General features: G+C 66.5%; 54 protein-coding genes (1 of these 54 running past the window's edge). 32 read left to right on the top strand and 22 right to left on the bottom strand.

Annotation, left to right across the window (positions count from 1 at the left end; all coding sequences use genetic code 11):
• Both ABQF13_RS21795 and ABQF13_RS21790 read right to left on the bottom strand, forming a co-directional pair.
• Window positions 1-1,487: the 5' portion of a class I adenylate-forming enzyme family protein gene (locus tag ABQF13_RS21795; protein ID WP_448394871.1), read on the bottom strand. Its footprint begins 25 nt before the window's first position; 1,487 of the gene's 1,512 nt are visible here — the first part of the coding sequence; it begins with the start codon at window positions 1,485-1,487; the stop codon falls past the left edge of the window.
• Window positions 1,484-2,296, bottom strand: a complete 813-nt coding sequence (locus tag ABQF13_RS21790) for an SDR family oxidoreductase (RefSeq protein WP_448394870.1) — start codon at window positions 2,294-2,296, stop codon at window positions 1,484-1,486. The genes ABQF13_RS21795 and ABQF13_RS21790 overlap by 4 nt, the downstream gene beginning before the upstream one ends.
• A gap of 200 nt (window positions 2,297-2,496) precedes the next feature.
• On the opposite strand from ABQF13_RS21790, the gene ABQF13_RS21785 reads away from it, so the two are divergent.
• From ABQF13_RS21785 to ABQF13_RS21770, 4 genes are all read left to right on the top strand, one after another.
• Window positions 2,497-4,074 (top strand): methylmalonyl-CoA mutase family protein, encoded by a 1,578-nt coding sequence (locus ABQF13_RS21785; RefSeq protein WP_448394869.1) that lies wholly within the window; start codon window positions 2,497-2,499, stop codon window positions 4,072-4,074.
• Window positions 4,074-4,496 carry a cobalamin B12-binding domain-containing protein gene (locus ABQF13_RS21780; protein WP_448394868.1) on the top strand — a complete coding sequence of 141 codons (423 nt, stop codon included), beginning with the start codon at window positions 4,074-4,076 and terminating at the stop codon, window positions 4,494-4,496. Before ABQF13_RS21785 ends, ABQF13_RS21780 begins: the two co-directional genes overlap by 1 nt.
• Window positions 4,497-4,587: 91 nt before the next feature.
• On the top strand, window positions 4,588-5,544 hold the full coding sequence (locus ABQF13_RS21775) for an LLM class F420-dependent oxidoreductase (RefSeq protein WP_448394867.1): 957 nt from the start codon (window positions 4,588-4,590) through the stop codon (window positions 5,542-5,544).
• Window positions 5,541-6,608 (top strand): CaiB/BaiF CoA transferase family protein, encoded by a 1,068-nt coding sequence (locus ABQF13_RS21770; protein WP_448394866.1) that lies wholly within the window; start codon window positions 5,541-5,543, stop codon window positions 6,606-6,608. Before ABQF13_RS21775 ends, ABQF13_RS21770 begins: the two co-directional genes overlap by 4 nt.
• Here ABQF13_RS21770 and ABQF13_RS21765 read toward each other — a convergent pair.
• Entirely contained in the window at window positions 6,596-6,913 is a 318-nt protein-coding gene (locus ABQF13_RS21765) for a 2Fe-2S iron-sulfur cluster-binding protein (RefSeq protein ID WP_448394865.1), read from the bottom strand. The genes ABQF13_RS21770 and ABQF13_RS21765 overlap by 13 nt on opposite strands.
• 111 nt (window positions 6,914-7,024) lie before the next feature.
• Between ABQF13_RS21765 and ABQF13_RS21760 the strand changes: the two genes are divergently transcribed.
• From ABQF13_RS21760 to ABQF13_RS21745, 4 genes are read left to right on the top strand one after another with little or no spacing between them, the layout of a single operon-like run.
• Window positions 7,025-8,428: a class I adenylate-forming enzyme family protein gene (locus ABQF13_RS21760; RefSeq protein ID WP_448394864.1), complete on the top strand. Its 1,404-nt coding sequence runs from the start codon at window positions 7,025-7,027 to the stop codon at window positions 8,426-8,428.
• On the top strand, window positions 8,406-9,221 hold the full coding sequence (locus tag ABQF13_RS21755; protein ID WP_448394863.1) for an acyl-CoA dehydrogenase family protein: 816 nt from the start codon (window positions 8,406-8,408) through the stop codon (window positions 9,219-9,221). The genes ABQF13_RS21760 and ABQF13_RS21755 overlap by 23 nt, the downstream gene beginning before the upstream one ends.
• Complete coding sequence (locus ABQF13_RS21750) at window positions 9,208-10,305, top strand: acyl-CoA dehydrogenase family protein (RefSeq protein WP_448394862.1); 1,098 nt, start codon at window positions 9,208-9,210, stop codon at window positions 10,303-10,305. Before ABQF13_RS21755 ends, ABQF13_RS21750 begins: the two co-directional genes overlap by 14 nt.
• On the top strand, window positions 10,305-11,069 hold the full coding sequence (locus ABQF13_RS21745) for an enoyl-CoA hydratase/isomerase family protein (protein WP_448394861.1): 765 nt from the start codon (window positions 10,305-10,307) through the stop codon (window positions 11,067-11,069). Before ABQF13_RS21750 ends, ABQF13_RS21745 begins: the two co-directional genes overlap by 1 nt.
• Before the next feature lie 60 nt (window positions 11,070-11,129).
• Here the strand turns inward: ABQF13_RS21745 and ABQF13_RS21740 are convergent, their stop codons facing one another.
• A complete protein-coding gene (locus ABQF13_RS21740) occupies window positions 11,130-11,870 on the bottom strand; it encodes an SDR family NAD(P)-dependent oxidoreductase (RefSeq protein ID WP_448394860.1) in 741 nt (246 codons plus the stop codon).
• Window positions 11,867-12,631, bottom strand: coding sequence for an SDR family NAD(P)-dependent oxidoreductase (locus tag ABQF13_RS21735; protein ID WP_448394859.1), 765 nt, complete (start codon window positions 12,629-12,631; stop codon window positions 11,867-11,869). Before ABQF13_RS21735 ends, ABQF13_RS21740 begins: the two co-directional genes overlap by 4 nt.
• A 77-nt stretch (window positions 12,632-12,708) precedes the next feature.
• Between ABQF13_RS21735 and ABQF13_RS21730 the strand changes: the two genes are divergently transcribed.
• Both ABQF13_RS21730 and ABQF13_RS21725 read left to right on the top strand, forming a co-directional pair.
• A complete protein-coding gene (locus ABQF13_RS21730; protein ID WP_448394858.1) occupies window positions 12,709-13,851 on the top strand; it encodes a thiolase family protein in 1,143 nt (380 codons plus the stop codon).
• Between the two features lie 12 nt (window positions 13,852-13,863).
• Entirely contained in the window at window positions 13,864-14,739 is an 876-nt protein-coding gene (locus ABQF13_RS21725; RefSeq protein WP_448394857.1) for an ArgK/MeaB family GTPase, read from the top strand.
• A gap of 6 nt (window positions 14,740-14,745) precedes the next feature.
• Here ABQF13_RS21725 and ABQF13_RS21720 read toward each other — a convergent pair whose 3' ends face one another.
• Both ABQF13_RS21720 and ABQF13_RS21715 read right to left on the bottom strand, forming a co-directional pair.
• Window positions 14,746-16,350 carry an FAD-dependent oxidoreductase gene (locus ABQF13_RS21720; protein ID WP_448394856.1) on the bottom strand — a complete coding sequence of 535 codons (1,605 nt, stop codon included), beginning with the start codon at window positions 16,348-16,350 and terminating at the stop codon, window positions 14,746-14,748.
• Between the two features lie 28 nt (window positions 16,351-16,378).
• Window positions 16,379-17,107 (bottom strand): IclR family transcriptional regulator, encoded by a 729-nt coding sequence (locus ABQF13_RS21715; RefSeq protein ID WP_448394855.1) that lies wholly within the window; start codon window positions 17,105-17,107, stop codon window positions 16,379-16,381.
• Window positions 17,108-17,217: 110 nt separating this feature from the next.
• Here ABQF13_RS21715 and ABQF13_RS21710 point away from each other — a divergent pair, with 110 nt between their 5' ends.
• From ABQF13_RS21710 to ABQF13_RS21670, 9 genes are read left to right on the top strand one after another with little or no spacing between them, the layout of a single operon-like run.
• Window positions 17,218-18,087 (top strand): alpha/beta fold hydrolase, encoded by an 870-nt coding sequence (locus ABQF13_RS21710; RefSeq protein ID WP_448394854.1) that lies wholly within the window; start codon window positions 17,218-17,220, stop codon window positions 18,085-18,087.
• On the top strand, window positions 18,084-19,769 hold the full coding sequence (locus ABQF13_RS21705; RefSeq protein WP_448394853.1) for a bifunctional 3-(3-hydroxy-phenyl)propionate/3-hydroxycinnamic acid hydroxylase: 1,686 nt from the start codon (window positions 18,084-18,086) through the stop codon (window positions 19,767-19,769). The genes ABQF13_RS21710 and ABQF13_RS21705 overlap by 4 nt, the downstream gene beginning before the upstream one ends.
• Window positions 19,693-20,637, top strand: coding sequence for a 3-carboxyethylcatechol 2,3-dioxygenase (locus ABQF13_RS21700; protein ID WP_448394852.1), 945 nt, complete (start codon window positions 19,693-19,695; stop codon window positions 20,635-20,637). The genes ABQF13_RS21705 and ABQF13_RS21700 overlap by 77 nt, the downstream gene beginning before the upstream one ends.
• The gene (locus ABQF13_RS21695; protein ID WP_448394851.1) at window positions 20,630-22,405 is read left to right on the top strand and encodes an FAD-binding protein; all 1,776 of its coding nucleotides are present in this window, start codon (window positions 20,630-20,632) and stop codon (window positions 22,403-22,405) included. The genes ABQF13_RS21700 and ABQF13_RS21695 overlap by 8 nt, the downstream gene beginning before the upstream one ends.
• On the top strand, window positions 22,402-23,733 hold the full coding sequence (locus ABQF13_RS21690) for an LLM class flavin-dependent oxidoreductase (RefSeq protein WP_448394850.1): 1,332 nt from the start codon (window positions 22,402-22,404) through the stop codon (window positions 23,731-23,733). The genes ABQF13_RS21695 and ABQF13_RS21690 overlap by 4 nt, the downstream gene beginning before the upstream one ends.
• A 3-nt stretch (window positions 23,734-23,736) precedes the next feature.
• Window positions 23,737-24,555 carry a coniferyl-alcohol dehydrogenase gene (locus tag ABQF13_RS21685; protein ID WP_448394849.1) on the top strand — a complete coding sequence of 273 codons (819 nt, stop codon included), beginning with the start codon at window positions 23,737-23,739 and terminating at the stop codon, window positions 24,553-24,555.
• Window positions 24,556-24,568: 13 nt separating this feature from the next.
• On the top strand, window positions 24,569-25,567 hold the full coding sequence (locus ABQF13_RS21680) for a cyclase family protein (protein ID WP_448394848.1): 999 nt from the start codon (window positions 24,569-24,571) through the stop codon (window positions 25,565-25,567).
• 9 nt (window positions 25,568-25,576) lie between these two features.
• Window positions 25,577-26,419, top strand: coding sequence for an alpha/beta fold hydrolase (locus ABQF13_RS21675; RefSeq protein WP_448394847.1), 843 nt, complete (start codon window positions 25,577-25,579; stop codon window positions 26,417-26,419).
• Window positions 26,409-27,230 carry an SDR family NAD(P)-dependent oxidoreductase gene (locus tag ABQF13_RS21670; protein ID WP_448394846.1) on the top strand — a complete coding sequence of 274 codons (822 nt, stop codon included), beginning with the start codon at window positions 26,409-26,411 and terminating at the stop codon, window positions 27,228-27,230. Before ABQF13_RS21675 ends, ABQF13_RS21670 begins: the two co-directional genes overlap by 11 nt.
• Here the strand turns inward: ABQF13_RS21670 and ABQF13_RS21665 are convergent.
• On the bottom strand, window positions 27,227-27,949 hold the full coding sequence (locus tag ABQF13_RS21665) for an alpha/beta fold hydrolase (RefSeq protein WP_448394845.1): 723 nt from the start codon (window positions 27,947-27,949) through the stop codon (window positions 27,227-27,229). The genes ABQF13_RS21670 and ABQF13_RS21665 overlap by 4 nt on opposite strands.
• 100 nt (window positions 27,950-28,049) lie before the next feature.
• On the opposite strand from ABQF13_RS21665, the gene ABQF13_RS21660 reads away from it, so the two are divergent.
• The 9 genes from ABQF13_RS21660 to ABQF13_RS21620 all read left to right on the top strand — a co-directional run bounded on the left by ABQF13_RS21660 (window position 28,050) and on the right by ABQF13_RS21620 (window position 38,074).
• Entirely contained in the window at window positions 28,050-28,703 is a 654-nt protein-coding gene (locus ABQF13_RS21660) for a TetR/AcrR family transcriptional regulator (RefSeq protein ID WP_448394931.1), read from the top strand.
• A 1-nt stretch (window position 28,704) separates the two neighbouring features.
• Complete coding sequence (locus ABQF13_RS21655) at window positions 28,705-28,899, top strand: ferredoxin (protein WP_448394844.1); 195 nt, start codon at window positions 28,705-28,707, stop codon at window positions 28,897-28,899.
• 11 nt (window positions 28,900-28,910) lie between these two features.
• Entirely contained in the window at window positions 28,911-30,152 is a 1,242-nt protein-coding gene (locus tag ABQF13_RS21650) for a cytochrome P450 (RefSeq protein WP_448394843.1), read from the top strand.
• A 41-nt stretch (window positions 30,153-30,193) separates the two neighbouring features.
• Window positions 30,194-31,360 carry an amidohydrolase family protein gene (locus ABQF13_RS21645; protein WP_448394842.1) on the top strand — a complete coding sequence of 389 codons (1,167 nt, stop codon included), beginning with the start codon at window positions 30,194-30,196 and terminating at the stop codon, window positions 31,358-31,360.
• 59 nt (window positions 31,361-31,419) lie between these two features.
• Window positions 31,420-32,601, top strand: a complete 1,182-nt coding sequence (locus tag ABQF13_RS21640; protein ID WP_448394930.1) for a M24 family metallopeptidase — start codon at window positions 31,420-31,422, stop codon at window positions 32,599-32,601.
• Entirely contained in the window at window positions 32,602-33,771 is a 1,170-nt protein-coding gene (locus ABQF13_RS21635) for a M24 family metallopeptidase (protein WP_448394841.1), read from the top strand.
• 10 nt (window positions 33,772-33,781) lie between these two features.
• Window positions 33,782-34,747, top strand: a complete 966-nt coding sequence (locus ABQF13_RS21630) for an enoyl-CoA hydratase/isomerase family protein (protein ID WP_448394840.1) — start codon at window positions 33,782-33,784, stop codon at window positions 34,745-34,747.
• Window positions 34,747-37,164, top strand: coding sequence for a CaiB/BaiF CoA-transferase family protein (locus ABQF13_RS21625; protein ID WP_448394839.1), 2,418 nt, complete (start codon window positions 34,747-34,749; stop codon window positions 37,162-37,164). Before ABQF13_RS21630 ends, ABQF13_RS21625 begins: the two co-directional genes overlap by 1 nt.
• A gap of 94 nt (window positions 37,165-37,258) precedes the next feature.
• Window positions 37,259-38,074 (top strand): SDR family NAD(P)-dependent oxidoreductase, encoded by an 816-nt coding sequence (locus tag ABQF13_RS21620; RefSeq protein WP_448394838.1) that lies wholly within the window; start codon window positions 37,259-37,261, stop codon window positions 38,072-38,074.
• On the opposite strand, the gene ABQF13_RS21615 is transcribed toward ABQF13_RS21620, so the two are convergent.
• Window positions 38,068-38,910 (bottom strand): SDR family NAD(P)-dependent oxidoreductase, encoded by an 843-nt coding sequence (locus tag ABQF13_RS21615; protein ID WP_448394837.1) that lies wholly within the window; start codon window positions 38,908-38,910, stop codon window positions 38,068-38,070. The genes ABQF13_RS21620 and ABQF13_RS21615 overlap by 7 nt on opposite strands.
• Window positions 38,911-38,919: 9 nt before the next feature.
• On the bottom strand, window positions 38,920-39,984 hold the full coding sequence (locus tag ABQF13_RS21610; protein ID WP_448394929.1) for an NAD-dependent epimerase/dehydratase family protein: 1,065 nt from the start codon (window positions 39,982-39,984) through the stop codon (window positions 38,920-38,922).
• A 110-nt stretch (window positions 39,985-40,094) separates the two neighbouring features.
• Between ABQF13_RS21610 and ABQF13_RS21605 the strand changes: the two genes are divergently transcribed.
• Complete coding sequence (locus ABQF13_RS21605) at window positions 40,095-40,901, top strand: lysophospholipid acyltransferase family protein (RefSeq protein ID WP_448394836.1); 807 nt, start codon at window positions 40,095-40,097, stop codon at window positions 40,899-40,901.
• Window positions 40,902-40,906: 5 nt separating this feature from the next.
• The gene (gene fadD12, locus ABQF13_RS21600) at window positions 40,907-42,514 is read left to right on the top strand and encodes an acyl-CoA ligase FadD12 (protein ID WP_448394835.1); all 1,608 of its coding nucleotides are present in this window, start codon (window positions 40,907-40,909) and stop codon (window positions 42,512-42,514) included.
• Here the strand turns inward: fadD12 and ABQF13_RS21595 are convergent.
• From ABQF13_RS21595 to ABQF13_RS21575, 5 genes are all read right to left on the bottom strand, one after another.
• Window positions 42,511-43,956, bottom strand: coding sequence for a WS/DGAT/MGAT family O-acyltransferase (locus ABQF13_RS21595; protein WP_448394834.1), 1,446 nt, complete (start codon window positions 43,954-43,956; stop codon window positions 42,511-42,513). The two genes, fadD12 and ABQF13_RS21595, sit on opposite strands and share 4 nt — an antisense overlap.
• Before the next feature lie 85 nt (window positions 43,957-44,041).
• Entirely contained in the window at window positions 44,042-45,112 is a 1,071-nt protein-coding gene (locus ABQF13_RS21590) for a phosphotransferase (protein WP_448394833.1), read from the bottom strand.
• A 12-nt stretch (window positions 45,113-45,124) separates the two neighbouring features.
• Window positions 45,125-45,964, bottom strand: coding sequence for a mycofactocin-coupled SDR family oxidoreductase (locus tag ABQF13_RS21585; RefSeq protein ID WP_448394832.1), 840 nt, complete (start codon window positions 45,962-45,964; stop codon window positions 45,125-45,127).
• Window positions 45,965-46,007: 43 nt separating this feature from the next.
• Entirely contained in the window at window positions 46,008-47,138 is a 1,131-nt protein-coding gene (locus ABQF13_RS21580) for a cytochrome P450 (RefSeq protein WP_448394928.1), read from the bottom strand.
• Window positions 47,139-47,575: 437 nt separating this feature from the next.
• Entirely contained in the window at window positions 47,576-48,298 is a 723-nt protein-coding gene (locus ABQF13_RS21575) for a TetR/AcrR family transcriptional regulator (protein ID WP_448394831.1), read from the bottom strand.
• A 123-nt stretch (window positions 48,299-48,421) separates the two neighbouring features.
• Between ABQF13_RS21575 and ABQF13_RS21570 the strand changes: the two genes are divergently transcribed.
• Both ABQF13_RS21570 and ABQF13_RS21565 read left to right on the top strand, forming a co-directional pair.
• Window positions 48,422-49,609, top strand: coding sequence for an acyl-CoA dehydrogenase family protein (locus ABQF13_RS21570; RefSeq protein WP_448394830.1), 1,188 nt, complete (start codon window positions 48,422-48,424; stop codon window positions 49,607-49,609).
• A gap of 11 nt (window positions 49,610-49,620) precedes the next feature.
• Complete coding sequence (locus ABQF13_RS21565; protein WP_448394829.1) at window positions 49,621-50,403, top strand: enoyl-CoA hydratase; 783 nt, start codon at window positions 49,621-49,623, stop codon at window positions 50,401-50,403.
• An 18-nt stretch (window positions 50,404-50,421) separates the two neighbouring features.
• Here ABQF13_RS21565 and ABQF13_RS21560 read toward each other — a convergent pair whose 3' ends face one another.
• From ABQF13_RS21560 to ABQF13_RS21530, 7 genes are read right to left on the bottom strand one after another with little or no spacing between them, the layout of a single operon-like run.
• Complete coding sequence (locus ABQF13_RS21560; RefSeq protein WP_448394927.1) at window positions 50,422-51,189, bottom strand: acyl-CoA dehydrogenase family protein; 768 nt, start codon at window positions 51,187-51,189, stop codon at window positions 50,422-50,424.
• Between the two features lie 32 nt (window positions 51,190-51,221).
• A complete protein-coding gene (locus ABQF13_RS21555; protein WP_448394828.1) occupies window positions 51,222-52,346 on the bottom strand; it encodes an acyl-CoA dehydrogenase family protein in 1,125 nt (374 codons plus the stop codon).
• Window positions 52,343-52,780, bottom strand: a complete 438-nt coding sequence (locus ABQF13_RS21550; RefSeq protein WP_448394827.1) for a nuclear transport factor 2 family protein — start codon at window positions 52,778-52,780, stop codon at window positions 52,343-52,345. Before ABQF13_RS21550 ends, ABQF13_RS21555 begins: the two co-directional genes overlap by 4 nt.
• On the bottom strand, window positions 52,773-53,984 hold the full coding sequence (locus ABQF13_RS21545) for a metal-dependent hydrolase family protein (protein WP_448394826.1): 1,212 nt from the start codon (window positions 53,982-53,984) through the stop codon (window positions 52,773-52,775). The genes ABQF13_RS21550 and ABQF13_RS21545 overlap by 8 nt, the downstream gene beginning before the upstream one ends.
• 3 nt (window positions 53,985-53,987) lie before the next feature.
• Entirely contained in the window at window positions 53,988-54,317 is a 330-nt protein-coding gene (locus tag ABQF13_RS21540) for a hypothetical protein (protein WP_448394825.1), read from the bottom strand.
• The gene (locus ABQF13_RS21535) at window positions 54,310-55,653 is read right to left on the bottom strand and encodes an aromatic ring-hydroxylating oxygenase subunit alpha (RefSeq protein ID WP_448394824.1); all 1,344 of its coding nucleotides are present in this window, start codon (window positions 55,651-55,653) and stop codon (window positions 54,310-54,312) included. The genes ABQF13_RS21540 and ABQF13_RS21535 overlap by 8 nt, the downstream gene beginning before the upstream one ends.
• Window positions 55,654-55,658: 5 nt before the next feature.
• Window positions 55,659-56,198: a carboxymuconolactone decarboxylase family protein gene (locus tag ABQF13_RS21530; RefSeq protein WP_448394926.1), complete on the bottom strand. Its 540-nt coding sequence runs from the start codon at window positions 56,196-56,198 to the stop codon at window positions 55,659-55,661.
• Window positions 56,199-56,456: the final 258 nt, after the last annotated feature.

Here is a 56,456-nt window from a genome sequence, read left to right as displayed (position 1 = left end):
TATTCATCGACCAGTTCGCGGCGCAGCACCTTGCCCGTCGCGTTGGTGGGTAGCGCGTCTCGGAACACCACCCGATCCGGTGTGCGGGACCCGCGCAGCTGTCGCCGCACGAACTCACGCAGCTCGTCGGGGTCGGGGTTCGCCCGCCCATCGGACGTGCTGGCGGGCACCACCACCGCAACGATGATCTGGCCCCACTCGGGATCCTCGGGTCCTACCACGGCGCAATCGTGCACCAGCGGATGTTCCACGAGAACGTCTTCGATCTCGGCCGGAGAGATGTTCTCCCCACCCCGGATGATGGTGTCGTCCGAGCGGCCGCCGATGAACAGGTATCCGCCGTCGTCGAGCATGGCGATGTCCTTGGTGGGGAACCAGCCGTCGGCGTCGAGCACCGAGCCGATCTCGGCGTAGCGGCCCGACACCTGATCCCCGCGGACGAACAACTCGCCCGTCTCGCCGGGCCCGAGAAGATCGCCGTTCTCGCTGCGGATCTGCACCTCGATCCCCGGTACCGGCTGCCCGACCGAGCCGAGCCGGCGCACAACGGCGTCGTCGTCGGCCTCGAGGGCGGCGCGGTGGTCGTCGGGGGAGAGCACCGCAATCGTCGAGCTGGTCTCGGTGAGCCCGTACGCGTTGACGAACCCGACGTTGGGGAGCAGGTTAAGTGCCTTGCGCACCAACGGAAGCGCGACCTTGGAGCCGCCGTAGGCCAGGTTGCGCAGGGTGGGAAGTTCGGTCGGTTCGGTTTCGAGCGCCGTGACGATGCGGTCGAGCATGGTCGGCACCACGGTGGCCGTCGTGACCCCCTCGTCGCACACCAGCCGCACCCACCGGTGCGCGTCGAACTGGCGCAGGTAGACCATCTTTCGGCCCGCGTACAGGTTCGACAGCGCGGCGCCCACACCGGCGATGTGGTAGGGCGGCACGCAGATCAACGCGGCGTCATCGGGCTCTGCCGATGCGAACTCGACGGTGCCGGTGACGTAGCTGGTCAGGTTGTTGTGCGTCAGCTCAACGGCTTTGGGGCGCGATGTGGTTCCGGACGTGAACAGTACGACGCCGACGTCGTCAGGATCGGGAAACTCCGCGGCGGGTTCGGCACTGCGGGCGGCGGCGACGAACTCGGCGGAGTCGATCACTTGCTTACCCGCGCCGGCGATGGCGTCGCGGTACTCGCTGTCGGCGACCACCAGCGGTGCGGGCAACCGGTCGATCAGCTCGCGCAACCCGTCGGCGCTGAGCCGGTAGTTCAGCGGTGTGAACGCCACGCCTGCCCGCGCGGCCGCGAACAGCAACAGCGGCAACATGAAACCGCCGGTACCGACATAGGCGACGTGGGATGCGCCGGAGGCGGCCACCACACCTGCGCCACCGTCGGCGAGCTCGCTCAGTTCGGTTGTGGTCAGGCGCAGTTCATCGGACACCACGGCGGTGCGGTCGGGATCGCTCGAGGACGCCATCTCGAGCAGCAGGGAGATGCTCATTTGTCGACGAAGATATCAAGGATGGGATCGTCCCCGCCGCCGTAGTGCGACAGGTCGGCATCGGCGAGCAGCGCGGAGTCGATGTAGCACTGACCGTTGACGTCGGCGGGCGGGCGGGACAGGATCTCGACGGCCGCATCGCCCATGATCTGCGGGTCGCGCGATCGGGCCGCCAGGTGCGCGCCGTCGGCCAGGTTGGACACCGCGGCCGTGGCGATATAGGTCTCGGGCCACAGGCAGGCAAAACCGATGCCCTGATCGGCGTACTCGGCCGCCCAGCCCAGCGACAACAGCGTCATGCCGTACTTGGACAGCGTGTAGGACGGGTGGGCGCCCAGCCAGTGCGGGTTCATGTTCAGCGGTGGCGCCAACGTCACCACGTGCGCGTCGGCCGACTTGCGCAGGTGCGGCAGCGCCGCCTTGGTGAGCAGGAATGTGCCCCGAATGTTGATGTCCATCATGAGGTCGAACTTCTTGGCGCTCAGCTGCTCGGTCGGTTCGGTGGCGATGGCGCTGGCGTTGTTGACGACGATGTCGATGCCGCCGAAGCGCTCCACGGCGGTGTCGACCGCGCGCTGCACATCCTCTACCTTGCGCACATCGCCCACGACCGCGGCGGCTTTGCCGCCCGCGGCCTCCACCTCGGCGACCGCGGTGTGCACGGTGCCGGGCAGTCTGGGATGGGGCTCGGCCGTCTTGGCCAACAACACCACGTTCGCGCCGCGATGGGCGGCGGCGAGCGCGATCGCCAACCCGATGCCGCGACTGCCGCCGGATACCACGAGCGTGCGGTCTGTGAAGGTGGACATGGACCTCCTCGGATGGCCGGCCTCGATGCTACCCGACACGCGCTGCGCCGGTAGTGGCGTTCTCATTTTACGCAAGTGCCATAACCGCTGTGTATAGGGTCGTCGGTACACGTCCGCCGGTCGCGTGTCGGCCTCACTCCGTGCGCGTTTGCCTCGTTCGGTATTGGCATTCTCATTTTTTGCAAGTACGTTATCCAGTGATGAGCGAGCCAGTACAGACCCCGTCCGGGATCCCGCTGGAGCCCGTTTACGGCCCCGGGGACCGGGCGGCGGACCCGCCTGCGCCGGGCACCTATCCGTTCACCCGGGGCAACTTCGCGAGCGGCTACCGCGGCAAGACGTGGACGTTTCGGCAGTACTCGGGGTTCGGGACGGCAGAGGAGTCCAACCGCCGCTACCGCTACCTGCTCGATCAGGGCGGTACCGGGCTGTCGGTGGCGCTGGACCTGCCGACCCAGTGCGGCTATGACTCCGATGACCCGGAGTACGGCGAGGAGGTCGGCCGTGTCGGGGTCGCCGTGGACACGCTGGCCGACGCCGAGATCCTGTTCGACAGCATTCCCCTTGATCAGATCTCCACGAGCTTCACGATCAACGGCACAGCTGCGATCCTGTTGGCCTTCTATGTCGCGGCCGCGGAGAAGAAGGGTGTGCCGCGCGAGAAGCTCACCGGCACCATCCAGAACGACATTCTCAAGGAGTACGCCTCGCGCGGCACGTGGATCTGGCCGCCGGAACCGTCGTTGCGGCTGATCGCGGACACCATCGAGTTCTGCGCCGCGGAGGTGCCCCGGTTCAACGCGATCTCGGTGGCTGGCGCACACTTCCGCGACGCGGGCGCCAACGCCGTGCAGGAGATGGCGTTCACCCTGGCCGACGGTGTGACGTACTGCGACACCGTGGTCGAGCGCGGCCGGATGACGATCGACAAGTTCGCCCCCCAGATCTCCTTCTTCTTCTACACCCACGGTGACTTCTTCGAAGAGATCGCCAAATACCGTGCGGGACGGCGGCGTTGGGCCACCATTGTGCGGGAGCGCTACGGCGCCAGCACCGACAAGGCGTCGATGTTCCGGTTCGGCTGCGTGTCGGGCGGGGCGTCGCTGTACGCACCGCAGGCACAGAACAACCTGGTGCGGGTCGCCTACGAGGCGATGGCTTCGGTGCTCGGCGGTGTGCAGTCCATGTTCACCGCGGCCTGGGACGAGCCGTTCGCGCTGCCCAGCGAGGAGTCGGCGACGCTTGCCCTGCGCACCCAGCAGATCCTCGCGTACGAGACCGGTGTGACCAAGGTGGCCGACCCGCTCGGCGGCTCCTACTTCGTCGAGGCGCTCACCGACGCCACCGAGGAGAAGATCATCGAGATCATGCACGATCTCGAAACCCACGGCGGCATGGTGCGCTGCATCGAGGACGGCTACCTGCAGGGCCTGATCGCTGACGAGGCGTTCAAGATCCACCAGGAGATCGAGTCCGGTGTGCGACCCGTCGTCGGCGTCAACAAGTTCGTCGCCGACGAGCCGCCGCCGGAGATCGCCACCTACGAACTCGACGCGGAGGGGCGCGATCTGCAGCTCAAGCGGCTGGCCAAGGTCAAGGCCGAGCGCAGCGATGTGGCCGTCAAGGAAGCCCTCGCTGCGCTGGCCACGTCGGCGGAAGGCGATGACAACCTGATGCACAAGCTGGTCGACTGCGCCAACGCCTACTGCACCGTCGGTGAAATGGTGTCCACGCTCAAGTCGGTATGGGGCGAGTTCCAGCAGCCGGTGGTGTTCTGATGGCGTCCGCAGCGCCGAGCCCGGTCCGTGTGCTGGTGGCCAAACCCGGCCTGGACGGGCATGACCGCGGCGCCAAGATCGTCGCGCGGACGCTGCGCGACGCTGGATTCGAGGTGATCTACACCGGAATCCGGCAGCGCATCGAGGATATCGTCTCGATTGCCTTGCAGGAAGACGTGGCCCTGGTGGGGCTTTCAATTCTCTCTGGCGCGCACGTGGCGCTGACCACCCGCACCGTCGATGCGCTGCGCGCCGCGGATGCCGGCGACATCGCCGTCGTCGTGGGGGGCACGATCCCGCAGGCAGACGTACCCAAACTGGTCGAAGCCGGTGCGGCCGCGGTTTTTCCCACCGGTACGCCGCTGGACGCACTCGTCGACGAGGTGCGCAAACTGACCGCCGGGTCTCAGGTGGAGAGCTGATGGTCTCGCCGAGTGTGATACGACGGCGACGTTTGGTGGTTTCTTCGCCGAGGCTTCACCCTCGGCGCGGAACTCCCGGAGGGAGGGCTAGATGCGGCTCGGCGTGATGATCGGGGCCGAGCGCGGCGATATGGCGCGCAAGGTCAGAAAGCTGCTCGACGACATCGAGTGGGCCGAGGCCGCCGGAATGGACACCGCGTGGATGCCGCAGGTGCCCAACGACTTCGACTGCCTGACCATGGTCGCCTTGATGGGCAGCCGCACGTCGCGTATCGAACTCGGCACCGCCGTCGTGCCGCTGCAGGCGCAGCATCCCATCGCGCTGGCGCGCCAGGCGCTGTCGGTGCATGCCGGCACCGGCGGACGGCTGGCGCTGGGTGTCGGGCCGTCGCACCACTGGATCGTGCGCGACATGCTCGGCATTGCCTACGACAAGCCCGCCGCCTACACCCGCGACTACCTCGAGGTGCTCAACGCGGCGCTGTCCGGGCCCGGGGACGTCGACGTGGAGAACGACACATTCACCGTGCACAACCCGACCGTGCTCGGCGCCGAGTCGCCGATGCCGGTGCTTGTCGCCGCGCTCGGGCCGGTGATGCTGCAGATCGCCGGTGAGCACGCCGACGGCACGGTGTTGTGGATGGCCGACGAGAAGGCCATCGGAGAGCACATCGCGCCGAAGATCAACAAGGCCGCCGCGGAGGCGGGCCGCCCGGCCCCGCGCATCGTGGCCGGCATCCCGGTGTGTCTGTGCGCCAATTCGGAGATCGATGCGGCCAAGGACCGTGCCAACCGCATCCTGGCGGAGGCCGAGACGTCCCCGAACTACCAGCGGCTGCTCGACCGCGGCGACGCCCGCAACGTCGGCGACCTCTGCGCGGCGGGCGACGAAGATGCAATCCTCGCGCGCTTCAAGCAGTTCGCTGATGCCGGTGTCACTGATTTGTCGGTGCGGCTGTTGCCGATCGGGAACAACCGCGACGAGCTGATCGCCTCCAAATACCGGACCCGCGAGGTGATCGCGGAGTTGGCCAAGGCTGTGCGGTGAATACCGGCGCACCGCTGGCCGGTATCCGCATCTTGGAAGTCGGCGTCATGCTGGCCGGTCCGTACGCGACGATGCTGCTGGCCGATCTGGGCGCCGAGGTGATCAAGATCGAGCCGCCCGGCGGCGAGATCTCCCGGCAGGTATCGGACAGCTACTTCGCGAGCCTGAACCGCAACAAGCAGAGCGTCGTACTGGATCTGCGCTCGGCGGACGGACGGCGGCGGCTGGGCGAGCTCGTCGCGGAATCCCATGCGCTGCTGGTGAATATGAAGCCGTCGGCGATCAATAAGCTCGGGCTGACCTACGAGTCGCTTCGGCAATTCAACGAGGGCATCGTCTGCGTGGCGATGACCGGCTTCGGCCTCGACGGCGGTGACGACCCGGCGTTCGACTACGTCATCCAGGCGGCGACCGGGGTCGCGATGATGACCGGTGACCCGGCCGGTCCGCCGACGCTGCCCGGTTATTCGTCGGCGGACAACTCCACCGGGCTGGCCGCGGCGCTGGGGCTGCTGGCCCAGATCGTGTCGGGCCGCGGCGGTCAGGTGGACGTGTCGCTGCGCGATGTGATGTTGTCGCAGTTGAACTACCGTGCGTCGGCCTATCTCAACGACGGCGCGCCGCCGTTGCGCTATCCGATGGGTGCGCATTCGTATTACGTTCCGGCTCAACTGTTCTTGACCGCCGATGGATATCTGGCACTGTTCATCACCCACGACGCGTTCTGGCAGTCCTTCTGCGCGGAGGCCGGGATCGAGGGCTTCTCGACGATGGCCGAGCGCGCGGCCAGGCGTGACGAGGTGCTGGCGGTGGTGTCAGCCGCGTTGGCCACCGACACCGCCACCAGCTGGGAGGCGCGACTGCGTCCGCTCGGCATTCCGGTGGCAGCGGTGCGCACGCTGCCCGAGGCGCTGGAGGCGACACCCGAGGTGGTCGTCAAGGCGGGCGATTTCCGGTTGGTGGGCAGCCCCATTCGAGTCGCCGGCTACCAACCCGACTACCGGCCGCCACCACGGGTCGACGAGCACGGCAGCGTCGGCCCGCGCGCGGCTCACTCGTCGTAGCTGACGCTGACCGATGAAGACTCGGGAATGGCTTGGCAGGTGAGGATGTATCCCTCTTCGACCTCATCAGGTTCGAGGGCGTCGTTGACGCGCATGATGGCCTGGCCGGTGATCAGCTTGCCCATGCAGGTACCGCAGTTTCCGGCTTCACATGAGAACGGCGGGGACAGGCCTGCCCGCCGGGCGCTTTCCAGCAGCGTCTCGTTCGCCACCCGCGGCACCGAGACCTTCTTGCGGTCCAGGACGATCGTCACCAGTCCGTCGCCTTCATCGGCGGGTGGGGCAGGCATCGGATCTGCCGTCATCGAACCTCTCCTGGCATATCGATTCTATGCGTAAGAGAATAGCATTCTCATTAACTGATACGCTATTCTCCATACGTCGGAGACTTCGGCAGGAGCCAGTGAGGACAGGGTGTGAGTGAGGCGACCGCGCTCGTTTTCGAGGAGCGCGAGTACACCCTGTCGCAGCTCGACGCCCTGGCCGGGGGGCTGGCCGGCGCGCTCGAAGGTCGCGGGGTAACGGCGGGGCAGCGCGTCGCGCTGATGTCGTCGAACCGGCCCGAATTCGTGATCGCGTTGCGCGCGATCTGGGGGCTCGGCGCTGCGGCGGTGCTGCTCAGCCCGGCCTGGCGGCGCGCCGAGGTGGAACATGCGCTGGCACTGACCGCGCCCACGCACGCTGTCGGCGACCATCCGGTGCTCGCCGAGTTGATGCCGATGCTGCACCTGGACGAGCCGGTGGAGCCGCAGCGACGCGAGCTGCCGGCGCCCGATCCGGAGGCCGACGCGCTGTTCGTGTTCAGCTCCGGCACCACCGGCATGCCCAAGGCCGTGCGGCACACCCACGGCGGATTCGCGGTCGCCGTGCGGCACTGGCGTGACGCGCTCGGGCTCTCGTCGGCCGACCGCATGCAGATCATGACCCCGCCGTCGCACATTCTGGGTCTGCTGAACATCGTGATGGCCCTCGACACCGGCGCGTGGGTCCGGCTGCACCGCCGCTTCGACATCGACGCGATGCTGGCGCACATCCAGGCCGAGCGAATCACCATCGAAATGGCAGTCGCGCCGATCGCACTGGCGCTGGCCGCCCACCCGAACCTGGACTCCTATGACTTGTCGTCGTTGCGCTACATCATGTGGTGCGCGACACCGGTGACCCAGAGCGTCGCTGAAGCCGTCACGGACAAGGCCGGGGTGAACTGGGTGACCGCCTACGGCACAAGCGAATTGCCGGTGATCTCGTGCAACTCGCTGCAGAGGGCACGGTTGGACACCGTGGGGCGCCCCGTACCCGGCGTCGACGTACGCGTCGTCTCACTTGCGGACGGCGCACCGCTGCCGGCCGGGGAGGTAGGGGAGATCCAGGCCCGATCCGATTCGGTCATGGGCGGTTATCTCCCCGATTCAGCGACGACGCAGGCGTTTTCGGATGGCTGGTATCGCACCGGTGACGTCGGCTATCTCGACGGCGACGGCTGGCTGCAGATCACCGACCGCGCCAAAGAGATGATCAAGGTGCGTGGTTTTCAGGTCGCCCCCGCTGAGATCGAGGCGGTCTTATATGGGCATCCCGCCGTCGAGGACTGCGCAGTGTTCGGGGTCAGCCATCCCGCCGACGGCGAAGCGGTGGTGGCCGCCGTAGCGCCGCGAGGTGAGGTCGACACCCAAGAGCTCAGTGAGTTTGTCGGCGAGCGGCTGGCGTCCTACAAACGTTTGAGCCGGGTCGTTCTCGTCCCGGAGATTCCCCGCTTACCTTCTGGAAAGGTATTGCGCCGAGTGTTGAAGGAGCAGCATGGATGTTCGACTGACGGCTGAACAGCAACAGCTGCGACAAGCCGCCGCGGCGCTGGCCGACGACCTCGGACCCGGGTCGGTCGCCGATCTCGACGATGCAGACCGGCTCGCGCGGCTGGAGAAAGCGGTGGACGCCACCGGGTTTCGCGCGCTGCGCTCCGACGGCGCTTCCGGGGTGGAGGTGGCCATCGTCGCCGAGGAATTCGCCCGCGGGCTGGTCGACGCCCCGTTCATCGGGCCGGTGCTCGCCGACGACCTCAGCCGCCGGCTCGGTCGCGACTGGCTGGCGGCGAGCGCGCAGCAGGGCAGCGCCGATCTGACGAATGCGCTTGCCGGGGTGGTGGAGTCACCGGCCGAGCTGGGTGATCTCGACGCCGACGATGCCACCCGCTGGCACGCGTTGGCGCTGACCGCCACGTGTGCGGACCTGGTCGGTGCGGCACGTGGCACGCACACTCTTGCGGTGGAGTACGCCAAGGTCCGCGAACAGTACGGCGCGACGATCGGGTCGTATCAGGCGGTCGGACACCTGTTGGCCGACGCGCTTGCGCTCATCGAGGGCTCGATCAGCGTGCTGCGCCACGCCGCGTGGGCGGTCGACGAGTTGCCTGGGGCCGAGGCGGTCGAAGCTGCCCGGGTCGCCAAGATCTACTGTGCGCGTGCGGCGCTGACGGTCTGCGAGACGTCGATCCAGGTGCACGGAGGTATCGGCAACACCTGGGAATGTCTTGCGCACGTGTACCTGCGGCGGGTGCTGGTCGCCACCGAGGCATGGCCTGTCAAACTGGAGGAGTTGACCATTGGACTTTCGTGATTCGCCCGAGGAGGCCTCGTTTCGCGCCCGGCTGCGGAACTGGCTGACCGAGCAGAAGGGTAAGTTCCCGACATCGGGCGACGAGTACTGGGCCGCACAGGGCGCCTGGCATCAGGCACTGTATGCGGCCGGGTTCTTCGGCACATCGTGGCCGAAAAAGTATGGCGGACAGGACCTCCCTCCGGTGTACGACGTCATCGTCGACGAGGAGGTCGCCAAGGCCGGAGCGCCGGCGCGGCCCAGCCTCGGATACCTTGTCGTCGGACTGTCCCACCACGGCAACGAGGAACTACGGCAACGGTTCCTGCCGGGCATGATCAACGGCACCGAGCGGTGGTGCCAGGGCTTCTCCGAACCGGGTGCGGGATCGGATTTGGCGTCGCTGACCACCACCGCGGTCCAGTGTGGCGACGACCCAGAAACTTACGTGATCTCCGGGCACAAGATCTGGACGAGCTACTCCGACGTCGCCGACTGGTGCCTGTTGTTGGCCCGCACGAACAAGGACGTTCCCAAACATAAAGGCATCTCGGCGTTCATCGTCCCCATGCATCAGCCGGGCATCGAACAGCGACCGCTGAAGATGATCAGCGGTGTGACCAAGGAGTTCGGTCAGGTTGCCTTCGACGGCGCTCGGGTACCTGCCGAGAACATGGTCGGCGAGCCAGGGGACGGGTGGAAGCTGGCGATGACCGTCGTCAGCCACGAGCGCGAGCCGTCGACACTCGGCTTCTCGGCACGGTACGGAAAGCTTGTCCGGCAGTTGGCCTCCCGGGTCGATGGCGCAACGCCCGATGAGCTGTCGTGGGCGTGGGTGCAGACCGAGATGTTGCGGTTGCATGTGCGCAGGCGGTTGTCGGAGCAGCTCGACGGTGTCACCCACGGGCCGCAGGGGTCACTCGACAAGCTGCTGATGACCTGGGTGGAGCAGTCAGTCGGCCACGCGGCGCTGGCGACCGTCGGCACCGGTGACCCGGAGTTGTTCGGTGCCTACATGTACAGCCGGGCGCAAAGCGTCATGGGCGGCACGTCGCAGATTCAGAAGAACATCATCGCGCAGCGCATTCTCGGATTGGGGTCCTGATGTACGACATGCCAGACGAAATCGACGTTCAAGCCGACGGTGCGCTGCGCATCATCACGCTCAACCGGCCCGACGACCTGAACGCGGTCAACGACGCCCTGCATGTCGGGTTGGCGAAGCTCTGGGATGCGCTCAACGAGGACGCCGACGCACGCGCGGCGGTGATCACCGGTGCCGGGCGGGCATTCTCGGCCGGTGGCGACTTCAACTACCTCGACGAGTTGCGCAACGACGAAGCCCTGCGCCAGAAGACGATCAAGCACGGCCGTGACATCGTGATCGGTATGGTGCGCTGCCGCATCCCGGTGGTCGCCGCGGTCAACGGGCCGGCGGTGGGGCTGGGCTGCAGCCTCGCGGCGCTCTCAGATGTCGTCTACATCGCCGAAGACGCGTTCTTCGCCGACCCGCACGTCACGATCGGGCTCGTCGCCGCCGACGGTGGTCCGCTCGTGTGGGGTTCTCAAATCAGCCTGCTGCAGGCCAAGGAGTTCGCGCTCACGGGCGTGCGGATCAAGGCCCAGCGCGCCGTCGAACTCGGAATGGCCAACCACCTGGTGGTGGACCCGCTGGCCGAGGCCATCGGGTGTGCCAAGAAGCTGATCGAGCTGCCGCGCCAGGCTGTGGAGGCCACCAAGCGCCTGATGAACTTGCAGCTGGAGAAGTCGGTGCTGGCGTCGCTGGATTACGCGAACCTCGCGGAGTACGTGTCCTTCGGCACGACTGACTTCAATAAGATCGTCGACGGTCTCATCGACAAGAAATAGCTCCCCCTTTGTTCCGCGAGCGTGCGGGGAACGCGCACGCTCGCCGACGAAGGCTGGTGGTCAGAAGCTGAGGGCTTCCGACCGCTGGACAGTGCCGGTGACGCCGTTGGCGTCCTGCTGCGCCAGCCGCACCGTCGCGTTGGCCATCGCCTCCGGCGGCTCGACCATCTCGGGCGGTACCTGCATACCGCCACCGCCGGCCTGCCAACCCTCGGTCAACACCACCCGCGACGGGGACAAGCAGTTCACCGCGATGTTGTCGGGCCGCAGATCACTTGCCAGCCCGAGATACAACCGCTCCACCGCGGCCTTCGACACCCAGTAGGCGTTGGCGCCGTGTTCGATCATCTCGACACCGGTGGTCGTTATCGCGATCAGCGAACCACCGCCGCGGGCGCGCACGTGCGGGATGACGACCTTCGTCACGAGGAACACCCCGGTGAGGTTCACGTTCAGGCACAGCTGCCACCGTTTGAGAGGTGTCGACTCGATTGGCCCAAGCCACAGCACCCCGGCGTTGGCGACCAGGATGTCGATGCCGCCGAACTCGGCAACCGTCGCGGCGACGGCGTTTTCGACCGATTCTTCGCTGGTGACATCGCACGGCACAGGTAACGCGCGCCCGCCGGCAGACGTAATGCGTTCGGCGACAGCATGAATCGTTCCGGGCACCTTGCCCTCGTGCTCCGATCGCGCCGCCACGGTGACTGCCGCGCCTTCACGGGCCAGCGCAGCAGCCAGCGTCGCGCCGATCCCTCGGCTGGCGCCGGCGACGAACGCGACCTTGCCCGCAAGCATCACTTGGGCGGGAACCGCAACGCTCCGTCGAGACGAATGATCTCGCCGTTGAGGTAGTCGTTTTCGACGATGCTCTGCGCCAGCTGCGCGTACTCCTCCGACCGGCCCATCCGCTTGGGGAACGGCACCTGTGGACCCCAGTACTGCTCGAGCTGGTCGGCCGCTTGGCCGTAGGCGGGCGTGTTGATGGTGCCGGGGGCGATGGTGACGACGCGGATGCCCAGCGGTGACAGGTCGCGCGCGGCGTTAAGCGTCATGCCGATGACGCCGCCCTTGGCCGCGGCGTACGGCAGCTGACCGATCTGCCCTTCGTAGCCGGCGATCGAGGCGGTGTTCACGATCACGCCACGCCCACCTTCCTCGAGCGGTTCGGTGCTACCGATCGCCGCCGCGCTCAACCGCATGACGTTGAACACCGCGGTCAGGTAGTACTTGACGGTGGTCTCGAACGCGTCGAGTGCCAGCGGGTTGCCGTCCTTGCCGACCAACCGCCCGCCGCCGGCGGGGCCGCCGTGGGTGTCCACCGAGATCCGCAGCGGTGCCAGTGCTTGCGCCTCGGCGATCGCGGCTTTCACCGACTCCTCTGACGTGGCGTCGGTGGGCACGTAACGCACACCGAGTTCGGATTCCAGCGCCTTGCCCTTGTCGTCGGCGAGGTCAGCGACCACCACCTTGGCCCCCGCGCCGTGCAGGCGCCGGACCGTTGCTTCGCCAAGACCGCCGGCGCCGCCGACGACGATCGCCGAGCTACCTGCGATGTGCATATGGTTCCCCTCCTTGCAACTGGCACTCTCCAGTTGAGAGAATAGCATTCTCGTACTGTTTGAAACGGAGATATCCCATGCCAGAAGCCGTCATCGTTTCCGCGCTGCGCACCCCCATCGGTACCGCGATGAAGGGCGCGCTGCGTGACACCGACGCCTACCAGCTCGCCGAGCACGTCGTGGGCGCGGCGGTCGGTGAGCTCGGGTCGCATCCGGTCGACGACGTGGTGCTCGGCGAGGGGCTGTACGGCGGTGGCGTGGTGGCCCGGCACGCGGCGATCACCGCGGGGCTGACCGCGGTGCCGGGACTCGCGGTGAACCGGCACTGCGCGGCGGGACAGGCCGCGGTGCAGGGGGCGGCGGCCAGCATCCGCGCGGGGATGGACCAGCTCGTCATCGCCGGCGGCGTCAACTCCGCGTCCACGTCGCCGAGGTTCAAACGCCAGGACGGGGACGGGGACTGGGTGGATTGGTTTCCACCCACGCATCCGGACCGGCCGGACGCGCCGAATATGGACATGTCGATCACCGTGGGCTGGAATGCCGCGGTCAAGGCCGGGGTCAGCCGCGCCGAGATGGATGAGTGGGCACTGGGCTCGCACCACAAAGCGATCGCGGCGATCGACGAGGGCCGGTTCAAGCATGAGATCGTGCCGATCGAGACGCCGCACGGCGTGTTCGACACCGACGAGCATCCCCGCCGCGACACCAGCCTCGAGAAGCTGGCCGCGCTCAAGCCCTTGCATCCCGAGATCGACGGGTTCTCGATCACCGCCGGAAACGCCTGCGGCGCAAACGACGGTGCCGCGGTGCTGGCGATCGCGAGCGACCGTCTCGGGCTGCCGGCGCTGGCCACCGTGCGCGCGTGGGCCTCGGTGGGTGTCGACCCGGCATCGACCGGGCTGGCGCCGGTGGAGGCCATTCCGAAAGCGCTTGCCCGGGCCCGGCTTTCCCTCGCCGACGTCGACGTGTTCGAGATCAACGAGGCGTTCGCGTCGATGTGCGTGGCCACCATCAAGTTGCTCGACATCGACCCGGAACGCGTCAATGTCAGCGGCAGCGGGTGTTCGCTCGGCCACCCGGTGGCTGCCACCGGCGCGCGGATGCTCGTCACGCTGGTCCATGAGCTGCGCAGGCGCGGTGGGGGTATCGGCGTTGCCGCGATGTGTGCCGGCGGGGGAATGGGATCGGCCACGGTGATTGAGGTCGCGACACCGTAGACTGCGGAAGCCATGACCATCGACGAGCTGATAGCGGCGGCGCGCAACGGATCCGCCCGCGCCGCAGGACGGCTGCTCAGCCTGGTCGAAAGTTCTCGGCGCAGTGAAGTTCTCGAGGCGCTCGGCCCCGTCGCCTCGCCGCGGATCGTGGGCCTGACCGGACCGCCCGGCGCGGGGAAGTCGACGACCGTGGGCGTCCTGGTCGGCGCGTACCGCGAGCGCAACATGAGGGTCGCGGTGCTGGCCGTCGACCCGTCCTCGCCGTACAGCGGCGGCGCGCTACTGGGTGACCGGATCCGAATGGCCGCCCATATCAACGACGCCGATGTGCTCATCCGATCGGTGGCCGCGCGAGGTCATCTGGGCGGGTTGGCGGCGGCGGTGCCGGCCGCGATCAGATTGCTCGCCGCGCTGTCCTACGACCTGATCGTGCTGGAGACCGTCGGCGTCGGGCAGTCGGAGATCGAGATCGCGGCGGTGGCCGATCCGACGGTCGTCGTCCTCAATCCCGGTGGCGGTGACGCGGTTCAGGCGGCCAAGGCGGGTCTGTTGGAAGTCGCTGACATCGTGGTCATCAACAAGGCCGATCGCGAGGGCGCCGATCAAACCATTCGCGACCTACGGGGCGAGACCAGCGTGCCGATCCTCAAACTCGTTGCCACACAGGGCGATGGCATCGCCGAACTGGTCGACGCCATCGAGGCCCATCATCGCGCGGACAACCCCGAGCGGCGCACCGCACGCGCTCGGTCGCAGATCCTGTCGCTGGCCCATTCGCTGCTGCGTAACCACCCGGACCTGGACCGGCTCGCTCGGGCGGTGGCCGACGGCGACGACGACGCCTACACCGCAGCGGAGCGGCTGTTCGGGGTGGGCACCGGGCGGTAGCGCTGGCTACGCACGTGCCGAGACGGCCAAGCCCGCGCGGTAGCCGAATACCATTGCGGGCCCGATGGTTCCGCCGGCGCCGCCGTAGGCCTTGCCGGTGGCGCCGGCCATCGCGTTGCCCGCGGCGAACAGCCCGGGGATCGCCGATCCGTTGACGTGCAGCACCCGGCCGTCGGCGTCGGTGCGGGGACCGCCCTTGGTGCCCATCGCCCCGATCGACACCGGCACCGCGTAATAGGGCGGCGTGTCGATCGGGCCCAGCGTCTTGCCCGCTGTCGTCGGTGCCGTGTCGTCTCCCCAGTACCCGTCGTAAGCACTTGACCCACGGCCGAACTCAGGATCACATTCGTGAGCGACGGCCTCGTTCCACGCGGAAAGTGTGCCCGCCAGACCGTCGGCGTCGATACCGGTCTTGGCTTCCAGCTCGGCCAGATCCGCCGATGCCGAAAACCATTCGGGCGCCTGGGCGCCCGGTTCCACGCCAAGGAACCCGTACCGCTTGAGATGCTGTGCGTCGAACACCATCCAGGCGGGATCATTCGCGTAACCGTGGCGCGGGTCAAGGTAGTGGAACGGCCCCGCCATCGAGTTGTACTCGCCTGCTTCGTTGAGAAACCGCCTGCCAGCGCGGTTGACGATGATGCTGCGCGGACGGGTGCGTTCCAGCCGGACGCTTCGGCTGCGCGGATGGCCTTCGAACGTATCGCCGGGTAGCTGCACGATCGGCACCCACCACGCCTCACCCATGTTGGCCAAGTCCGCGCCGTGCGCCATGGCCATCCGCAGCCCGTCGCCGGTGTTGTTGGGCGGCGAGACCGCTCCGCGCATCGGACCGCGCAGATACGCCTCGACCAGTTTCGGATCCCATTCGAAACCACCGGTGCCCAGCACCACGCCGCGGCGCGCGCGCACATTGAAATCTCTACCGTCCTGGGCGATCCGCACCCCCGTGATACCCAACGCGTCAGCGATGAGCTCGACGGCCCTGGCGTTGGTCCGTGGCACCACACCGCGGTCGAGTAGACCCTTCAACAGCCCGGCGATCAACGCGGTGCCGGCCACACAGTAGTCCCCGGAGTCGTCGTCAAGTGAGGCGTGGATCCGGGCCCGGGTCTCGGCGTCGATACCGACGTTGCTGAAATCCGCCGGAAACGACGTGATGCGGTTGCGCCATTCACCGAGGCGCGATAGATCGAACGGTTTGGCGTTCAGCGACCGCCCGCCACTGGGTCGGCCGCCGGGCAGCTCCGGCTTGTAATCCGGGAAACCCTCGGCGATCTCGAACTGCAGTTCGCTGTTGGACTCCACGAACTCCAGCATCTTCGGACCGGTGCGCACGAACGTCTCGACCAGGTCGTCGTCCATGAACCCCAGCGACTGCGCCCGCAGATATGCCATCGCGTCCTCGACGGTCAGCTCGCCGTCAGCGGAGCGCGAATGTGCCGGAATCCACAAGATGCCACCGGAAACCGCCGTCGTGCCCCCGACCGTCGCGGCCTTCTCGTAGATCTCCACCGAAGCGCCGTTCACCGCAGCGGTGAGCGCCGACGTCAGGCCTGCGCCGCCACTGCCGAGGACGACGACGTCGACGTCGTGATCCCAGTCCGTCATCGGTAGCTCCTTTCGGCTGCCGCGGCCCTCAGCTGAGGATCGCGGATAAATCGTTGGCCGCCTTGATCACTGCATCGCGCCCGTCGATCACGACGTCTTCCCGATGCGAGATGAGGTTGATGCACATGGGCGGCGACGGGGGCCGTCGGCGTACCGGGACGGCCAGGCCGTATGTGTTCGGCTCGATCTCGCCGTGGGTGATCACCCACCCCTGCTGGCGGGCCAGCGGTACGAGGTCGCGTTCACCGGGACGCGGCGGCATGCTGGCCAGCAGCGCGATCCCGGCCGCGCCACGCTCCAGCGGATAACGGCTGCCCTCGTGAAAGGACATTTGGTAGAAGACATTGGTCGGCACGAGCACCGCGATCGCGACCTGTTGGTCGCCCTCGGCGACCAACAACGACACGGTGCTGCCGATCTCGTCGGCCAGCGCGCGCAGCGTGGGCAAGCTGAGTTGGCGCACATTGTTGTCGAACGACGCCCCGAGCACGGCGAGGGCAGCCGCCGCGCGATAGCGCCCGTCCTCCCCTTTGGCCACCAACCGGAACTGCGACAGCGTGGATAGCAGCCGATAGGCGATGGTCCGGTGCACACCGATGCTGTCGGCAACCTCCTGGGCGGTGAGTCCCTCTCGCGCGGTCGCGACCAACTGCAACGCGGCCAGCCCGCGCGCCAATGTCTGCGATCCGGGAGCACCGTTGGGCATGGCGCTGGACTCCGGCGTCATCGCGGTCGCCTCCTGGGTTTCCCTTGACATTCCCCACTCGCGAGAGTGATGCTCTGACTATAGTGCACGTGGATGTGCGATAAATGAGCAAAGTGCTTACAAATCACGAGAATTCAGTTCTCGCGGTCGAGAGGGTAGGCGTGTCGGAGTTCGAGAGCGTCTGGAGCGATCTTCAGGGTGTCGCGTTCTCGCAGGGCTACCTCGACGCCGGCGGGGTGCGCACCCGTTATCTGCACGCGGGCGACACCGACAAGCCGGTGGTGGTGTTCCTGCACGGCTCCGGCGGACATGCCGAGGCGTACGTGCGCAACCTCGAAGCCCATGCCGAGCACTTCTCGACCTGGTCGATCGACATGCTCGGGCACGGCTACACCGACAAACCCGGGCATCCGCTCGAGGTGCACCACTACGTGAATCATCTGATCGCCGTGCTGGATGCACTCGGCGCGAAGCGGGCCCACATCAGCGGGGAATCGCTAGGCGGGTGGGTGGCGGCCAGGGCCGCAGTCGATCACCCCGAGCGCATCGACAAGTTGGTGCTCAACACCGCGGGTGGGTCGCAAGCCGATCCCGAGGTGATGAGGCGCATCATCACCTTGTCGATGGCCGCGGCGGAGAACCCGACCTGGGAGACCGTGCAGGCCCGCATCAAATGGTTGATGGCCGACAAGTCCAAGGACTACGACGACATTGTCGCGAGCCGGCAGCGCGTATATCGGCAGCCGGGGTTCGTCGCGGCCATGAAAGACATCATGGCGCTGCAGGATCCGCAGATCCGTGCGCGCAATCTGCTCGGGCCCGAAGAGTACGGGTCGATCACCGCGCCGACGATGGTGGTGTGGACAAGTGACGATCCCACCGCCGACGTCGCCGAGGGCCGGCGCATCGCCTCGATGGTTCCCGGCGCCCGCTTCGAGCTGATGCCCGGCTGCGGGCACTGGCCTCAATACGAGGATCCCAAGACCTTCAACCGCCTGCATCTGGACTTCCTGCTGGGACGCCAAGGATGACCGAGCAGGTCGATGTCGTCATCGTCGGCGCCGGACCGTCGGGACTGACGCTTGCGAACATCCTTGGGCTGCAGGGTGTCCGGACGGTGGTTGTGGAGGAGCGCGACACGCTCATCGACTATCCGCGCGGCGTCGGTCTCGACGACGAGGCGCTGCGCACCTTTCAGTCCATCGGACTGGTGGACCGGGTATTGCCGCACACCGTGCCCAACCAGATCCTGAGGTTCTTCGACGCCAATCGGCGGCTGCTCGCCGAAATGGCGCCGCCCGACGCACGGTTCGGGTGGCCCAAGCGCAACGGGTTCGTGCAACCGATGGTCGATGCCGAATTGTTCGCCGGCCTCGAACGTTTCGATTCCGTCGACGTCCGGTTCGGCCACCAGATGCAGACGTGTGTGGAAACCGACGACGGCGTGACGGTGAAGTTCGCCGGCAGGCAGGACGGCCTGCACGCGCGCTACGTCGTCGGGTGCGACGGCGGGCGCAGCGCGACGCGCCGGCTGATGGGCGTGTCGTTCGACGGCACCACGTCCTCGACCCGCTGGCTGGTCGTCGACGTCGCCAACGACCCCCTCGGCCATCCCAACAGCGAGGTGGGCGCCGACCCGGCCCGGCCGTATGTCTCGATCTCCATCGCCCACGGCATCCGGCGCTTCGAGTTCATGATCCACCCCACCGAGACCGACGCCCAGGCCGACGACCCGGTGTTCGTCAGAAATATGCTGGCGCAGCGGGTTCCACACCCGGAGAATGTAGACATCATCCGGCACCGGGTGTACACGCACCATTCGCGGATCGCAGGGTCGTTCCGCAAGGGGCGGCTGCTGCTGGCCGGCGACGCGGCGCACCTCATGCCGGTGTGGCAGGGGCAGGGCTACAACAGCGGGATCCGCGATTCGGCCAACCTCGGGTGGAAGCTGGCCGCCGTGGTGAACGGCCAGGCCGGTGACGCCCTGCTCGACACCTACGACATCGAGCGCCGCAAACACGCCAGGGCCATGATCGACTTGTCCACCATGGTGGGGCGGGTCATCTCACCGACGAACCGACGGGTGGCCGCCCTGCGCGACCGGGTCATCCACGCCGCATCAGTGGTGCCGACGCTCAAACGTTACGTGCTCGAGATGCGGTTCAAGCCGATGCCGCGCTACCAGCAGGGCGCGGTTTTTCACGCCGAACACGACGCGGAGAACTCGCCGACCGGAACCCTGTTCATCCAGCCCCGCGTCGACACCCGCGACCAACAGAATGTGCTGCTCGACGACGTGCTCGGTGCTGGCTTCGCGGTGTTGTGCTGGAGCAACAACCTGCGAGCGATCCTGGGGGACAAGGCGTTCGACCGCTGGAAGGCGCTCGGGGCCCGGTTCATCGAGGCGCGGCCGATGACGCAGCTGTCGTGGCCGGGCCATGACGACGCCGACGTGACGGTGATCGGCGACAGGACCGGCGCGCTCAAGGGCTGGTTCGACACCTACACCGACTCGGTGTTGTTCCTGCGCCCCGACCGGTGCATCGCGGCCGCCTGCATCGCCCAACGTGCGGCCGAGACCAGCGAATCGCTCTTCGACGTGCTCTGCCTGACTCAGGGAGGAGGTTCAGGTTCTCATGGCAACACTGGCCCTGTGCTGTATGTCGCACAGCCCGCTGCTGGATCTTCCGGGACCGTCGCGGGATCTCCTTGACGAGATCGACGCAGCGCTGACCGAAGCGCGTCAGTTCGTCACCGACTACGACCCCGAACTGGTCGTCATCTTCTCGCCCGACCACTACAACGGCTTCTTCTACCGGACCATGCCGCCGTTCTGCATCGGCACTGCCGCGCAGGGCGTAGGTGACTACGGCACCCACGCCGGTCCGCTCGACGTGCCCGCCGACATCGCCACCGACTGTGCCCGAGCGGTTCTCGAGTCCGGGATCGACGTGGCGATCTCGGCGAGCATGGACGTCGACCACGGCACGGTGCAGCCGTTGCAGAAGCTGTTCGGCGACGCGACGGCGCGTCCGGTGATCCCCATCTTCATCAACTCGGTCGCCGTCCCGCTGGGACCGCTGCGGCGGGTACGTGCGCTGGGCGCCGCGGTGGGCACCCATCTGGCGACGCTGGGCAAGCGGGTGCTGGTGGTGGGATCCGGTGGCCTTTCGCACGATCCGCCCGTCCCGACGTTGGCGAACGCACCGGCCGCTGCGCTGGAGCGCATCGTGCACGGGGCGCCGATGAGCGCCGAGCAGCGCCAGGCCCGCCAGGTTGCGGTGATGGCGGCCGCGCAGACATTCGCGCAGGGTGACAGCCCGCTGCAACCGCTCAACCCCGACTGGGATGCCGGGTTCCTCGAGTTGATCGACGCCAACCGGTTGGCTGAGGTCGACGGTTGGTCCAACGCCTGGATCGAGAAGGAGGCCGGCCACTCGGGCCACGAGATCCGCACGTGGGTGGCGGCTTTCGGCGCGCTCGCTGCGCACGGGCCCTACCGCACCGGGCACCGGTTCTACCGCGCGGCACCCGAGTTGATCGCCGGCTTTGCGGTCAGGACGGCGGTGCTCGATGTCTGATGTGTTCGACCACACGGTCGATGTGCTGGTCGTCGGATCGGGAGGGGGCGGCATGACCGCCGCCTTGGCTGCCGACGCATTCGGCCTCGACACGTTGATCGTGGAGAAGTCGCCGCGCTTCGGCGGCTCTACCGCGCTGTCCGGCGGCGGGATCTGGGTGCCGGGCGCGCCGGCGCAACGCAAAGCCGGCTACACCCCCGACCCCGACGGGGTCGTGCAGTACCTGCGCCGCATCACCGGCGGCCTGGTCAGCGACGAGCGGCTACGCCAGTACGTCGACACCGCGCCCGAGATGATGGAGTTCCTGGAGAAGCTCAGCCCCTGGTTCGAGTTCGTCTGGAAACCCGGCTATGCCGACTACTACCCAGAACTGCCCGGCGGATCCGAACTGGGCAGCACCATCAACGTGCCGGCCATCGACCTTCGCAAGCTCGGCGACGAGGAGCAGAACCTGCTACAGCCGTTGGCGCTGGCGCCGAAAGGAATCTGGTTCGCCCCCAAGGACCTTCGGCTGTTCTACCAAGTGCGGCAGAACTGGCGGGGCAAGGCTGTGCTCGTCAAGCTGATCTGGCGGATGGTGCGTGCCCGGGTTTTCGGCGATCGGATGGCCGCCATCGGGCAGTCCCTCGCCGCGCGCATGCGCCTGGCCCTCAAACAGCAGAACGTCCCGTTGTGGCTCGACACGCCCATGACCGAACTGATCACCGACGTCGACGGCACCGTGACGGGTGCGGTGGTCGAACGCAACGGCCGCCCGCAGCGCATCGGCGCGCGCCGCGGCGTCATCCTGGCCGCGGGCGGGTTCGACCACGACATGCACTGGCGCACCCAGCATCTGCCCGTGCTCAACCGCGTCCGTGAGCTCGCCGGTGGGGGCACCGACTGGAGCTTCGGCAACCCGGCGAACATGGGTGAGGGTATCCGCGCGGGAGAAAAGGTCGGCGCCGCCACCGAACTGCTCGACGAGGCGTGGTGGTTTCCCGCCATCTGCTGGCCCGACGGCCGGCTGCAGTTCATGCTCAACGAGCGGATGATGCCGTCGCAGTTCGTGGTCAACGGCGCCGGCAAGCGGTTCATCAACGAGGCCGCGCCGTACATGGATTTCGCGCACGCAATGATCGAGGGCCACAAGTCCGGGGTCACCCACATCCCGTGCTGGCTGATCACCGACATCCGCTCGTTTCACCGCTATGTCGTCGCCGGGCACCTGCCGATCCCGAAGATTCCCTTCGCGCCGGTACCGACCGGGTGGAAGGTACCCAAGGCCTGGTTGGAATCCGGCGTCGTGCAAGAGGGCACCAGCTGGGAAGAGCTGGCCGACAAGATCGGCGTACCGAGAGGCCAATTACGTGAAACCGCCGAGCGGTTCAACGAGTTGGCGCGCAAGGGCCACGACGACGACTTCAACCGCGGCGAATCGGCCTACGACAACTACTACGGCGACCCGAACCTGCCCAACCCGAACCTGCACCCGTTGGGCAAACCGCCGTACTACGCGTTCCAGATCATCCTCGGCGACCTCGGAACCTCCGGCGGTCTGCGCACCGATGAACAGGCCCGAGTGCTGCGCGATGACGACAACGTTGTCAAGAATCTCTACGCGGTGGGCAACACCTCGGCTGCGGTGATGGGCCGTAGCTACGCCGGAGCCGGCGCAACCATCGGCCCGGCAATGACATTCGGCTACGTCGCGGCAAAACACATCGCCGACCAGTCGACCGACACCGGCACCCCGAACGTCGATAAAGATCGAAAGGTAACCAAATGAAGATCTCGCTGTTCTACGAATTCCCGCTCCCGCGGCCGTGGAGTGACGACGACGAACACCAGCTTTTCCAGGACGGTCTCGACGAGGTGGAGCTTGCCGACAAGGCGGGCTTCTCGACGGTGTGGTTGACCGAGCACCACTTCCTCGAGGAGTACTGCCACTCCACCGCACCGGAGATCTTCCTGTCGGCAGCCAGTCAACGCACCAAGAACATTCGGCTCGGCTTCGGCATCATGCACCTGCCGCCGGCCGTCAACCACCCCGCACGCGTAGCCGAGCGCGTTTCGACCCTCGACCTCATCTCGAACGGCCGCGTCGAGTTCGGCACCGGCGAGTCCTCGTCGGTGGGTGAACTGGGCGGGTTCGGGATCGACCCCGCCGACAAACGCGCCATGTGGGAGGAGGCCCTTGAGGTCTCGATCCGCTGCATGACCGAGGAACCGTTCACCGGATATTCCGGCCAGCACATCGAGATGCCGCCGCGCAACGTCGTGCCCAAGCCGCTGCAGAAGCCGCACCCGCCGGTGTGGGTTGCGTGCACGCGGCCGGCGTCGGTGTCGATGGCGGCGCAAAAAGGGCTCGGTGCACTGAGTTTCGCCTACACCGGCCCTGGCCCGCTGACCGATCGGGTCAACGGTTACTACACGGAGTTCGAGGAGAGCTGTGTCCCGGTGACACCGCAGATGAACCCGAACATTCTCGCGATCGGCGGCGATTTATCGATGATGGTCGCCCCGACCGACGAGCAGGCCATCGAACGGCTCGGGATGGGCGGCGGGTTCTTCGCGTTCGGAATCATGCACTACTACATGACCGGGATGCACACGCCGGGCCGCACCGGTGTGTGGAAGCGCCACCTCGAGGAGATCGAGAAAGACCCGAGCGTGGTCTACGGCCCCGACCGTGGCCCGATCGGCAGCCCGGAAACCGTGCGCAACTTCCTGCGCGGCTACGAGCAGAGCGGTGTGGATGAGCTGATCCTGCTGCTGACACCCCGCAGGCACGAGGAGACGATGGAGTCTATCGAGCTGATGGGCAAGGAGGTGCTGCCCGAATTCATCGAACGCGATGAGAAGGCCACCGCCGATAAGGCCAAGCGTCTGGCACCGATCCTGGAGAAGGCCGAGGCCCGGCGGCCCGAGTCGACGGCGCCGGTGTTCGACGAGAGCTACGCCTTCGGCGGGTTGCCGACGGGCCGGCAGAACTACACCGCCAACGAGGTCGCGCTGGCGATGGATGAGATGACCGAGGGCATCGAGGCCGCCGCCAAGAAGCTCAAGTCAGGGGAGGGGTGGGCGAGCCGCAACCCGGCTGCCGATCAGAGCTGATCCATGGGGCAGATCGCCGACTTGTGGCGCTACGACGGCCGCAGGGTCGTGGTCACCGGATGTTCGTCGGGTATCGGTGAGCAGGTCGCGCGTCAGGTCGCCGAACTCGGTGCCGAGGTGATCGGGCTGGATATCAGCCCGCCCGCAGCGTCATTCGGTGAGTACATCGCGCTCGACCTGTCGGATCCGGCATCGATCGACGCGGCGGTCGCGTCGATCGGTGGTCACGTCGACGCGCTGTTCAACGTCGCCGGCGTGTCGTCGGGTATCGGGGATCCGCTGCGGGTGGTCACCATCAACTTCCTCGGTACCCGCAAGTTCACCGAGGCGTTGGTGCCGTCGATGCCGCCGGGGTCGTCGATCGCGAACGTGTCGTCGCTGGCGGCGTCGGGCTACCGGCTGAACGCCGACGTCACCGCGGGGCTGGTGGCCACCACGACGATGGCCGATGGAATCGAGTGGTGCGAAAGCCATCCCGAAGCCGTTGCCGATGGCGGCGGTTACCGGCTGTCCAAGGAGGCGATCATCCTCTACGGCATGGCCAGCGTCGTGGCGTTGGGTACCAGAGGAATCCGGATCAACTGCACCGCGCCCGGCGTCACCGACACGCCGATCCTCGACCAATTGCGCAGCGCCTACGGGCAGGAGTTCCTGGACTCGTTTCAGACGCCTCTGGGCCGGACCGCGACACCCGGCGAACAAGCCAGCATCCTGGTCTTTTTGAACAGCCGCGCCGCCAGCTACGTCACCGGACAGGTGATCTGGGTGGATGGTGGCACAATCGGCGAGACCGACCTCGCCGGGTCAGTGCTGCGACAATGATGACGAGGAAGCAATGACGGCCAGTATGAAGGATTTTCGCCGCGTCGCCGACGAGGTTCGCAATTGGGGCCGGTGGGGCGACGACGACGAGCTGGGCACGCTGAACTTCGTCACCCAGGACAAGGTCGCCGAGGCGGCGGCCACCGTGCGCCAGGGTAAGGTCATCTCCCTCGGTGGCGACTTCGGGTCGTCGGGACCGCAGGGCGCGTTCCAGTTCCGTCAGAACCCCATCCACGTCATGACCGTCGACGGTGGCGATGCAAACACCTTGTGTCAGTACGCACCTAATTGGCTGCGCAACTCCGTTGCCCAACAGCTCAGCTCGTTCTTCGCCGACAACCCGTTCCGCTTCAACGACGACATGATCGTGATGCCGCTGCAGGCGGCCACCCAGTGGGACGCCCTGTCTCACGTCTACTACGAGGACAAGCTCTACAACGGTTTCCCAGCGGACTCGGTGACCAGTTTCGGCGCCTTCCACTGCGGCATCGACAAGGTCGACGTCAAGGGCATCACCTCGCGCGGCGTGCTGCTCGACGTGGTGGCGCACCGCGGCGCCGAGGTGTTCTGTGAGCCCGGAAACCCCATCACCCCAGCCGAACTCGACGACGTCGCGGCCAAGCAGAACGTGCAGATCGGGCGGGGAGACATCGTCGTCGTGCATACGGGATGGTGGACGCGGTTCCTGTCCACCGGTGACGGCGAGGAACCCGGCTCCGGGCTCGACTGGACCTGCGCGTCATGGTTGCACGACCACGAAGTGGCCGCCGTGGCCGCCGACAACCTCATGGTCGAAGACCCCGACCCGGCCAACGGCGTGGAGGGCACCTTCCTACCGATGCACATGCTGTGCCTGCGCGATATGGGCATGATGCTGGGCGAGTACTGGGACCTCACCGGCCTGGCCGCCGACTGCGCCGCCGACGGGGTGTACGAATTCCAGTTGATTGCACCGCCGTTGAAGGTGGTGGGCGCGGTCGGCGCACCCGTCAGCCCGATTGCGATCAAGTAGGTGGGCTCGGTGGCGGAATACGCCCGCAAGTCCGTGCTGGTCGACGGGCTCGTGACGAGTTATCTCGAGGCCGGAGAAGGCGATCCGGTGGTGCTGCTGCACGGTGGGGAGTTCGGCGCCGGCGCCGAACTCGGCTGGGAACGCAATATCGCCGCCTTGGCCGCGCACCACCGGGTGCTGGCGCCCGACATGCTCGGCTTCGGCGACACGGCCAAAGTCGTCGACTTCACCGACGGGCGCGGTATGCGGATCCGGCACATCGCACGGTTCTGCGAGGAAGTGGGGGTCGACTCCGCATACTTCGTCGGCAACTCGATGGGTGCGGTGAACCTGTTCGTCGACATCACCTCGCCATCGCCGGTCTTGCCGGTGCGCGGCATGGTGGCTATCTGCGGCGGTGGTGAGATTCAGCGCAACGAGTTTTCGGCGGCGCTCTACGACTACGACGCCACGCTACCCGCCATGCGCAAGATCGTCGAAGCGCTGTTCTACAGCCCGGCGTATCCGGCCGATGATGCGTATGTGCAGCGGCGATACCAGGCCAGCATCGCGCCCGGCGCGTGGGAGGCGTTGGCGGCGGCGAGGTTTCGTCGTCCTGGGCTGGAGGCTCCACCGTTGCCGTCGAGCACCCGTGCCTACCAGCGCATCACCGTGCCGACGCTGGTGGTGGAGGGCGGCGGGGACAAGCTGCTGCCACCCGGTTGGGCTGCCGACATCGCCGGGCAGATCAGCGGCGCGCGATCGGCCGTGGTGAACGCCGCTGGGCATTGTCCGCAGATCGAACAGCCCGACGCCGTCAACGCGTTGCTGCTGGAGTTCCTGGCCGGAAACGAGGAGGGTCATGACGGGTGAGCTCGAGGGTAAGGTCGCGGTCGTCACCGGCGGCGCGTCGGGCCTCGGCGAGGGGCTGGCACGCCGTTTCGCCGCCGAGGGCGCGCAGGTGCTCATCGGCGATGTCGACCGCGACGGCGGCACCGCCCTGGCCGCGGATATCGGAGCCAACGCCCACTTCGTCGAGGCCGACGTCGCCGACATCGAACAGGTCAGCGGGCTGGTGTCGACGGCGGTCGAGCGGTTCGGCGGCCTGCACGTCATGGTCAACAACGCGGGGGTGTCGGGCACCATGCACCGCCGCTTCCTCGACGACGACCTGGCCGACTTCGACAAGGTGATGAGGATCAACGTACGGGCCGTCATGGCGGGCACCCGCGACGCCGCCCGGCACATGTCGCAGCACGGCGGCGGGTCGATCATCAACCTGACGTCGATCGGCGGCATCCAGGCCGGCGGCGGCGTGATGACCTACCGGGCGTCGAAGGCGGCCGTCATCCAGTTCACCAAGTCGGCGGCAATCGAGTTGGCCCACTATGAGATACGCGTCAACGCGATCGCGCCAGGCAACATACGCACCGCCATCGTGCGCAAGTCGGCCACCGGTGAGGATCGCGAAAAGCTCGAGCAATTCGAGGCCAAGATCCGCGAACAGATGCGCAACGACCGTCCGCTGAAGCGCGAAGGCACGATGGAGGACGTCGCCGAAGCGGCGCTCTACTTCGCCACCGACCGCTCGCGCTACGTCACCGGCACGATCCTTCCGGTCGACGGCGGCACCGTTGCGGGCAAAGTCATTGTGCGCAAACTGAAATCGGACACTGAGGCCTAGTAGCCGCCGTCGGCGTGGTCGGTATGTTCTCGAACCAACTGCGGAAACCTGGGGCGGTCCGGGCGGAAGATGTCGTGAGGCGAATCGCTGAACTCGACCAACGTCGCATCGGGGAACTCGTCCCGATACCGCGACCACTGCTCGTCGGTGACCAGCCCGCGTTCACCGCTGCGCACCACCAGCAACGGAAGGTGCAGGGCGGCAAGCTCATTCCAGAACGACCGCGCGCGAGCGGCCGCAAACGTCTTCATCGCCGCCTCGTAGTCGAGGCGCTCGCGCACCGGGGTGCCCCGCCAGCGCCCATCGAGCAGACGACGCGGCGCGCCGGGCGGCAAAGGCCGTTCCTCGGGGATGTAGTCGCCGATCGCAAGCGAGCGCACCCGGTCGGGATTGCGCAGCGCCCACCCCAGCGCATACGCCGTACCGCGGGAGAACGTCACCAGGTGAACGGGTCCGCCGGTCACGGCGTCGACGACCGCACCGACGTCGGAGCTCAACACCGCGCTGTCGTAACCGTCGGCCGGGGCGGCGCTGCGGCCGTGCCCCCTGAGCTCGGCGACCACGGTGCGCCTGCCGAAGGCCGGCAGCACTTCGTCGTAATCCTCGGCGATACACGTCATACCCGGCACGAACACGATCGGCGCGCCGCCGTCGTCGCCCCCGGTGTCGACGAAGTGCAGCCAGACGCCACCGTTGTCGGTGAATCGGGAAACCGCCATGGTCCAGCAACTCTAGCTGCGCACGCCTGCCACCGACCGGACAACGGAGCGTTAAATCAGTCGCTTGACTTAAGCCGGAGGGAGCGGTTGACTGGTGACCGTGACCACAGCCCGCAGTGTTCGCACCGACCGCGCGAGCGTGACGCGTGAAGCGATCCTGACGGCGGCCGAGCGGCTGTTCGCCGAGCACGGTGTGTATGCCGTCTCCAACCGTCAGGTCAGCGAGGCCGCTGGGCAGGGCAACAACGCCGCGGTCGGCTACCACTTCGGCACCAAACTCGACTTGGTGCGCGCGATCGAGCAGAAGCACCGGATCTCCATCGAGCTACTGCTGGAGCGCATGGTCGCCCAAACCGCCGACTCCACGGAGTTGCGCGACTGGATCGCCTGCATGGTGTGCTCGCTGACCGAGCACCTCGAACAGCTCGGCAACCCCACCTGGTACGCGCGGTTCGCGGCCCAAGCGTTGGCCGACCCGGCCTACCAGAAGATCGTCGTGCGCGACGCGCTCGCATCGCCGGCGCTGCAGCAGGTGGTCGTCGGCATCACCCGCTGCCTGCCCAACCTGCCGATGACCGTCGTCACCGAACGCAACATCATGGTGCGAAACCTGATGATGCACACCTGCGCGGACTTCGAGCGAGCGTTCGCCGAAGGCGCCGATACCGCACGGACGAACTGGCGTTCGGTGGCATCGGGTCTGATCGACGCGATCGTCGGGCTGTGGCGCGCCCCCGTCACGGGGCGAATGTGACATGAAAATCACCGTCGACCGAGACAAGTGCGTGTCCTCGGGCCAATGCGTGCTCAACGCCGGCGAGGTCTTCGACCAGCGCGACGACGACGGCGTCGTCGTGTTGCTCAACGACAGCCCCGACGGCGACGACGCCGACAACGCCCACAAGGCCGCGGCCGCCTGCCCTGCACTAGCCATCCAGATCGAGGAGTGACGAGAGGCCATATGTCCGACACGTTGACCACCGGCACGACCGAAACCGCCGCCGACATCCCCGAATACCCGATGGAGCGCGACGCGGGCTGCCCGTTCGCCCCGCCACCCCAGATGCTAAAGATGGGCGAGGCCAAACCGCTGTCGCGCGTACGGATCTGGAACGGCACCACCCCGTGGCTGATCACCGGTCACGCGGTCGCCCGCGAGTTGTTCGCCGACTCGCGGGTCAGCGTCGACGACCGCATCGAGGGCTTCCCGCACTGGAACGAGCACATGCTGTCCACGGTGTACAAGCGGCCGCGCTCGGTGTTCACCTCGGATGCCGAGGAGCACACCCGGTTCCGCCGGATGCTGTCCAAGCCGTTCACGTTCAAGCGGGTCGAGGGTCTGCGCTCGGCGATCCAGGAGGTGACCGACGAGTGCATCGACAACATCCTGGCCGGCGAGCAGCCCGCCGACATCGTCGCCAAACTGGCGCTGCCGGTGCCGACGCGGGTGATCAGCGAGATGCTCGGCGTCCCATACGAAGACCACGAGTTCTTCCAGCACCACGCCAACGTCGGCCTGGCCCGCTACGCGTCGGCCGAGGACGGTCAGAAGGGTGCGATGAGCCTCGCGAAGTACCTCAGTGACCTCGTCAAGGCCAAGATAGAAAACCCGTCCGAGGACGCGGTGTCTGACCTCGCCGAACGGGTCAACGCCGGCGAGATCAGCGTCAAGGAGGCCGCGCAGCTGGGCACCGGCTTGCTCATCGCCGGGCACGAGACCACCGCCAACATGATCGGCATCGGGGTGCTCGCCCTGCTGGAGAACCCCGAACAGGCTGCCCAGCTGCGCGATTCCGACGATCCGAAGTTCATCGCCAACGCCGTCGAAGAGCTGATGCGCTACCTGTCCATCATCCAGAACGGGCAGCGCCGCGTGGCCCTCGAGGACATCGAGATCGCCGGGGAGACCATCCGCGCGGGCGAAGGCATCATCTTGGACCTCGCGCCGGCGAACTGGGACGCGACCGCCTATCCGGAACCCGACAAGCTCGACCTCGGCCGCGACGCCACCCAGCAGCTCGGTTTCGGCTACGGCCGCCACCAGTGCGTCGGTCAGCAACTGGCCCGTGCCGAACTGCAGATCGTGTTCCACACCCTGCTGCGGCGCATCCCCACCCTGCGGCTGGCCGTGCCGATCGAGGAGGTGCCGTTCAAACACGACCGGCTCGCCTACGGCGTCTACGAACTTCCGGTGGCCTGGTAACCGCACCAGCCCAGCCCCACAGCCCGATTGGAGTGTCAACGATGTCAACGCCAACATCAACCCTGTATCCACCCGACGGTTTCGGCGCCCCCAAGCACCGCAAGGGCCACGCCACAGGCGATTTCGGACTGCCCGCCGATACCGAAATCTTTTCGGCCGACAACCACATCTCGGTGGCCGAGGACATCTTCTACGAACGTTTTCCCGACGAGCTCAAGGGCGCCGCACCCCGGATCTGGTACGAAGACGGCGCATACATGGTCGGGATGAAGGGCAAGGCCTGGACCGGCGGCGATTTCGGCCGGGTCCTGATGCAGTACGACGATCTGGCCGGGGCGGCGACCAACAACATCGACGCCCGGGTCCGCGAACTCAAAGAAGACGGTATCGACAAGGAGCTGGCGTTCCCCAACGCCGTGCTGGCGCTGTTCCACTACCCGGACAAGTCGTTGCGCGAGCGCGTGTTCCGCATCTACAACGAGCACATCGCCGATCTGCAGGAACGCAGCAAGGGCCACTTCTACGGCGTCGGGCTGATCAACTGGTGGGACCCCAAGGGCACCAGGAGCACGCTGGACGAGCTGAAGTCGTTGGGCCTCAAGACATTCCTGTTGCCGCTGAACCCCGGCAAGGACGACGACGGCAACATCTACGACTACGGCAGCACCGACATGGACGCGGTGTGGGACGAGATCGAGGACGCCGGCCTGCCGGTCAGCCACCACATCGGCGAGACGCCGCCCAAGACGCCGTGCCAACACAACAGCGTCGTGGTCGGGATGATGGTCAACGTGGACTCGTTCCGCGAACAGTTCGCCAAGTACGTCTTCTCCGGCATCCTCGACCGCCATCCCACGCTCAAGATCGGGTGGTTTGAGGGCGGCATCGCCTGGGTGCCCACGGCACTGCAGGATGCCGAGCACATGCTCGCCTCGTATCGGCACATGTTCAACCACGAACTGGGGCACCCGGTCCGGCACTACTGGGACAACCACATGAGCGCGTCGTTCATGGTCGACCCGCTCGGCCTGGAGCTCATCGACAAGATCGGCGTGGACAATGCGATGTGGTCGTCGGACTACCCGCACAACGAATCGACGTTCGGCTACTCGGAGAAGTCGCTGCAGGCCGTCGTCGACGCGGTCGGGCCCGAGGACGCCGTCAAGATCGTCAGCACCAACATCAAGAACTTCCTGGGGATTTCGTGACCACGTTCGCAACACAGTCCACCCTGATCGACATTCCGGAGGTTCCCGACCGGGCCCGCATGTACCGCGAATGCGGGGCCAGGCTGCGCGACTCCATGCGCGAAAAGGGCGTCGATGCACTGGTTCTGATCGGCAACGGCAACGTCGTCTACGCGACGGGCGTCAGCTGGCCGCTGCTGGATGCGGGCCTGTCCCACGTGGAACGCCCGGTGGCGATCGTGCTGGCCGACGATCCGCATCCCCACCTGTTCATGCCGCTGCGTGAGGGGTCGGCCTCGGCCTGTGAGGTGCCCGACGACCACGTGCATCCCGCGCTGTACCTCGAATTCGACGAGGGCGTCGAGCAGTTCGGCAAAGTGCTGGCCGATCTGGTGCCCGCCCGGGGCACGGTCGCCGTCGACGAGATGACCGGTGCGATGCGGCGCGCGTCGGCCACCCTGTTTCCGTCCGGTCCGCCGTCGGATGCCGCGCAGGTGGTCGGACCCGCCAAGCTCGTCAAGACGCCCGATCAGATCTCGTGTGTGCGCAACGCGTGCCGCATCACCGAAGAAGCCATGGTCGACGTGCAGAAGGCGCTCGCCCCCGGCGTGCGGCAGGTCGACCTGTCGGCGGCGTTCGTCCGGCGGGCCTTCGAACTGGGCGCGACGGCCAACATGCTCGAGGCGATCTGGCAGGTGATGCCCACGACGAAGACCAGCGGGTCGGTGTGGACCACCACCGGCGACCTCGCCTTGCCGCTGCTGACCACTGAACGCGAACTCGAACGCGGTGATGTGCTGTGGACCGACGTCAGCATCACCTACCACGGCTACTGCTCTGACTTCGGCCGCACCTGGCTGGTCGGCGACGAACCGTCGCAGCGTCAGCAGGCGCAGTTCGACAAGTGGCGCGAGATCATGTCCGCCGTACTGTCCGTGACCAAGGCGGGTGCCACCAACGGTGATCTGGCGCGCGCGGCGATCGCCGCCAACGGGGGCGCCAAGCCGTGGCTGCCGCACTTCTACCTCGGCCACGGGATCGGCACCAACGCCGCAGAAATGCCGATGATCGGAACCGATCTCGGCGAGGAGTTCGACGACAACTTCGTGTATCCCGCGGGCATGCTGCTGGTGCTCGAACCCGTGGTGTGGGAGGACGGCACCGGCGGCTATCGAAGCGAGGAGATCGTGGTGATCACCGAGGACGGCTACCAGTCGATCACCGACTACCCTTACGCACCCTACGGACAGGATCGGATCTGAATGGCACTCGAGATTCTGCCCGACGCAGCCGATTTGCGCCGGGGCCGCCGCGAGCGGGCGCTGGCCCAGATGGAAGCCCGCGACATCGACATCCTGGTGTTGGGCCGCCAGGCCAACGTGCGGTACGTGACCGGCGCCCCGCAACTGTGGGTGGCGGGCACCCGACCGTTCGGGCCGATCTGCGAAGTCATCCGCTCGACCGGGGAGATCTACCTCAACAGCACCTGGGATGAAGGCATCCCCGACGAGATCCCCCACGAGAACCTCTACGGGTTGGCGTGGAACCCGATGACGCTCGTCGAGGTGCTCAAGGCGCTGCCGGGTGCGGCCACCGTCAAACGTGTCGGAACCGATTCGCTGACACCGACATTCGCGCAGCTTTTGCCGATGGCGTTTCCCAACGCCGAGATCGTCGACGCCGAGCCTGCCCTGCGGGCGGCCCGGCGGATCAAGACCGCCGACGAGATCGCGGTGCTGCGCGGCGCGCTGGCGGTCGGCGAGACGGCGCTCGACGCGGCCCGCGCCGAGTTGCGGCCCGGTGTGACCGAGCAGACGCTGACCGGCGCGCTGATGGAGTCGATGGCCGCGGGGGGTGTCACCACGCCGGCCACCCAGGACGGCGCGTGGGCGACCAGCAAGGACCATCCGTGGCGGCGGGCCCGCAGCGACGGCCGCATCGAAGACGGTGACCTGGTGGCGTTTTCGGCCGGTGTGCTGGCCGACGGCTACCTCGGCGAGGTCGGCCGCACGTGGACGGTCGGCGATATCGACGGTTCGGCGGTCCCCGCGCTCTACGATCGCTGGGATGAGTTGCGTGAGCGGCTGATCGCCGCCTGCCTGCCCGGATCCTCGGCGAGCGACCTGCTGGCGGTCTACGAGGCGGCGGGGGAGCGGCTGCCGGTGATGCCGGTGGCCCACGGACTCGGTCTGGGATTCGACCCGCCGGTGGTGACACCACAGCTGCGGCAGACCTGCGCGCAGGAGATTCTCGAACCCGGCATGGTGCTCGCCGTCACCTCCTACGTGTGGGAAGCCGGCGTCGGCGCGGTCTTCGGACGCGAGGCAGTGCACGTCACCGCCGACGAACCAGAGGTTTTGACCAGCAGCCCTTCGCAGACGGGCGCTCGGGCCAAGGGTGCGGGCGAAAACGCCGGCGTCGGCATCGGCTGAAGGGAACTACATGTCTGAGAACGGAAATCGGCCCAAGCCCGAGGAACTGATCCTCTACAGCAAGGACCCGAAGACCAAGATCGCGACCATTACGTTCAACCGGCCGGAGTACCTGAACGCGCCGACGTCGGCGGCGCGGCTGCGCTACGCGGATCTGCTGCGCGCGGCCACAGTCGACAACGACGTCAAGGTGGTGGTGATCCGCGGCGTCGGGGACAACCTCGGCAGCGGCGCGGACCTTCCGGAGTTCATGGAGGGCAACGACAACACCGATCTGCGCCTTGCCGAACTGCGCCTCGAGGACGACGGCGTCGGCGAGGTCACCTACCCGCCGAAAGGTTCGTTTCGGCACGGGGCCACGATCAGCGCCTGGTACGCCAACGTGCAGGCCGGTAACCGCCCGCTGCAGGAGCTCAAGAAGATCAGCATCGTGGAGGCCAAGGGCTACTGTTACGGCTGGCACTTCTACCAGTGCGCCGATGCGGATCTGGTGATCTCGTCTGACGACGCGTTGTTCGGGCATCCCTCGTTTCGGTACTACGGTTGGGGTCCGCGGATGTGGACGTGGGTGCAGATGATGGGGCTGCGCAAGTTCCAGGAGATGGTGTTCACCGGACGCCCGTTCACCGCCGAGGAGATGTATGAGTGCAACTTCCTCAACAAGGTGGTGTCGCGCGACGAGCTCGAGGCCGAGGTCGACAAGTACGCGCGGGCATGCGCCCGAAACCGGCCAGTCGACACCGTTTTTCAGCAGAAGATCTTCTTCGAGGTGTTCAAACAGCACCAGGGCGAATACATGGGCAGCCTGTTGTCGGCGTTCTTCGAGTCGATGGGCAGCGGCGCGGCCAACGACGACACCGACGATCTGGACATGCATGAGGCCATCGACAGCGGGCTGGCCGACGCGGTCAACGACAACGACATGAGGTTCCCCGCCGAGTTCCGGCTGAGTAAATCCAACCGCAAGAAGGACTAGTGGCAGCACTGGACGGGTACGTCGTCGTTGACCTTTCCACGGGCATCGCAGGCGCCTACTGCACGAAGCTGCTCGCCGAGGGTGGCGCCCAGGTGATCAAAGTGGAGCCGCCGCAAGGGGACTGGCTGCGCCGTTGGTCGGCGTCCGGCGCGCAGATCGCGTCGGGTGAAGACGGTGCGCTGTTCAGCTTCCTGGCCGGCGCCAAGCACAGCGTGGTGGCCGACCCGGACAGCGACATCGACTTCGTCAACGCGCTGCTCTCCGAGGCCGACGCGGTGGTGTGGTCGCGCGGATCGTCGGTGGCCGAACACGTGGTGTGCACCCCGGCGGCGATCCGGTCGGCGTATCCGCATCTGACCGTCACGTCGATCACCCCGTTCGGGCTGTCTGGTCCGTGGGCCGACTGTGCGGCGACGGAGTTCACCCTGCAGGCGTGGTCGGGCGGCATCGTCGGGCTGGGCCGCGGCTCAGCGGACCGCGCCCCGGTGTATGTGGGCGGGCAGGTCGGCGAGTACCTCGCGGGTGCGTACGCGAGCGCGGCGACTTTGGCGTCGCGGGTGCGTGGCGGCGCCGAACTGGTCGACGTGTCGATGCTGGAAACCCAGGTCCTCGGGCTCACCTACTATCCGGTGTCCTACTTCGAGATGCTGGGCAGGCCGTGGCGCGATGCCCGACGGTTGACGGTACCCGGGATCGCGCGGGCCAAGGATGGGCTGATCGACATCGGCTGCGGCACCGCGCAGCAGTGGTTCGACCTGTGCGCGATGACCGGCCACGACGACTGGATCGACGAGGAGTCGCCGCTGTCGATCACCGAGCAGGCCAACGAGAAGGCCGACGAACTCTACGCGTGGGTCGAGAGCCACACCGTCGACGAGATTCGCGACCTGGCGACGGCGTTCCGCATCCCGAACGCACCGGTGGCCAACGGCGCCAACGCCGTCGGACTCGACCACTTTCGCGAACGCGGCTCGTTTGTGAAGAACCCCGGCGACGGCTTCGACCAGCCCGGCCCGCCGTACCGCATGCAGCCGGCCGTGTTGCGCGCACCCGAACCTGCCCCCCGCCTCGGCGAACACACCGAGCACTACCGCCCAATGGGACTTTCGGGACGAAAGACCCCCGCAAATCGCGCCGAACGGGACATTTCGGCAAAACTGCCGTTCGAGGGGTTACGCGTCATCGACATGACCACCTTCTGGGCCGGCCCGTCGTGCACCCACCTGCTGGCGATGCTGGGCGCCGACGTCATCCACGTCGAGTCGACCCGCCGCCCCGACGGCACCCGGCTGATCGCCGGCATCCCGGTTACCGAAGACCAGTGGTGGGAGAAGTCGCCGATCTTCTCCGGCCTCAACACCAACAAGCGTGGTGTGACGCTGGACCTGCAGAGCGCCGCCGGCCGTGACCTGCTCAACCGGTTCATCGGCACCGCCGACGTCATCGTCGAGAACTTCACCCCGCGGGTGCTGGACCAGATCGGGCTGGACTTCGCTGCGGTGCAAGCGGTTCGGCCCGACACCGTCATGCTGCGCATGCCCGGCTTCGGCCTCGACGGCCCGTGGCGCGACAACCCGGCGTTCGCCTACGTCATCGAAGCGGCGTCGGGCATCAGCTGGCTGACCGGCTACCCCGACCGCAATCCGTACGAGCCCTACTCGGTCGGCGACCCCAACGCCGGAATCCATGCGCTCAACGCGCTGCTGCTGGCACTGGAACACCGCCGCCGCACCGGCGACGGCGTTCTGGTCGAGGCAGCGATGGTCGACGCGGCGCTCAACGTCGCCGCCGAACAAGTCATCGAATACTCCGCGTACGGCGCCCTGCTGCAACGTGACGGAAACCGCGGCCCGACCGCGGCTCCGCAAAACCTGTACCGCACCAACGACATCGACGAGTTCGGTCGCGCCGACTGCTGGGTCGCGGTGGCCGTGGCCGACGACGAGCAGTGGGCAGGCCTGCGCGAGGCGCTGGGCCATCCCGAATGGGCGTCGCAGCCGCAACTGGCCACCACGGCGGGCCGTCGCGCGCACCACGACACCATCGACGAGCACCTGGCCGCCTGGTGTGCGGACCGCAGCGGCGACGACATTGTCGAAACGCTGTGGAACCACGGCGTTCCGGTGGGCAAGGTGATGCAGCCGCATCGCCAGACCGAACTGACGCAGCTGGCCGCGCGGGGCTTCTTCGAGGACGTCGGGCACCCGGTCAACGCCCGGACCCCCCACAGCACGTTGCCGTTCAAGATGTCGCGTGGCCCCGAGCGGGTTCACGTGCAGTCCGCGCCGCTGCTCGGACAGCACAACCACGAACTGCTGACCGAACTCGGCCTGACCGACGAGGAGATCGCCGACCTGCAGGACCGCGGGGTGATCGGCAACGCGGTCGTGATGGGTCCGAGCAAGGCCTCCCGATGACGCTATGGGCGACATTGCGGTCAGGGCTGTACCGTTCAGCCAACAACCCTCATTGCAATCTCGGCGATAGCACCGAACCGATGACTCTAGACCGATGACCATCAATCCGTCCCGCATCCTGCTGACCGGCCGCGTCGCGGTCGTGACCGGCGGCGGTGCGGGCATCGGCAAGGGCATCGCCGAAGGCCTGGCCGCGTTCGGCGCGTCGGTGGCCATCTGGGAGCGCGACCCCGACATCCGCGCCGCCGCCGCCAAAAGCATTGGGGCACTGGGTATCACCACCGATGTGCGCGACAGCGCGCAGGTCGACGCCGCGTTGGATCGCACGGTCGCCGAGCTGGGCGAGGTATCGATCCTGGTCAACAACGCCGGCGGCACGTTCTTCTCACCGCTGCTCGACACCACCGAGAACGGTTGGGACACACTGTACAAGAGCAACTTGCGCCACGTCCTGTTGTGCACGCAGCGGATCGCGCGGCGCCTGGTCGACGCCGGACAGCCCGGCAGCATCATCAACGTGACGTCGATCGAGGGCGTGCGCGCCGCGCCCGGCTACGCGGCGTATGCCGCAGCCAAGGCCGGCGTCATCAACTACACCCAGACCGCCGCTTTCGAACTGGCGGCCCACTCGATCCGGGTCAACGCGCTGGCCCCCGACCTGACGCTGACCGAAGGCCTGATGCAGTTGTCGGGAGGGACGCTGCAGCCCGACGCCGACACACCGGCGATTCCCATGCGCCGCCCCGGACACGTCGACGAGATCGCCGGCGCGGCAGTGTTTCTCTCCTCCGACATGGCCAGCTACATCACCGGGCAGACCATCCACGTCGACGGCGGAACCCACGCTGCGGGCGGCTGGTACCACCACCCGCAGACCGGCCGACCGACGTTGGGGCCGCCGGCTCAGTGAGTCCAGCCCTCGGCTGCTTGCTCGTCGAAAGCGCGGTCGATGCGTTCGAAGCGGCGCCGAATGGATCCGCGTGCCGCGCTGTGCGGCAGCACATAAAGCCGGTTGGCCAGGATCGCGTCGACGGTCAGCCGAGCCACCTCGTCGACGTCGAGCACCGAGTCGTCGGCCGGGTTCGACGCCAACTGCTGCACCGTGTCGGCGGGCGAGGGGGTGGCCGGGCCGTAGTCGTCGCCGCGGACCCGCTCGGTGTTGGCCAGCAGGTTGGTGTCGACGATCATCGGACACAACACGGTGACGCCGATGCCGTCGGCGCGCACCTCACGCGAAAGTGTTTCGGCGAGCGCGACGACGCCGTATTTCGCCACGCAGTACGGGCCCAGCCCGACATTGGGGATCAGCCCCGCGAACGACGAGGTGAACGCGATGTGGCTGTCGGCCTGCTGCGCGATCAGCCGCGGCAGAAACGCTTCGACGCCGTGGATTGGCCCCCACAGGTCGACGTCGATGACGAACCGCCAATCGTCGTGGCTGGCTTGCGCTATCGGGCCGGCGTAGGCGATGCCGGCGTTGTTGAACACCACGTGCACTTCACCGAACATGCCGAACGCCTCGTCGGCCAGCCGGGTGACGTCGTCGAGCTTGCGCACATCGCACAGCACGCCGTGGGCGTCGATGCCATCGCCGCGCAGGGTTGCCACCGCGTCGTCGAGCGCGCTCAAGTCGATGTCGGCGAGCATGATTCGTGCTCCGCGGCGGGCGAATTCTCGTGCGGTGGCGAAACCGATGCCGCTGGCGCCGCCGGTGATGACCGCTGCGGGTCCGTCGAAGTTGTTCACGTGCGCACCCTACGGCGTGTCGGGACCTGGTTCGCCTAACTTGCGCCGGATGGCGCCCCACGGGTCGGCATAGCGGCCTGGTTGTTTCCAGTAGGCGCCGCGGCGCGCCAGGATCATCCGGACCAGCGGAGCCAGCGGGCGCAGCAGGTAACGGGTCCAGCCCGCGTTCGCGCGCATCTCGCCGACCATGTCGTCCCACGAATAGTGCTGGAATCCCAGCGCTTCCTGCGCCCTGGCGGTGTCCATCCAGTCGGTGACGAACCAATCGTCGTCGCTGTCGGGGTTGCCGGGCCGGCCCGGCGGCAGCCCACCTTTCAGGCCGCGCGCAGCCGCCAGCGCCGGGCCCACCTCGCCCTGCCTGACCAGGTGTGAATCGTCACCGGCGACCAACAGGATTTCGCCGACGACATCAGCCGTCGTCGCCGCCGCGAAGGCCCAGGCGACATCGCGGACATCAACGCTGTGCAGCTTGCCGTCGGTGGGCAGCAGGCTTTCGAAATACAGTGCGTCGGTGGAGAACGTCATCGCCGACGGATCAGCGGTGAGCACCCCGCCCAGCCGCAACACCACCCACTGCAGGCTCGATGCGCGAACGATCTGCTCGGCTTCGATCTTGTGTGCGCTGTAGAGGTCGGACGCCTTCATCGGCATGTCGGCCCGGACCGGCTCGTCGGAGCGGTGGGGGTTGCGCGAGCCGAAGACCGCGTTGCTCGACGCCTGCACCCATCGCGGCGGGGTAGGTTGGGACTCCGCGATTCCGACCAGCGTCGCGGTGGCATCGACGTTGACGCGCCGCGCGAGTTTGGCGTTGCGGTAGATCGCGGGCGGAATGACCGCGGCGAGGTGGATGATCGCCGCGGGCGCGACTTCTGCGACGAGCCGGCCGGCCTGGTCGCGGTCCGTCAGGTCGGCCCAACGCACGTCGACACCGCGGGGCAGCCTGGAGGTGGCCTTGCGGTTGGCGGGGGTGTCCAGGTCGGTGGCCACCACGCGCCGGCCCAATTCGGCCAGCCGCCGCACGGTTGCGGTTCCGACAAGGCCGAACGCGCCTGTGACGAGCACCGGGTCGGACATCGACTCCCCCAGGGTTATAGCGTTCTCTTTTTCGGAGAGTAACATATCCGCAGGTTGAGGCTCGGCGTTCGGTTAGGTTTGGGTTGGCTCGAGAAGCGGAACAAAAGGACATGACCAGTAGCGGGACGGGCAGACCAGAGGTCGCCAAGTGGGATCCGGTGTTGACCCGGCGCATCACCGACTGGGTCGGCCCGGTCGTCAGGCGTTATTTCCGTGCCGAGGTCCGCGGCCTCGACGCCATCCCCGCGGCGGGCGGAGCACTTGTGGTGTCCAACCACTCGGGCGGCATGCTCACCCCCGATGTGCTTGTCTTCGCGCCGGCCTTCTACGAGAAGTTCGGCTTCGATCGGCCCGTCTATACGCTCGGGCATGACGCGATCTTCGTCGGACCGGTCGGCACACTGCTGCGTCGCGCCGGCGTCATCGGGGCCAACCGGGAAAACGCGGCGAAGGCGTTGCGGGAGGGCGCGGTGGTGCTGGTGTTCCCCGGCGGCGACTACGACTCCTACCGGCCGACGTTCACCGAGAACGTGATCGACTTCGCCGGCCGCACGGGATACGTCCGGACCGCTGTCGAGGCCGGTGTCCCGATCGTACCGATGGTGTCGATCGGCGCCCAGGAGACACAACTGTTCCTGGCGCGTGGCGACTCGATCGCTCGGCGCATCGGACTCAAGCGCTTACGCGCCGAGATCCTGCCGATCAGTGTCGGATTCCCATTCGGGGTGTCGGTGTTCTTCCCGCCGAACCTGCCGTTGCCGGCCAAGATCGTCACCCGCGTCCTCGATCCGATCGATATCACCGCGGAGTTCGGTGAGGATCCCAACATCGAAGCCGTCGACCTGCACGTTCGAGCGGTCATGCAGGCGGCGCTGGACGAACTGGCTGCCGAGCGCCGCTTCCCGGTGCTGGGATGAGCACCATGGCCGACAATTTTGGACTTCTGCAGACACTGTGGCGGGCCCGGTTGATCGCACCGATGCGCCCCGACAAGTACGTGCGCATGGGCGCGGCGATGCGTCGCGTGGGCGTGACCGCCACGGTCGGCTTCGCCGTGGCAGCCCAGCGCTGCCCCGACCGTCCCGGTTTGGTCGACGAACGCGGCACGCTGACGTGGCGTCAGCTCGACGACCGCTGTGACGCGGTGGCAGCGGGGTTGCAGGGTTTGCCGGGCGGGAGCCCGAAATCCGTTGCGGTGATGTGTCGCAACCACCGCGGGTTCATCGAGGCGCTGGTGGCGGCCAACCGGATCGGCGCCGATGTGTTGCTGTTGAACACGTCCTTCGCCGGGCCGGCGTTGGCGCAGGTGATCGAACGTGAAGGCGCCGACGCCATCATCTACGACGAAGAGTTCGCCGCCACCGTGGACCGCGCGATGGCGGACAATGCCGACGCAACGAGGATTCTCGGTTGGACCGATACCCCGACTGACCAGCTCACCTTGGACGCGCTGATCGACAAGCACGCCGGCGAACGGCCCGAGCCCAGCACCCGCAAGAGCGACATCATCCTGCTCACCTCCGGAACCACCGGACTCCCGAAGGGCGCCAAGCGTTCCGAGGGCAGCGGTGGAGCAGGAGATCTCAAGGCGGTGCTGGACCGCACTCCGTGGCGCGCCGAAGAATCCATCGTCATCGCCGCGCCGATGTTTCACGCGTGGGGCTTTTCGCAGCTGTTGTTCGCAGCGCTGCTGGCCTGCACGATAGTCACCCGCCGCAAGTTCGACCCCGAGGCGACGATGGCGCTGGTCGATCAACACAAGGCCACCGGGCTCGCGGTCGTCCCGGTCATGTTCGACAGGATCATGGATCTGCCCGACGACATCCGGAACCGCTACAGCGGCAAGTCGTTACGGTTCGCCACCGCATCGGGTTCACGGATGCGGCCCGACGTGGTGACCAAGTTCATGGACCAATACGGCGACGTGATCTACAACAACTACAACGCCACCGAAGCGGGGATGATCGCCACAGCCACCCCCGCCGATCTGCGCGCCGCACCGGATACCGCGGGTAAAGCCGCTGACGGGACCGAGATCCGCATCCTCGACGAGAGCCACCGCGAACTGCCCACCAACGAGGTGGGGCAGATCTTCGTGCGCAGCGGCACGCTGTTCGACGGTTATACCTCCGGCACTACCAAAGACTTCCACGAGGGCTTCATGGCCTCGGGGGACATGGGTTACCTCGACGACGCCGGACGGCTGTTCGTGGTGGGGCGTGACGACGAGATGATCGTGTCCGGCGGAGAGAACGTTTACCCGATCGAGGTGGAGAACGTGCTGGCCGCCCATCCGCAGGTGGGCGAGGTGACCGTGCTGGGCGTCGACGACGAGCAGTACGGTCAGCGCCTGGCAGCCTTCGTCGTCTTGGCGCCCTCAGCCACCGTCACCGCCGACGACCTCAAGCAGTATGTCCGGGAGAACCTCGCCAATTACAAAGTGCCGCGCGAGATCCGGGTTCTCGAGGAACTGCCGCGCGGCAGCACCGGCAAAATCCTGCGCAACGACCTGCGGGACCTGGTGACCTAACCGGACGTGGTGGCCGGCGGCATGGCCGTGGCGACGGTGATCGGGCCTTTCAGTCCGGCGGCTAGCCGGATCTCGGTGAAACTGTGGATCATCGCGTCGGTCGCCTGGTGCACATCGTCGAACGTCTGATCGTCGGAGAGCACGGCGATGTCGACCTGGTCGACGTAGCTCCAGACAGTCATGTTGAATGCGCTGCCGGCGGATAGCACGCCTACGGAGTAGATCTCGCTGACGCGGGCACCGCCGATATGGCCGTGCTCACGAGGGCCCGGCACGCTGGAGATCGCGACGTTCATGACCTTGTTGTGTGCGGCACGTTTTGATCGCCACCGGAACAACGCCGGTGTCAACGGCGGCGGCAGATACTCCATTACCTGGCCCTGCAGCCGTGGGCCGAGAAGATCGTGAACCTCCTTGGCGTTGGAAGTCGTCAGCGCCGTCAACCGCACCCGTTCGAGCGGATCGTCGATGTGCACGGGCAGCGATACGGTCAGCCCGCTGATCTCGTTGCCGGTGACCCGATCAGCGGAGCGGTCGGTGGAGACCGGAACCGACGCCAGGATCGGACGGTCGGCTCGTCCGTCGTAGCGCAGCAGCAGTTCGCGCAAACCACCGGCCGCGGTGGCGAGCACGATGTCGTTGAACGTCACGTTCAGCTGTTTGGCGGTCTCCTTGACCTCGGCGAGCGCGAGGGACGCCGTCGCGAAGGTGCGGGTGGGGGAGACCACGTGGTTGAGAAATGTCGACGGTGTCTTGAAGAGCTTGGCCGTCTCATGCGGTGCCGTCGGCGGCCGCGGTCGCCGACGCAACCGCGCCACACCGCGTACCGCATCACGCACCAGTGCGGGCAGCCCGGCTATGTGCTGCACGTGGTCACGCCCCGCCGCCCGCAACAACTCGGCCTTCGACGGCGGCTCGCACGCGCTGTAGCCGTCGTGTTCGTCACGCGCGGAACCCGACAGGTCCATCAGGCGCGCAAGAAGATTCGCCGAGGCGACACCATCGGCCAACGCATGGTGCACCTTGCCGATCAACGCGAACCGGTCGTCGGCCATCCCCTCGGCGAAGTGGAACTCCCACAGCGGGCGGCTGCGGTCCAGCGCTGTGCTCGCGATGTGACCGATCACCTCGTCGAGTTCACGGCGGCCGCCCGGGCTGGGCACCTGAACGCGGCGCAGGTGGTAGGCGAGGTCGACCGGGCAGTTCTCCAGCCACATCGGGTGGTGCAGCTTCCACGGGATGTCGACCAGTTGGTAGCGCAGCGGATCCAGCAGATGCAGCCGTCGCGCGACGGTACGGCGGAACACCTCGAAGGTGAACTCCGAGCCGTGTTCGGTCTGGTAGCCCGCGGCGTCGATGATCGCCACCTTCAGCGTGTGGGTGTGCAGGCTCGGCGTCTCGGTGTACAAGAGCATGGCGTCCATGCCATTGAGTCGCTTCACATCCCAGCCCTTCGGACGAGTACGCGAGGGCTCTATCGAATCACCCCGACCATCATGATCGGGGGCTTTCGATAACGACTGGGTGCTAGGCGATCGCGTCGAGGGCAGCGCGGGTGTCGAGGTCGAGGAACGCCGCGGAGTAGCGCTGGGCCAACGCCAGGCAGATGTCGGCACCCTGCCAGGCATCGCCGCCGGACAGCGTCGCCATCCAGATCGCCAGTCCGTGCGCGACGGATGCGCGGTAGCGCAGCCACACCTCGGCTGCCGTCGGCTTCTCGTCGGCGGGAAGTGTCAGCGCGTCGCGGTACTCGGTGAGCAGGTCGCGCTCGGCGAGTCGGCGGTCCTCGATCGTCAACGCGCCCTGCAGGAAGTAGCCGACGTCGAGGGACCAGTTGCCGCGCCGCGCCATCTGCCAGTCCAGGAATCCGACCTCGTCATCGGGCAGCACGTAGGTGTTGCCGATGTGCGGATCGCCGTGCAGCAGAGTCTGTGGCGAGCTGGTCAGCGTCCCGATGTAGCGCGCCCAGATGTCGATGAACAATTCGGTTCCGCTCAGTGCCGGGATCTCGGCTGGAACGCTGTCGCCCAACCGCTCGTGGGCGATGTGCAGCGGCGCGTGCTCGAGCCCTTCGAACGCGACGAACGGCTCGAGCCAGCCCAGTGCCGGTTCGGTCGCCAAGCGCTCACCCCAGAACCGGCTGTGCATTCGCGCCAGCCCGCGCACTCCGCTGGCCACCTGCTCGACCGTCATCGGCCGCGTGGAGTCGCGGGGGTCGGCGCCGCGCGCGACGACGTCCTCCATGATCATCAAGAAGTTCCTGGCATCCTCGTCGATCAGCGCCGTGTAGACCGCCGGGTGATCCAGCGGCAACTCGATGCCCGACATGAACAGCCGGGGCTCGTGGAACAGCCCACTGGTGAGCGCAACGAGGTCGGCGTGCTCCGGGTCGACGGCCTTGGCGAACACCGTCGCCGGCCCGGAGCCCGCCGAGTACGTCAACGCCAGCCGGGCACGCCGGTTGGTACCGTCGTCGCGAAGCGCCACGGCGACCGTATCGACGACGGCGCCGGGAAAATCCCGCGCGAGCGCCGCCGTCATCCAATCCGGGGTGATCTCTTCCCATTCCCGCGGCAGCGACAGCTCCGCGACAGTCACTTTTCGTCCGCCTTACTTCAGGCAGCTGCCGCCGTCGACCGGCAGCGTCACACCGGTGATGAAGCGCGCCTCGTCCGAGGCCAGGAACAGCACCGCGTTGGCGATGTCCTCGGGCTCGACCCAGCCGATCGGCAACGTGTGCATCAACTGGCCGACGACCTTCATATCCTCGGGGCCCGGGTTTTCCAGGTCGGGCCGGAACAGCCGCATGGTGCCGTCGTTCATGAACAGCGGCGTGTTGACGTTGGTCGGGTGCACCGAGTTGACACGGATGTTCTGGGCGCCGAGTTCGACGGCGAAGGTCCGCATCAGGCCCACCACACCGTGTTTGGCGGCGACGTAGTGACCCGTGTGCGGGTAGGCCTTCAGCCCACCGACCGAGCTGGTGAGGATGATCGAACCCCCGCGGCCGCCCTCGAGAATGTGCGGCACCCCCGCCTTGACGGTCTTCCACACCCCGCCGAGGTTGATGTCGATCATCGCCGTCCAGTCTGTTTCGCTGGTCTTGTCCAGCGTCTGGCCGCCGTTTCCGATGCCGGCGTTGGCCACGATGATGTCGAGCCGGCCCAGTTGCTCCACACCGGTGTCGACCGCCGCCTTGAGTGCGTCGTAGTCGCGGACGTCGACCTCGGCCGTGTAGATGCGGCGGTCGTAACCCTTGACCAGATCGGCGGTTTCGGCCAGGTCCTCCGGGGTGGAGGCGTCGATCAGGTCGACCGTGTCGATCTTCTTGCAGATGTCCACGGCGATGATGTCGGCGCCCTCCTGGGCCATCCGCACGGCGTGGGCGCGGCCCTGCCCGCGCGCGGCGCCGGTGATGAACGCGACCTTGCCTTCTAGACGTCCTGCCATACTATTCAATCCCTTTGGTGTCGGTGGGGTGGGTTTTGGGTGCTCACGCCTCAGATACGAAGGTGGGCATGGATTCCCAGCCGCGTACGGCTGTGGTTTCCGATGGACGCGCGTTCGGCCAGTCGACCTGCCACGCCGGGAACCGCTTGAGAATCTCCTCGAGGGCGATCCGGCCCTCCAAGCGCGCGAGCGCATTGCCCATGCAGAAGTGGGTTCCCGCGCCGAACGTCATGTGCGAGCGCTGTTCTCGGTGAATGTCGAAGACATCACCGTTGGGCGGGAAGCGGCGGTGGTCGCGGTTGGCCGCCCCCACCAGCATCAGCATCGCCGAACCTTGGGGGACCGTCTGCCCGTAGTACTCCACATCGCGGGTGACGTAGCGGGCCATCTGCAGGGCGGGCGGCTCCCAGCGCAGGATCTCCTCGATCGCCTGCGGTATCAAGCCGGGGTCGGCCACCAGCTCGGCGCGCTGATCGGGGTAATCGGCGAGCGTCTTTCCCGCCCAACCGATCAGACGGGTCGTCGTCTCGCTACCCGCGGTGGCGATGACCGTCAGGTACATCAGCAACTCTTCGCGGCCCAATTTGCGTACGGTGCCCGTCTCGTCTTCGAACTCGACGTTGAGCAGATCGGTCATGATGTCATCGGACGGATGTTTGGTGCGGTAGTCGATGAACTCGGCGAACACCTCACCGGTGGCCATCAGGTCGACGTTGTCGCTCTGCAAGGTCGCTTCACCGTGTTCGGTGACCCGACGTTGGTCTTCTTCGGGAATGCCCAAAAGCATGCCGATGACGCGCATGGGCATCTGCTCGCCGAGATCGTTGACGAAGTCGAACCGGCCCGTGCCGACCAGCGGATCGAGACAGCGGGCGGTGAACGCGCGGATCTGCGGTTCCAGCGCCTGCACCTTGCGCGGGGTGAACACCCGTGACAGCAGGTTGCGGTGGATGTTGTGGATCGGCGGATCTTCGAAAATCAGTGTGCCGGGCGGGATCTCCATCCCGGACTTGATGATCTCGAGCAGCGCGCCACGTCCGGAGATGAACGTCTCGTGGTCGATGACGCCCTTGTTGACATCGTCGAAACGGCTCAGCGCATAGAAGTCGTGCTTGTCGTTGTAGTACAGCGGTGCCTCTTCGCGAAGGCGGGCGAACACCGCGTACGGGTTCATGTTGATGTCGATGTTGTAGGGGTCGTAGTACAACTCGACGTCCGTCGCGGCGGGTTGTACGCCAGGATTTTCAGCGCTGATCGTCACGGGTCGCCTCTCGCTGGACCAGGGTCACATAAGACATGGGGCAGACTTTTGTCTCACAACTTTGGCATTCGCCCCGAATGGTGTCAATAAGCTGACCGGTTTTCGCGATTTATACTCTCCGCTTAGTAGAACGGTCTTCTCATCACGGCGTCGACATCCCGAAACGTCCGAGTGCTTATTGCGCGTACCGCGCCGCGAAGGGGCCGTCAGCGCTGCGATCCGGCCGTCGGCATCTTGTGCGGTGATGGCGAGACCGCCGAGTAGATCCGGCCAGAGATCGGGCACCCGCCCAGTGTAAGTCAGCTTCTCAGCTGCGAGAACATAATTCTCACGAGAATGTGATTCTCTGCCTACTCGGCGGCAAACCCGCGGGCGCAGAAGTCCCAAACCTCGTCCGCGGTGATGGGGTTGGCGGCGCCTGTGTCGTCGGTCTCACCGCTGGATTGCGCGACGAACATCACGGTCTGCATCGTCATTGCGGCCATCCGCTTGGGGTTGATGCCCTCACGAAGTTGGCCGGCGGCGCTGGCTTCTTCCATCAGCTCGGTGAGCAGGGCGAGAAGCGGTGCGTGGGCGATTTTGACCTCGGACGGATGTGACACCAGAAGACGCGGCGCGAAGTCGGTGAATAGCGGGCGCTTGGCGGTCGGATCGGGTCGCGACGACTCGAAGAGAAGCTGGACCGCGACCTTCAGGCGTTCGATCGGCTCGTCCTCGGTGGTGGTCGCCGCCCGTATCTGATCAGCCGAGCGGCTCAGCGCATCCTCGAACAGCGCGAGCAACAACTCATGCTTACCGTCGAACTGCAGGTAGAAACTGCGCAGCGACTGCCTCGAACGGTCGACTACTTCCTGCACCGTGAAGTCGGTGTTGCCCTTCTCGATGATGATCGCCTGCGCTGCGTCCAGGAAACGCTGCACACGCTGCGCAGCACGCAGCTTGGCGGTTTTGATCGATCGCTCGACCGCACGTTGCTTCCAGGCCGGCTCCTCGCTCGGGCTGGTCACCGGCGGCTCAGATGCGTGCCGATTTGGGAGAACATGAACTGACTGTACCGGAGAACGCCTTGCCATTGCGGTCCTCGACCCCTTCGCGGCCTACGTGTCAGAGATTGTAACTTTCTCACGATGAGAATAGTATTCTCATTTTGTTGATAACAGTAGGCCTTACCAAAAATTTGATCCACCGGGAGTGCCGTGCAGCTGACCTTTCATGCTGACGTAGAGGCATTCCGCGCGGAGTTCAACGCGTTCCTCGACGAGAATCTTCCGCCCGATGCGGAGGCTTTCGCACGCTCGCAATCCAGCAGCGACGTTCCCGTCTGGGCACGCGACTGGCAGCGTCTCATGTTCGACAACGGCTGGTTGCTGCCCGGTCATCCGCCTGAGTTCGGCGGGCGTAACGCCACCTTGTTACAGCAGTATGTGCATCAGCAGGAACTGGCACGACGACGCGTCTACCTGACCTTCAACCCGCAGGGCGTCGGGATCGTGTCCGCGTCGCTGATCACGTTCGGCACACCCGAACAACAGCGCCGCTGGGCGGTGCCGATCCTGCGCGCCGAGATCACCGCCTCGCTGGGGATGAGCGAGCCCGGCGCCGGATCAGACCTCGCGTCGCTGCGCACTCGGGCCGAGTTCGTATCCAGCGACGACGGCGATCATTTCGTGGTCAACGGCCAGAAGGTGTGGACGTCGGGTGCACACGACGCAGACGTGCTGCTGACCTTCGTGCGCACCGATGCCGACGCGCCCAAACACAAGGGCATCAGCGTGCTGCTGATCCCGACCGACCTGCCGGGCGTGGTACGACGGCCGTTCGCATCGGTGTGCGACCAGAACGACCTGGACTTCAACGAGGTCTTCTTCAACGACGTGCGGGTGCCCGCCGAGAACCTCGTCGGACCTCTCAACGAGGGTTGGCGGGTGGCCAGCGGTTCGCTCGGGCATGAGCGGAACATGTTGTGGCTCAGCTACGCCGACCGGCTGGCCGAGCTGACTGAGGACTTCCGGCCCGCCTCCGCGCCGGACCGCGACCGGTATGCGACGTTGGTCATGGACAATCAGGCGCTTCTCCTGCTCGGCTCGGTTGCGCTGGCCCGCGCGGCTCGCGGTGAGGAAGACGCGTCCGCGCTGTCGGTGCTCAAGCTCATGGGCTCGGAAGCTTCGCAGCTGGCCACCGAATACGCGCTGGACGCAACGGGTGTCGACGGTCTGGCTCACCCGAGCATGTCCGGTCCGTACAGCGCACACCACCTCGACGCGTACCGGTGCGGCTGGTTTGAACGCTACGTGCGCTCCTTCGGCGGCACCATCGCCGGCGGAACCTCTGAAATCCAACGCAACATCATCGCCCAGCGGCTGCTGAGACTGCCCCGAAACTAGAAGGACGCAGCATGTATATCGACTACGACGTCGCCGACCGCATCGCAACCGTCACCTTGAACCGTCCGGAGGCGGCCAACGCCCAGAACCCCGAGCTGCTCGACGAACTCGACGCGGCGTGGACCCGCGCCGCAGAGGACAACGACGTCTCGGTGATTCTCCTGCGGGCCAACGGGAAGCATTTCTCGGCCGGACACGATCTGCGCGGCGGCGGTCCGGTGCCCGACAAGATCACCCTCGACTTCATCATCCAACACGAAGCCAAGCGCTACCTCGAGTACACGCTGCGCTGGCGCAACGTACCCAAACCGTCGATCGCCGCGGTACAGGGCAGGTGCATCTCCGGTGGTCTGCTGTTGTGCTGGCCGTGCGATCTGATCATCGCCTCCGACGACGCGCAGTTCTCCGACCCCGTCGTGCTGATGGGCATCGGTGGCGTCGAATACCACGGCCACACCTGGGAACTGGGACCCCGTAAGGCCAAGGAGATACTGTTCACCGGCCGGGCGATGACCGCGGAGGAAGTGGCCGCCACCGGTATGGTCAACCGCGTCGTGCCCCGGGACCAACTCGATTCGGAAACCAGGGCGCTGGCCGAGCAGATCGCCAAGATGCCGCCGTTCGCGTTGCGCCAGGCCAAGCGCGCGGTCAACCAGACACTCGATGTGCAGGGCTTCTACGCGGCCATCCAGTCGGTGTTCGACATCCATCAGACCGGACACGGCAATGCGCTGAGCGTGGGCGGGTGGCCGGTGTTGGTGAACCTCGACGAGATGAAGGCCAACATCAAATAATCTGCGCGAGCGGAGAAATTAGAGTTGTGCGAGGCGGGGCACAGAGCCGCGGGCCCGCAATCCCGCGCCCGCCTTGCGGGTGAGTTCCTTTGTGTTACCAAGCAACCCGTCGAGCACCAACGCGCGCTTCACGTGCCGGTGCAGGTCGTGCTCGGCGGTGAAGCCGATACCGCCGAGCACCTGCTGACAGTGTCGGGCCGCGGTCAGCGCGGCCTTGCCCGCGGCGGCCTTGGCCAACATCGCGGTCAGGTCAGGGCTTTCGGCCTCGGGCAACGCGAGTGTCGCCTCGGCGCCTTCGATGGCCACCAGGGTCTCGGCCAGCCGATGCCTGATCGCCTGAAACGACGAGATCGGTCGGCCGAACTGGACGCGGTCCAACGCGTGTTGGCGCGCCAGCGTGAGCATCGCCCGCGCCGAGCCGACCAGCCACCAGCCCACCGCCCGTCGCGTCTCGCCCAACCGCATCGTCTCGCCGTCTGGCAGCCGGCGCAGTGGCAGCCCACCCAGCGTGGTGTCGCCAGATCCGTTGCGCTCCCACACGACCCAGCTGCCACCCGCGTACGGCATCGGCGGGGTGCCGCCGGGTAGGCCGCCGATCGTCTCCAGCAGCACATCGTTGAGAACCGACGCGTGCGAACCGGTTTCACCGAGCAACCGAAACACCAGCGGGATCGCCAGATCCGGCATGTCGGCAAGCATGTCCGCCCAGCCCAGTTCGGCCAGCGCGGCATCCAGTTCGGCGCCGGAGGTCGACAGCATTGTCTTGCGTAGCGTGTCTTCGAGCATTGCGAGCGACTTGGCGTCCAGAGTGTCCACGGTCACTCCTTCCCGAGGTCCAGGAGGCGACGGGCGATGATGTTGCGCTGCACCTCGGCGGTACCACCGTAGATGGTGGCCGCCCGCGAATACAGATACTCGGTGCGCCATGGATTGTCGTCGAGCTCGATCACACCCGGAAGCAGATCGCGCGCGGTGTCGTAGAGCTGCTGCTCGGCACCGGCCAGCAGCACCTTGTCGATGGAAGTGTCCGCACCGAGCTTGTCCCCGTCGGCGAGCCGGTGCTGGGTCGCCCGCGACCGGCAACGCAGCGTGTGCAGCGCCAGATAGGTCTCGCCGAGATCCGTATCCACCGCTTGACCTTGGCGTTTCACCTCGCCGATCAACGCGTCGAACCGCGAGTACAGGTAGGCGATGCGCTGCCAGAAACAGGTCGAGCGCTCGTAGGGGAGTAGGTCCATGGCCAGCCGCCATCCATCACCCGGTTGGCCGAGCATCCGGTCGGTGGGCACCGCGACGTCGTCGAAGTACACCTCGCAGAACTCGTCGACGTCGTGCATGGTGCGCAGCGGCCGAACCGTGACGCCCGGGGTGTCCAGGTCGACGAAGAAGGCCGTGATGGCCTCATGGTTCGGCGTATCCGGTCCGCCGGTGCGGGTGAGCAGGACGCACCGGGTCGCGTACTGCGCGAAGCTGGTCCAGACCTTCTGCCCGTTGATGATCCACTTGTCGCCGTCCTGCACGGCGCGCGTGGTCAGCGACGCGAGGTCGCTGCCCGATCCGGGTTCGGAGAAGCCCTGGCACCACGACTCCTGGCCGGACAACAATTTCGGCACCATCTCGGCGGCCAGTTCGGGCCGCGCATAGTCGATCATCGTCGGGGTCAGGACCTCGAGCATGGAATACGGTCCGGGATGGTCGATTCCGCGGCCGACGATCTCCTCGCCGACGATCGCCCGCAGGATCTCCGGGCCGCCGAGCCCGCCCGCAGACTCGGGCCAGCCGTACCGCATCCAGCCGGCGTCGTAGAGCGCATTGAGCACCCGAAGATGCTGGCCTTGGTGGGCATCCAGCGAGTCGTCACCGGGCGGAGGCGTCAAGTCATTGGCCTCGAGCCATTCCCGCAGGGCGGTGCGAAACGCGTGGGGCTCGAAAAGCTCTGTCATCCCGCTTCGGGCCTTCCGATGGCGTGCGGGCGGCCGGAGTCGTGCTCGCCGCTGCGCCGGATGAACGTCATGGCACGGGTTTTCAGCCGCCAGCCGTCGTCGGTGCGGACGTAGGTGTCGTTGTAGTAACCGATGCGCATGTCGTGTTGGGAGTGCTCGATGAAGCACAGCGGCTGCGTTCCGCTCGCCTTGTCGGGGTCGTCGGGGTCGAGGTGAATCAACGACGTGCCGGTCATGAATAGGCCCTTGGGCGCAGCGTCGACGAGTTCGGGGAAGCGGTTGAGCGTGTAGGTCGAGCCGAACGCGCTGTAAGTGCCGTCCGGGGTAAACACCGAGATCAGGCCCTCGATGTCACCTTGGGTGATGGTGACGGCGTATTTCGCCAGCAGCTGCTGGATCTCGACAAGATCCTCGATTCGCTTCGACTCAGTCATGTCGGAAGACCTTACCGCCCTTCATTACGAAGTTGACGTCTCGTGTAACGCTGATATCGGTGAGGGGATCGCTGGGCACCGCGATGATGTCGGCGAGATAGCCCTCGGCGAGACGACCCAAATTCGGCTTGTTGATGAGGTCTGCCGCCACCACGGTCGCCGCGCGCAGCACCGCCGCAGCGGGCATGCCCCAGTCGACGAGCGTCACCAGCTCATCGGCGTTCTTGCCGTGCGGGATCGCCGGAGCGTCGGTGCCGACGGCGATCTTGACTCCGGCCTCGTAGGCTGCCTTGATCGACGTACGGGCCTTCGGGAACATCTCGGCGGCCTTGTCCTGCAGCTCCTTTGGTGCCCGCGACACATCCATCGCTTCGGCCAGCCTGCGCGTCGTGACCAGGAAGCGGTCGTTGTCGACGAGCATCTGGACGGCTTCGTCGTCCATCAGGAAGCCGTGCTCGATGCAGTCGATACCGCACGCGACGGCGTGTTTGACCGCCTCCGCGCCGTGGGTGTGCGCGGCGACGCGCAGCCCGCGGCGGTGGGCCTCGTCGACGATGACGCGCAGTTCCTCATCCGAGTAGTGTTGCGCCCCAGCCTCACCGGTCAACGACATCACGCCGCCGGAGCAACACACCTTGATCAGCTGTGCGCCGTGCTTGATCTGATAGCGCACCGCTTTGCGGATCTCGTCGACCCCGTTGGCGATGCCCTCTTCGATCGTCAGCTCGAGCACACCGGGCATGAAGGCCGCGAACATCGTCGGATCGAGATGCCCGCCGGTGGGGGTGATCGCGTGCCCGGCCGGAATCACCCGGGGCCCCTCGATCCAGCCCGCGTCGATGGCCTTGCCCAGCGCGACGTCGAGCAGGTAACCGCCGGTCTTCACGAACAACCCGAGGTTGCGCACCGTGGTGAAGCCCGCGCGCAGTGTGCGGCGGGCATTGCCGACCGCGCGCAGCACCCGGGTTGCCGGGTCGTCCTGCACCTGGGACAGGCCGGGGTTTTCGCCCCGGCCGCCCATGAGCAGGTTGACCTCCATGTCCATCAGGCCAGGCAGCAGGACCGCGTCGCCCAGATCGATGACGTCACCCTCGGCTGAGCCCCCGACCCCTACAATCAGGCCGTCGTCGACCCGGACGATCCCGGGCCGGACGATCTCGCCGGCGTCGACGTCCAGCAGACCTGCTGCTTTGAGGGTCAGCACAACTTAGACCACCGGCTCCTTGATGCAGGTGATGTACGTGGCGCCGCTGTCGAGCACACGCGGCTGCTTCCACACCTCGATCGGGAAGGATACGTTGACCAGTGACTGCATCATGTGAATGAGCGCCTTTGCGTCGTCGGGCATTCCGTCCAAGGGGAACCTGGCGTCGCAGTATTCCATGACGGCCTCCAGGCGGGGGAACGCATTGTCGTAGAACTCCTGCATTTCCTCCATGGTCGAGGACAGCCGCTTCTGGTAACGCTCTTCCTCGGTGGGCAGGCACCAGTCGGTGAACCGCTCGAGGTCGGCGAACTCTGCTGGCAACTTAGGCATTGATCGCATCCTTCTGACCGGCCGACGTCGCGGGTCTCCCATTGCCCGAACCGTCGGTGAGACCCTTTTCCTTCTTATAGGCGTTCACGTGATCCCACGCCGTCTTGTGCAGATGGCGCAGCAGGACCTCTTGGTCGCACAACAGGAAATCCTTGACCGCGCCGGTGCTGATCATCGTCTGGGTGGCCTCCAGGGTGTTGGCGTCCTGGAACGCGTACTCCTTGAACGTCACCGCCGCGAGCTCATGGGCAAGTCGCTCCCGGGTGTTGGTGGCGGGCACGAAGTACAGCGTGCACTCGAAGATGTGCTTGTCGACGTCGGTGGGCCAGTAGTGGTACGTGAGATACCAGCCCGGCGCCCACAGCAGCAGCGTGAAGTTCGGGAAGAACTCGAAAGAGTCCTGACCCCAGGAATGGTGACGCGACGGGTTGACCGCCGGCGGCAACTCGCCGGGCAGGATGCCCTTGATGTTGGGCCGGTCCCACGGGCCGAACAACCCGCTGTGCAGCACCCGTTCGATCGGCTTGACCATGTTCGGGTCCTTCGGGGGGCTCATCCCACCCCACGACGAGATCATCGAGTGCCTGCCCTTGATGTCATAGTGCAGCGCCTCGAAGCCGAAGCTGGCCAGCTTCTCCGCCTCTTCCTTGACCGCCTGCTTCATGTGCAGCACCGGTGCATGGTAGAACTCGACGAACGCGTCGATGAACAGCTTCCAGTTCGCGTTGACTTCGGCGCGGTAGGAGTAGGTCTCCGTCATCTCGTGGAAGGGATAGCCCTCCAAGCCCTTTGCGAACTCGCCGAGGTAGTCGGTCAATGGTTCGGCATCATCGTCGAAGTTGATGAAGATGAAGCCTTCCCACACCTCGCAGCGCACGGGCACCAACCCATAGTCGGCCTTGTCGACGTCGAAGAACTCGTCCTCCTGCTGGATGAAGGTGAGGTCTCCCTCGAGGCTGTAGCGCCACGCGTGGTACTTGCAGGTGAACTGGCGGCAGGTGCCCGACACCTCCTGGCCGGGATAGTCGTTCCACACCAGCTTGTTCCCGCGGTGGCGGCACATGTTGTGAAACGCGCGAACTTCGTTGTCGGTACCCTTGACGACGATCACCGACGTGCCCTTGCCCGCGGACGGCATCTCCTTGGTGAAGTAGCTGCCCTTCTTCGGAAGCCGTTCGACCCGGCCCACGTTCAGCCAGCACTTCCTGAAGATCGCCTGCTGTTCGAGCTTCCAATGCTCGGGATCTATCGAGTCGGTGTAATCCACCGGCCCCGTGCCGAGTTCGGGCCAATGCTCGGTCCAGCTGCCCTCAGCAGGTTTGGGGAAAAATGCCATGGTGTTTACCTCTCTGCGAGATTTTCGGAGTCGGGTACTACGCCGAAAGTGTTGATGGCCATGGCGAGTGCGCCATAGCAGCCGATGGTGAAGACGAGATCCATACGCTGGCGCTCATCAAGATGCTCGGACAACGTCGTCCACGTGGCATCGGAAATCTCCGAAGCGTCCTCGAGTTCGTCGACCGCGTACAGCACGGCGCGGTCCAGTTCGTCGTCCGCCTCACCGCGCTCGATACCGGCGATGACGTCCTCGGTCAACCCGGCGTCGAGGCCCATCCGTACGTGGTGGCGCCACTCGTACTCACAGCGGCGCCGGTGCGCCACCCGCAACACCGCCAGTTCGCGCAACCGTGCGGACAGGGTGGAGGAGTACAGCAGGTGGTTGTTGAAGCGCAGGAAAGCCCGCGTCAGCTTCGGATGGCGCACGAGGGTGGCCAGCAGGTTGCCCGTTTTCTCGGGGCTGCGCCGCTCGGCGGGGATGCTGGACAGGGCATGGTCGACCGCGTCATCCCACTGATCGGCAGGTAGCGGCAGCACTCGCACCGATAGCTTCCTCTCGCTCACGAGAATCAGGTTCTCATATTTGGCTAATAGGTTTCCATCTTTACCGCAGAAGGTCAATCCCCCTGGTCAGACGCGCCGGTCACGGCGGTGCCGGCCGGGGTACAACGGCGCTGCCTGGCGGCCCTGCGGCGGCTTTCGGACATTGATTCTCGCGATTAGAGAAGCTAGTTTTCTCTAGTAGAGAACCTTGTCGATCTAGGGTGGGGGTCAGCGACGACCCCGACGAAGGGAACAGGC

It is taken from the genome of Mycolicibacterium sp. XJ879, assembly GCF_053483935.1.
Note: the sequence above shows the minus strand (reverse complement) of the source record. Positions and strands in the feature narration are given on the sequence as shown.

Excerpts from the sequence above, each read along its gene's own strand:
- ABQF13_RS21790 (WP_448394870.1), bottom strand. The coding sequence starts at position 2,296 with ATGTCCACCTTCACAGACCGCACGCTCGTGGTATCCGGCGGCAGTCGC.
- ABQF13_RS21785 (WP_448394869.1), top strand. The coding sequence starts at position 2,497 with ATGAGCGAGCCAGTACAGACCCCGTCCGGGATCCCGCTGGAGCCCGTT.
- ABQF13_RS21780 (WP_448394868.1), top strand. The coding sequence starts at position 4,074 with ATGGCGTCCGCAGCGCCGAGCCCGGTCCGTGTGCTGGTGGCCAAACCC.
- ABQF13_RS21775 (WP_448394867.1), top strand. The coding sequence starts at position 4,588 with ATGCGGCTCGGCGTGATGATCGGGGCCGAGCGCGGCGATATGGCGCGC.
- ABQF13_RS21765 (WP_448394865.1), bottom strand. The coding sequence starts at position 6,913 with ATGACGGCAGATCCGATGCCTGCCCCACCCGCCGATGAAGGCGACGGA.
- ABQF13_RS21755 (WP_448394863.1), top strand. The coding sequence starts at position 8,406 with ATGGATGTTCGACTGACGGCTGAACAGCAACAGCTGCGACAAGCCGCC.
- ABQF13_RS21745 (WP_448394861.1), top strand. The coding sequence starts at position 10,305 with ATGTACGACATGCCAGACGAAATCGACGTTCAAGCCGACGGTGCGCTG.
- ABQF13_RS21735 (WP_448394859.1), bottom strand. The coding sequence starts at position 12,631 with ATGCACATCGCAGGTAGCTCGGCGATCGTCGTCGGCGGCGCCGGCGGT.
- ABQF13_RS21730 (WP_448394858.1), top strand. The coding sequence starts at position 12,709 with ATGCCAGAAGCCGTCATCGTTTCCGCGCTGCGCACCCCCATCGGTACC.
- ABQF13_RS21725 (WP_448394857.1), top strand. The coding sequence starts at position 13,864 with ATGACCATCGACGAGCTGATAGCGGCGGCGCGCAACGGATCCGCCCGC.
- ABQF13_RS21720 (WP_448394856.1), bottom strand. The coding sequence starts at position 16,350 with ATGACGGACTGGGATCACGACGTCGACGTCGTCGTCCTCGGCAGTGGC.
- ABQF13_RS21715 (WP_448394855.1), bottom strand. The coding sequence starts at position 17,107 with ATGTCAAGGGAAACCCAGGAGGCGACCGCGATGACGCCGGAGTCCAGC.
- ABQF13_RS21705 (WP_448394853.1), top strand. The coding sequence starts at position 18,084 with ATGACCGAGCAGGTCGATGTCGTCATCGTCGGCGCCGGACCGTCGGGA.
- ABQF13_RS21700 (WP_448394852.1), top strand. The coding sequence starts at position 19,693 with ATGGCAACACTGGCCCTGTGCTGTATGTCGCACAGCCCGCTGCTGGAT.
- ABQF13_RS21695 (WP_448394851.1), top strand. The coding sequence starts at position 20,630 with ATGTCTGATGTGTTCGACCACACGGTCGATGTGCTGGTCGTCGGATCG.
- ABQF13_RS21690 (WP_448394850.1), top strand. The coding sequence starts at position 22,402 with ATGAAGATCTCGCTGTTCTACGAATTCCCGCTCCCGCGGCCGTGGAGT.
- ABQF13_RS21685 (WP_448394849.1), top strand. The coding sequence starts at position 23,737 with ATGGGGCAGATCGCCGACTTGTGGCGCTACGACGGCCGCAGGGTCGTG.
- ABQF13_RS21680 (WP_448394848.1), top strand. The coding sequence starts at position 24,569 with ATGACGGCCAGTATGAAGGATTTTCGCCGCGTCGCCGACGAGGTTCGC.
- ABQF13_RS21670 (WP_448394846.1), top strand. The coding sequence starts at position 26,409 with ATGACGGGTGAGCTCGAGGGTAAGGTCGCGGTCGTCACCGGCGGCGCG.
- ABQF13_RS21665 (WP_448394845.1), bottom strand. The coding sequence starts at position 27,949 with ATGGCGGTTTCCCGATTCACCGACAACGGTGGCGTCTGGCTGCACTTC.
- ABQF13_RS21655 (WP_448394844.1), top strand. The coding sequence starts at position 28,705 with ATGAAAATCACCGTCGACCGAGACAAGTGCGTGTCCTCGGGCCAATGC.
- ABQF13_RS21650 (WP_448394843.1), top strand. The coding sequence starts at position 28,911 with ATGTCCGACACGTTGACCACCGGCACGACCGAAACCGCCGCCGACATC.
- ABQF13_RS21645 (WP_448394842.1), top strand. The coding sequence starts at position 30,194 with ATGTCAACGCCAACATCAACCCTGTATCCACCCGACGGTTTCGGCGCC.
- ABQF13_RS21640 (WP_448394930.1), top strand. The coding sequence starts at position 31,420 with ATGTACCGCGAATGCGGGGCCAGGCTGCGCGACTCCATGCGCGAAAAG.
- ABQF13_RS21635 (WP_448394841.1), top strand. The coding sequence starts at position 32,602 with ATGGCACTCGAGATTCTGCCCGACGCAGCCGATTTGCGCCGGGGCCGC.
- ABQF13_RS21630 (WP_448394840.1), top strand. The coding sequence starts at position 33,782 with ATGTCTGAGAACGGAAATCGGCCCAAGCCCGAGGAACTGATCCTCTAC.
- ABQF13_RS21620 (WP_448394838.1), top strand. The coding sequence starts at position 37,259 with ATGACCATCAATCCGTCCCGCATCCTGCTGACCGGCCGCGTCGCGGTC.
- ABQF13_RS21610 (WP_448394929.1), bottom strand. The coding sequence starts at position 39,984 with ATGTCCGACCCGGTGCTCGTCACAGGCGCGTTCGGCCTTGTCGGAACC.
- ABQF13_RS21605 (WP_448394836.1), top strand. The coding sequence starts at position 40,095 with ATGACCAGTAGCGGGACGGGCAGACCAGAGGTCGCCAAGTGGGATCCG.
- fadD12 (WP_448394835.1), top strand. The coding sequence starts at position 40,907 with ATGGCCGACAATTTTGGACTTCTGCAGACACTGTGGCGGGCCCGGTTG.
- ABQF13_RS21585 (WP_448394832.1), bottom strand. The coding sequence starts at position 45,964 with ATGGCAGGACGTCTAGAAGGCAAGGTCGCGTTCATCACCGGCGCCGCG.
- ABQF13_RS21580 (WP_448394928.1), bottom strand. The coding sequence starts at position 47,138 with ATGAACCCGTACGCGGTGTTCGCCCGCCTTCGCGAAGAGGCACCGCTG.
- ABQF13_RS21575 (WP_448394831.1), bottom strand. The coding sequence starts at position 48,298 with ATGGCAAGGCGTTCTCCGGTACAGTCAGTTCATGTTCTCCCAAATCGG.
- ABQF13_RS21565 (WP_448394829.1), top strand. The coding sequence starts at position 49,621 with ATGTATATCGACTACGACGTCGCCGACCGCATCGCAACCGTCACCTTG.
- ABQF13_RS21560 (WP_448394927.1), bottom strand. The coding sequence starts at position 51,189 with ATGCTCGAAGACACGCTACGCAAGACAATGCTGTCGACCTCCGGCGCC.
- ABQF13_RS21555 (WP_448394828.1), bottom strand. The coding sequence starts at position 52,346 with ATGACAGAGCTTTTCGAGCCCCACGCGTTTCGCACCGCCCTGCGGGAA.
- ABQF13_RS21550 (WP_448394827.1), bottom strand. The coding sequence starts at position 52,780 with ATGACTGAGTCGAAGCGAATCGAGGATCTTGTCGAGATCCAGCAGCTG.
- ABQF13_RS21540 (WP_448394825.1), bottom strand. The coding sequence starts at position 54,317 with ATGCCTAAGTTGCCAGCAGAGTTCGCCGACCTCGAGCGGTTCACCGAC.
- ABQF13_RS21535 (WP_448394824.1), bottom strand. The coding sequence starts at position 55,653 with ATGGCATTTTTCCCCAAACCTGCTGAGGGCAGCTGGACCGAGCATTGG.